45 protein-coding genes (2 of these 45 cut by a window edge) are annotated in these 57,671 nt (G+C 40.7%); 24 read left to right on the plus strand and 21 right to left on the minus strand.

Going from position 1 to position 57,671, the window contains the following annotated elements; genetic code table 11:
• Positions 1-301, plus strand: the 3' portion of a protein-coding gene (locus FUT79_RS00275; RefSeq protein ID WP_148889183.1) for a DNA adenine methylase. The gene continues 518 nt to the left of window position 1, outside the view; the window shows 301 of its 819 coding nt (coding positions 519-819); its start codon lies off the left edge, out of view; the stop codon is at positions 299-301.
• A 77-nt stretch (positions 302-378) separates the two neighbouring features.
• On the opposite strand, the gene FUT79_RS14940 is transcribed toward FUT79_RS00275, so the two are convergent.
• From FUT79_RS14940 to FUT79_RS00295, 4 genes are all read right to left on the minus strand, one after another.
• Positions 379-1,110, minus strand: a complete 732-nt coding sequence (locus FUT79_RS14940; protein WP_174896895.1) for a gluzincin family metallopeptidase — start codon at positions 1,108-1,110, stop codon at positions 379-381.
• Positions 1,111-1,411: 301 nt separating this feature from the next.
• The gene (locus FUT79_RS00285; RefSeq protein ID WP_425304515.1) at positions 1,412-2,995 is read right to left on the minus strand and encodes a UDP-N-acetylmuramoyl-L-alanyl-D-glutamate--2,6-diaminopimelate ligase; all 1,584 of its coding nucleotides are present in this window, start codon (positions 2,993-2,995) and stop codon (positions 1,412-1,414) included.
• A gap of 255 nt (positions 2,996-3,250) precedes the next feature.
• Positions 3,251-3,997, minus strand: coding sequence for an RluA family pseudouridine synthase (locus tag FUT79_RS00290; protein WP_044634660.1), 747 nt, complete (start codon positions 3,995-3,997; stop codon positions 3,251-3,253).
• A 122-nt stretch (positions 3,998-4,119) separates the two neighbouring features.
• Complete coding sequence (locus tag FUT79_RS00295; protein WP_148889185.1) at positions 4,120-5,559, minus strand: aminoacyl-histidine dipeptidase; 1,440 nt, start codon at positions 5,557-5,559, stop codon at positions 4,120-4,122.
• 211 nt (positions 5,560-5,770) lie between these two features.
• On the opposite strand from FUT79_RS00295, the gene FUT79_RS00300 reads away from it, so the two are divergent.
• Genes FUT79_RS00300 through FUT79_RS00315 form a run of 4 tightly spaced genes read left to right on the plus strand, consistent with a single transcriptional unit; the run spans position 5,771 to position 9,700 of the window.
• Positions 5,771-6,568, plus strand: coding sequence for an ABC transporter ATP-binding protein (locus tag FUT79_RS00300; protein WP_002696142.1), 798 nt, complete (start codon positions 5,771-5,773; stop codon positions 6,566-6,568).
• Entirely contained in the window at positions 6,568-7,293 is a 726-nt protein-coding gene (locus tag FUT79_RS00305; protein ID WP_002696140.1) for an ABC transporter permease, read from the plus strand. Before FUT79_RS00300 ends, FUT79_RS00305 begins: the two co-directional genes overlap by 1 nt.
• Positions 7,290-8,780 (plus strand): Gldg family protein, encoded by a 1,491-nt coding sequence (locus FUT79_RS00310; RefSeq protein WP_148878515.1) that lies wholly within the window; start codon positions 7,290-7,292, stop codon positions 8,778-8,780. Before FUT79_RS00305 ends, FUT79_RS00310 begins: the two co-directional genes overlap by 4 nt.
• Entirely contained in the window at positions 8,777-9,700 is a 924-nt protein-coding gene (locus FUT79_RS00315; protein ID WP_024752823.1) for a DUF4340 domain-containing protein, read from the plus strand. The genes FUT79_RS00310 and FUT79_RS00315 overlap by 4 nt, the downstream gene beginning before the upstream one ends.
• Positions 9,701-9,884: 184 nt before the next feature.
• On the opposite strand, the gene FUT79_RS00320 is transcribed toward FUT79_RS00315, so the two are convergent.
• The 8 genes from FUT79_RS00320 to FUT79_RS00360 form a co-directional block, all read right to left on the minus strand.
• A complete protein-coding gene (locus FUT79_RS00320; RefSeq protein WP_044634664.1) occupies positions 9,885-12,464 on the minus strand; it encodes a cytidylyltransferase domain-containing protein in 2,580 nt (859 codons plus the stop codon).
• Complete coding sequence (locus FUT79_RS00325; protein WP_244951110.1) at positions 12,461-13,417, minus strand: hypothetical protein; 957 nt, start codon at positions 13,415-13,417, stop codon at positions 12,461-12,463. Before FUT79_RS00325 ends, FUT79_RS00320 begins: the two co-directional genes overlap by 4 nt.
• Positions 13,389-14,942, minus strand: a complete 1,554-nt coding sequence (locus FUT79_RS00330) for a spiro-SPASM protein (protein ID WP_148889187.1) — start codon at positions 14,940-14,942, stop codon at positions 13,389-13,391. Before FUT79_RS00330 ends, FUT79_RS00325 begins: the two co-directional genes overlap by 29 nt.
• Positions 14,943-15,017: 75 nt before the next feature.
• Positions 15,018-16,043 (minus strand): CDP-alcohol phosphatidyltransferase family protein, encoded by a 1,026-nt coding sequence (locus FUT79_RS00335; protein ID WP_024752827.1) that lies wholly within the window; start codon positions 16,041-16,043, stop codon positions 15,018-15,020.
• Between the two features lie 8 nt (positions 16,044-16,051).
• Positions 16,052-17,404, minus strand: coding sequence for a glycine--tRNA ligase (locus tag FUT79_RS00340; RefSeq protein WP_024752828.1), 1,353 nt, complete (start codon positions 17,402-17,404; stop codon positions 16,052-16,054).
• Between the two features lie 12 nt (positions 17,405-17,416).
• The gene (gene gltX / locus FUT79_RS00345; protein ID WP_002696120.1) at positions 17,417-18,937 is read right to left on the minus strand and encodes a glutamate--tRNA ligase; all 1,521 of its coding nucleotides are present in this window, start codon (positions 18,935-18,937) and stop codon (positions 17,417-17,419) included.
• A 474-nt stretch (positions 18,938-19,411) separates the two neighbouring features.
• Positions 19,412-20,467 carry an aldose epimerase family protein gene (locus FUT79_RS00350; protein WP_002696116.1) on the minus strand — a complete coding sequence of 352 codons (1,056 nt, stop codon included), beginning with the start codon at positions 20,465-20,467 and terminating at the stop codon, positions 19,412-19,414.
• Between the two features lie 411 nt (positions 20,468-20,878).
• Positions 20,879-21,730 carry an SAM hydrolase/SAM-dependent halogenase family protein gene (locus FUT79_RS00360; RefSeq protein ID WP_231577592.1) on the minus strand — a complete coding sequence of 284 codons (852 nt, stop codon included), beginning with the start codon at positions 21,728-21,730 and terminating at the stop codon, positions 20,879-20,881.
• Between the two features lie 445 nt (positions 21,731-22,175).
• Here FUT79_RS00360 and FUT79_RS00365 point away from each other — a divergent pair, with 445 nt between their 5' ends.
• The 13 genes from FUT79_RS00365 to FUT79_RS00430 all read left to right on the plus strand — a co-directional run bounded on the left by FUT79_RS00365 (position 22,176) and on the right by FUT79_RS00430 (position 38,383).
• Entirely contained in the window at positions 22,176-22,700 is a 525-nt protein-coding gene (locus FUT79_RS00365) for a GNAT family N-acetyltransferase (RefSeq protein WP_024752829.1), read from the plus strand.
• Positions 22,701-23,233: 533 nt separating this feature from the next.
• Positions 23,234-24,001, plus strand: a complete 768-nt coding sequence (locus FUT79_RS00375; protein ID WP_024752830.1) for a DeoR/GlpR family DNA-binding transcription regulator — start codon at positions 23,234-23,236, stop codon at positions 23,999-24,001.
• A gap of 349 nt (positions 24,002-24,350) precedes the next feature.
• Positions 24,351-25,223 carry an HAD family hydrolase gene (locus FUT79_RS00380; RefSeq protein WP_024752831.1) on the plus strand — a complete coding sequence of 291 codons (873 nt, stop codon included), beginning with the start codon at positions 24,351-24,353 and terminating at the stop codon, positions 25,221-25,223.
• 30 nt (positions 25,224-25,253) lie between these two features.
• On the plus strand, positions 25,254-26,984 hold the full coding sequence (locus FUT79_RS00385) for a glycoside hydrolase family 3 protein (protein ID WP_024752832.1): 1,731 nt from the start codon (positions 25,254-25,256) through the stop codon (positions 26,982-26,984).
• 25 nt (positions 26,985-27,009) lie between these two features.
• Positions 27,010-28,482, plus strand: coding sequence for an MFS transporter (locus FUT79_RS00390; RefSeq protein WP_148878519.1), 1,473 nt, complete (start codon positions 27,010-27,012; stop codon positions 28,480-28,482).
• Between the two features lies 1 nt (position 28,483).
• A complete protein-coding gene (gene uidA / locus FUT79_RS00395; RefSeq protein ID WP_024752834.1) occupies positions 28,484-30,325 on the plus strand; it encodes a beta-glucuronidase in 1,842 nt (613 codons plus the stop codon).
• Positions 30,326-30,364: 39 nt separating this feature from the next.
• Positions 30,365-31,765 (plus strand): glucuronate isomerase, encoded by a 1,401-nt coding sequence (gene uxaC / locus FUT79_RS00400; RefSeq protein WP_024752835.1) that lies wholly within the window; start codon positions 30,365-30,367, stop codon positions 31,763-31,765.
• 22 nt (positions 31,766-31,787) lie between these two features.
• A complete protein-coding gene (locus tag FUT79_RS00405; RefSeq protein ID WP_002696097.1) occupies positions 31,788-32,804 on the plus strand; it encodes a TRAP transporter substrate-binding protein in 1,017 nt (338 codons plus the stop codon).
• A 1-nt stretch (position 32,805) separates the two neighbouring features.
• The gene (locus FUT79_RS00410) at positions 32,806-33,294 is read left to right on the plus strand and encodes a TRAP transporter small permease (RefSeq protein WP_002696095.1); all 489 of its coding nucleotides are present in this window, start codon (positions 32,806-32,808) and stop codon (positions 33,292-33,294) included.
• The gene (locus tag FUT79_RS00415) at positions 33,294-34,598 is read left to right on the plus strand and encodes a TRAP transporter large permease (RefSeq protein WP_024752837.1); all 1,305 of its coding nucleotides are present in this window, start codon (positions 33,294-33,296) and stop codon (positions 34,596-34,598) included. Before FUT79_RS00410 ends, FUT79_RS00415 begins: the two co-directional genes overlap by 1 nt.
• 21 nt (positions 34,599-34,619) lie before the next feature.
• On the plus strand, positions 34,620-36,206 hold the full coding sequence (locus tag FUT79_RS00420) for a mannitol dehydrogenase family protein (RefSeq protein ID WP_044635087.1): 1,587 nt from the start codon (positions 34,620-34,622) through the stop codon (positions 36,204-36,206).
• A gap of 4 nt (positions 36,207-36,210) precedes the next feature.
• The gene (gene uxuA, locus FUT79_RS00425) at positions 36,211-37,278 is read left to right on the plus strand and encodes a mannonate dehydratase (protein WP_024752838.1); all 1,068 of its coding nucleotides are present in this window, start codon (positions 36,211-36,213) and stop codon (positions 37,276-37,278) included.
• Between the two features lie 319 nt (positions 37,279-37,597).
• On the plus strand, positions 37,598-38,383 hold the full coding sequence (locus tag FUT79_RS00430) for a hypothetical protein (protein ID WP_148878520.1): 786 nt from the start codon (positions 37,598-37,600) through the stop codon (positions 38,381-38,383).
• Positions 38,384-38,413: 30 nt separating this feature from the next.
• Here the strand turns inward: FUT79_RS00430 and proC are convergent, their stop codons facing one another.
• The 3 genes from proC to FUT79_RS00445 all read right to left on the minus strand — a co-directional run bounded on the left by proC (position 38,414) and on the right by FUT79_RS00445 (position 42,040).
• The gene (proC, locus tag FUT79_RS00435; protein ID WP_039943658.1) at positions 38,414-39,199 is read right to left on the minus strand and encodes a pyrroline-5-carboxylate reductase; all 786 of its coding nucleotides are present in this window, start codon (positions 39,197-39,199) and stop codon (positions 38,414-38,416) included.
• Between the two features lie 16 nt (positions 39,200-39,215).
• Positions 39,216-40,313, minus strand: coding sequence for an AI-2E family transporter (locus FUT79_RS00440; protein WP_002696081.1), 1,098 nt, complete (start codon positions 40,311-40,313; stop codon positions 39,216-39,218).
• A gap of 314 nt (positions 40,314-40,627) precedes the next feature.
• Positions 40,628-42,040: a tetratricopeptide repeat protein gene (locus FUT79_RS00445; RefSeq protein ID WP_024752840.1), complete on the minus strand. Its 1,413-nt coding sequence runs from the start codon at positions 42,038-42,040 to the stop codon at positions 40,628-40,630.
• Between the two features lie 56 nt (positions 42,041-42,096).
• Here FUT79_RS00445 and FUT79_RS00450 point away from each other — a divergent pair, with 56 nt between their 5' ends.
• Positions 42,097-43,926, plus strand: coding sequence for a hypothetical protein (locus tag FUT79_RS00450; RefSeq protein ID WP_002696073.1), 1,830 nt, complete (start codon positions 42,097-42,099; stop codon positions 43,924-43,926).
• A 385-nt stretch (positions 43,927-44,311) separates the two neighbouring features.
• Here FUT79_RS00450 and FUT79_RS00455 read toward each other — a convergent pair whose 3' ends face one another.
• Positions 44,312-44,905, minus strand: a complete 594-nt coding sequence (locus FUT79_RS00455) for an SAM-dependent methyltransferase (RefSeq protein WP_024752841.1) — start codon at positions 44,903-44,905, stop codon at positions 44,312-44,314.
• A 287-nt stretch (positions 44,906-45,192) separates the two neighbouring features.
• Between FUT79_RS00455 and FUT79_RS00460 the strand changes: the two genes are divergently transcribed.
• The gene (locus FUT79_RS00460) at positions 45,193-46,017 is read left to right on the plus strand and encodes a hypothetical protein (protein WP_148878521.1); all 825 of its coding nucleotides are present in this window, start codon (positions 45,193-45,195) and stop codon (positions 46,015-46,017) included.
• 474 nt (positions 46,018-46,491) lie between these two features.
• Here the strand turns inward: FUT79_RS00460 and FUT79_RS00465 are convergent, their stop codons facing one another.
• The 4 genes from FUT79_RS00465 to FUT79_RS00480 all read right to left on the minus strand — a co-directional run bounded on the left by FUT79_RS00465 (position 46,492) and on the right by FUT79_RS00480 (position 50,815).
• Positions 46,492-47,508 carry a DUF7954 domain-containing protein gene (locus FUT79_RS00465; RefSeq protein ID WP_148889189.1) on the minus strand — a complete coding sequence of 339 codons (1,017 nt, stop codon included), beginning with the start codon at positions 47,506-47,508 and terminating at the stop codon, positions 46,492-46,494.
• A gap of 13 nt (positions 47,509-47,521) precedes the next feature.
• On the minus strand, positions 47,522-49,252 hold the full coding sequence (locus tag FUT79_RS00470) for a proline--tRNA ligase (RefSeq protein ID WP_148889191.1): 1,731 nt from the start codon (positions 49,250-49,252) through the stop codon (positions 47,522-47,524).
• Between the two features lie 227 nt (positions 49,253-49,479).
• A complete protein-coding gene (locus tag FUT79_RS00475) occupies positions 49,480-50,481 on the minus strand; it encodes an SAM-dependent methyltransferase (protein ID WP_024752845.1) in 1,002 nt (333 codons plus the stop codon).
• A complete protein-coding gene (locus FUT79_RS00480; protein WP_002696060.1) occupies positions 50,474-50,815 on the minus strand; it encodes a hypothetical protein in 342 nt (113 codons plus the stop codon). Before FUT79_RS00480 ends, FUT79_RS00475 begins: the two co-directional genes overlap by 8 nt.
• A 569-nt stretch (positions 50,816-51,384) precedes the next feature.
• Between FUT79_RS00480 and adhE the strand changes: the two genes are divergently transcribed.
• Positions 51,385-54,039 (plus strand): bifunctional acetaldehyde-CoA/alcohol dehydrogenase, encoded by a 2,655-nt coding sequence (gene adhE, locus FUT79_RS00485; RefSeq protein ID WP_024752846.1) that lies wholly within the window; start codon positions 51,385-51,387, stop codon positions 54,037-54,039.
• A gap of 414 nt (positions 54,040-54,453) precedes the next feature.
• Here adhE and FUT79_RS00490 read toward each other — a convergent pair whose 3' ends face one another.
• Positions 54,454-55,635, minus strand: coding sequence for an IS630 family transposase (locus FUT79_RS00490; protein ID WP_024751818.1), 1,182 nt, complete (start codon positions 55,633-55,635; stop codon positions 54,454-54,456).
• Positions 55,636-56,021: 386 nt separating this feature from the next.
• On the opposite strand from FUT79_RS00490, the gene FUT79_RS00495 reads away from it, so the two are divergent.
• The 3 genes in view from FUT79_RS00495 to mtaB are tightly spaced (at most 11 nt apart) and all read left to right on the plus strand, a layout consistent with a single transcriptional unit that may run on beyond the window.
• Positions 56,022-56,384 (plus strand): bactofilin family protein, encoded by a 363-nt coding sequence (locus FUT79_RS00495; RefSeq protein WP_002701287.1) that lies wholly within the window; start codon positions 56,022-56,024, stop codon positions 56,382-56,384.
• An 11-nt stretch (positions 56,385-56,395) separates the two neighbouring features.
• On the plus strand, positions 56,396-57,007 hold the full coding sequence (locus FUT79_RS00500) for a tetratricopeptide repeat protein (RefSeq protein WP_231577612.1): 612 nt from the start codon (positions 56,396-56,398) through the stop codon (positions 57,005-57,007).
• A gap of 4 nt (positions 57,008-57,011) precedes the next feature.
• Positions 57,012-57,671, plus strand: partial view of a tRNA (N(6)-L-threonylcarbamoyladenosine(37)-C(2))-methylthiotransferase MtaB gene (gene mtaB, locus FUT79_RS00505; RefSeq protein ID WP_002701291.1) — the beginning only. The gene runs 705 nt beyond the window's last position; 660 of the gene's 1,365 nt are visible here — the first part of the coding sequence; it begins with the start codon at positions 57,012-57,014; the stop codon falls past the right edge of the window.

The raw sequence follows: 57,671 nt of genomic DNA on the forward strand, positions 1-57,671 counted from the left end.
ATTCCACTATATTGACCCGCCCTATGTAGGTACACATCAAGGACATTATGACGGTTATACTCAACAAGATTTTGATAACCTTTTAGGAATGCTGCAAAATATACAGGGGAAATTCTTGCTTAGTTCTTATCGAAACAAAGCCCTTATGGAGTTTACCAAAAAAAATAATTGGTACTGCATTGAATTAAAAATGGCCTCTTCTTTAAGCGCAAAGGGGAAAGCTAAAAGAATGACAAAAATAGAAGTCCTAACCGCAAACTATCCAATCGGAATTGTTGACGGAGAAGTAAAAAAACTTTAAAATATTTCTTGTAAAAAGGGTGTTTTACAGTGTTAAAAAGGCTAGTAAAATGTTAAAAAAAATGGTTTAAAAAATGATTAAAAACCATCAAAATTTGTCATAAAAAACACGAAAAAACAGCCTAAAACACGCAAAAACACACGTTTTTTGCCAAACCTCGTAATAAATTTTGCCAAACCGCGCGTAAAGTTACAGTCCAGCTCCGCCTCATTCTTGGCAAAAAAACCGTAATAGGCTTCGCTTGCGGATTTTCTTACCGCCCTGTCCTTATCCTGCATAAAGGGGCCAAGCTGAGAAAGGGTTCGCTTTTTGCCCATAAATTCAATTTGCGCGGAAGCAAGGAGTTTTGCATATTTACTGGTGAGTTTGTTTTCGGCTGCAAGGTCGTCCATAATTGCCGGCGAAAATACTTTGAGCTGTACTTCGATTAAATTAAAAATATGCGTACCGAATTCTTTTTCAAGCTCGGTTCTGAATTGAGATGCAATAAACTTTTTTTGGAATTCATTTTCAATGCGGGAAAATTCGGGGGAGCATTCATCAAAAAAATCATTTTCCGCATCATAAAAAGAATCTTCGGTATTGATGGTATGCCGAACTTCCGCAAGCGTTTGCATAGTCATATAATGTGCCGAAAGTTGTTGTACACGGTCAATTATCTCAATTTGCTTTTCCGCCGAGCCGGCGCTCTCAAACGCCTTCCCCGCTTCGGCAAAATCCTGCGCAAGTTTTTTCATATCCGGCCTGGTATACGGCATATCGCCGAATTTTTTCATCGGCTTTGCGGTCATAAAACCTTTATCATTCATATAAGTCTCCAAAATAATCTATGGCTGTAAGTATATACCTTTTTAAAAGCTTGTACCAGTTGGAAGTTTTGTGTATCAAGGCTTACGCATGAACAAGTAGCTGCCGTCCCTTGCCCCCGAATTGCAGTTGCTATCATCGAATTAATGTAAATTTTAATACTCCGCAGACAGGTTTTTTCAATTCTTTTTAAAAAGATTCCGACACGGCGCAACGGCGAGTAAACTTACCATAGGGCGAAGCGTTAATAATTTACTCTCCGCTTCGCCGACGATGTTTTAAAACCACAACCGTTCTACTCGGTCAATTATCTTTTTCCTCGAGATTTTGTCGCAACAAGGTGCGCGCTATTTCTTCTTCGCTATAGGGAATAGCGCCGTTTTTGTAAATGATGGTGTTTTCATGCCCTTTGCCAAGCAACAGTACTGCATCGTGCGGGTTTGCAAGCGAGAAAGCTTTTCGGATTGCAGCTTTTCTGTCCGGTATAATGAAAAGTTGGGAATCCCGTTTTTTATGCGGAGCGCCGGCGGCAATCATTTCCAAAAGTGCAACGGGGTCTTCGCCGCGCGGGTCTTCATCGGCAAGAATAATCACATCGCAGTAGGCGGCGGCAATCCGCCCCTGCTCGGGTCGCTTTTTTGTGTCGCGCTCTCCGCCCGAACCGAATACAACGATGAGTTTACCGCCTTGCTTTGCGATACGATCTTTAATCGGCGGCATCAGCATTTGAAAGGAGGATGGCGTATGCGCATAATCAATTAGCACTTCAAAGGGCTGCCCTTCTTGTATTTTGCACATTCGCCCCGTTATCGGCTCAAGCTTTTGCAAAAGAGGGATTAATTCTGCAAGCGGTTTTTGCAATATGCTGCTTACCGTTAGCAAGCTTGCGCAAAGGTTTTGCACATTAAATAAACCGGCAAGCGGTGCCCGCGCATGAATAGACTCACTTTTTCCCGACTCAAAAATATCAAATTGAATTCCGTTTGAATCTTCTTTTATATTGACAGCAATAACACCTTGTAGTTCATTTTTTAAAAAAGCCGTTTTTTTTGCAGTGTTTACCGAAAAACTATAGCAGGGCTGCTTGGTTGCCGCATAAAAATACTCCGCCGACGGGTCATCCGCATTCACAACTCCGAACGAGGGAACACTGCGCCCAGCTTTTATATGCGCATGCTCATCAAGCTTTCGAAAAAGGTTTGCTTTGTCAAAGCGATACTGCTCAAAGGTGCCGTGAAATTCCAAATGCTCTTGCGTAACATTCATAAAAATACCGGCATCAAAACAGACATCATTTAAGCGTGCCGTAAGCGGGCTCAATCCATGCGAAGAAGATTCAACAACGGCAAATTCACAGCCGTTATCCCGCATGGCGGCAAGCCGCTGCTGTACCGTAACCGACTCGGGCGTGGTTTGATGCTCGGGGTTTGGAATAACCTCATCGCCAAGCGAATACGACACAGTAGAAAAAAATCCTGCTCGCTTATGTGCAAGCCGCAGCAGCTGCGCAATAAAACTTACCGTACTGCTTTTTCCTTCGGTACCGGTAACGCCGATTACAACTAAATCTTTTGAGGGAAAGTCATAAAAATATGCCGCGAAGGCGGACATAACCGCTCGAACCTCCCGCACTCGAACATAACATACACCCGCCGCATATGAGGGGAGTTCATTTTGATGGACAATCGCTATCGCTCCGGTATGAATTGCATCGGCAATATACTGTTCACCGTCGGTATGAAGCCCCGGGAAGGCAAAAAATACTGCGCCGGCTTGAACTTTGCGCGAATCATATTCTATAGAAGAAACTTCCGTATCGGTACCCCGAACGTCAATAACCATTGCATGCGGAATCCCGTGGAGTAAATGTTTTTTATATGTTTTCATGGGCGAAGTGTAGCATAGTTTTTGCAAAAATAAAAGCAGAGTGTAACGTTTTGTAATTGAGTTACTGTTAGTAATCGGAGCATTGGCAAAAATAACTTGTAGATTCAACATTACTATGGTAAATTGCTCACCGTTGCGCCGTGTCAGACTCTTTTTTTATAAAACTTTTTATGATTGCAGTACGCCGACCCGAAGAGAGGCGTCGGTAAAAATTCAAAACGCCGATCGGAGGGGCACGCCCTGAACATTGTAAGTTTAAGCAAAAATTTTTCCCAGCTGATTGAGGGCAGTTTTAAAATCTCTTGCATACTCGGCAGTGAAGGAAAGAAGGGTGCCCGTACGCGGGTGCTCAAATTCGAGTTTGTACGCATGGAGGGCAAGGCGCGAAATAAGCGGCTGTTCCTGCGCTTTCTCGCCCCGCCAGTTTTTTTTCAATTCCGAAAGAAAAAGAGGTTTTGCATTGCCGTAAAGGGAATCGCAGAGAATGGGCAGCCCTGCAGCAGCCAGATGGGCGCGGATTTGGTGCGTTCTGCCGGAAACGGGTTTTGCTTCCAGCAGGGTAAATCTGCCAAGCGGCTTCAGTACTTCAAAGTGCGTAAGGGCTTCTTTGCCGTTTTTTTTATCGATGATGGTGCGGTGTTTTTCGTCGCCGTCAGATTTCAGTTTAAGGTCAACGGAAAAGAAGTTTTCATACGGAATACCGGCAATCAAACAATGATAGGTTTTTTGCACATTTCGCCGCATAAAAGATTCGTTCAGTTTTTTATGGCTTTCTTCATTAAGCGCATACAGGATGAGACCGGAAGTGTCTTTGTCAATTCGGTGAACAGTAAAAAGTTTTTTATCTTTTAGCGCGGGGCTTTGTTGTAAAAGAATATCGAGCCGCTGTTCATCGGGGTTCCAGCGGTCTGCGGTAACCGAAATTCCGGCGCTCTTATTTACCGCAATAATATCTTCATCTTGATACACAAGTGTAAACGGGTGTTTTTCAGGCTTTTTCATAGTTTAAGAACAGCGGGCTTGATTGCTGCCGCTCAAATTTTGTTTTGCTCGCGCCGGTTTTGCGGCGGGCTTGTTTTGAGCGGCGGCAGTCAGATTGCACATCCGACGTTTTTAGCGGAATCCTATTTCAGATTTTCAAGCAGCTTGACCAGAAAATCCCATGTCCGCTTTACGGAAGAAATACTCAAATGCTCATCAGGGGTGTGAACGTCATAGAGGTTCGGCCCTATGCTGAGAGCGTCCAAACCGGGAATTGCTTTTTTGATAATTCCGCATTCAAGTCCCGCATGTATTGCTTCTATTAACGGCTCCTTTCCGGTAACTTCTTTGTAGGTTTTTACTGCTGTATCGCGTAATACGGATTTCGGTTCATACTCCCACGGCGGATAGATCGAGTTTATCGAAAAATTTCCTTTGCAGCGTTTTGTACACGCTTCTATTACCGAAAGGATTTCTTCGGAAGAACTTTCCGCAGAACTTCGCACGGAAAGCGTAAATTGCAGCTGTCCGTCTTTTTGCTCAAGCACTCCATTGTTTAAGCTGGTTTTCACCATCCCCGGAATTTCAAGGTTCATATATTGTACGCCATCGGGCACCATCATCATAAAGTCAATAAGATTTTCAGATAATTCATTCGTGTACATCTTGGACAGAGCCGGTGTTTCGCTGATTTTTACGGAAAGGTCTTTATCCGATGCGCGGTATTCTTTTTGCAATTCTTCCGTAAAAGATTTCACGATGGAAATAACCGATTCAGGGTTTTCCGCCGCAATAACCGCTTCGGCATACTTTGCAATAGCATTGTGTTTTGATCCGCCGGTAATTGCGGCAAGCGTAATTTTTTCGGTTTGAGCAATTTTATACAATACCCGCCCCAAAATCTTTATTGCATTTGCGCGCTGTTTGATAATTTCTATTCCCGAATGCCCGCCCAATAAACCTTCAATATTTAGTTTCAGAAACTTCCCTTTGGCTTGCTGCTCTTGTATATCAAAAGTACAAAGTGTATTTGCGCCGCCTGCGCAGCTTACTAAGAAAATACCTTCTTCTTCTGAATCAATATTCAAAAGCTGTTTCCCTTGCAATAACGATGCATCAAAATTCATTATACCGGTCATACCTTCTTCTTCATCGGTGGTAATGAAAACCTCTATCGGAGGATGCGCAAGCGTATCGGAATCTAAAATTGCGAGTCCGTATGCAACAGCAACGCCGTCATCGCCGCCGAGGGTTGTATTGTCTGCGTACATAAAATCGCTTTTGATGACGGGCTTTATCGGGTCGGTGCAAAAATTATGCGGAGAATCCGGTGTTTTTTCGCACACCATATCCATGTGCCCCTGAATAATCAATACGGGAGATTTTTCGTACCCGGCAGTTCCCGGCTTTTTTATAATAACGTTTAATGCCTCATCCTGATATGCTTCAAGTTTTCGTTCTTTTGCAAATTGCATAAGAAAATCGCTTATCTGCTTTTCATTACCCGAACAGCGCGGAATTTTCATAATCTCCGCAAACCAATAAAAAAACGCCTTAGGCTCAAGATCATAAATAGTACTCATATAAAATTCTTTTGCTCCCTTCTAATTGTATTTATCACTTTTTTAGACAGTAAGATTACAGTAACAAAAAAAAGGTAAAAACTCAAGGGCAGGGGTTAGTTTTTAATAAAACAAAAAAGATGGCGCTTGGGCGAGGTTTTGGCGTTTTCGTTTTTGCTCCGTCGTTTGCGGTGCTTTTATATTTTTCCTTACTATTGTATACTCCCTTTTTATGGAAATATTACGGGCGGAAAATGTTACAAGGTTTTACGGAACAAAGAAGCGGGCGATTGTCGGGTGCAAAGATATTTCGTTCAGCGTGCAGCGGGGGACGGTCTGCGGTTTGCTCGGGTTGAACGGGGCGGGAAAGAGTACGTTGTTAAATATTTTGAGCGGGTATCTGCTGCCTTCATCGGGCGATGCGTTTATTAATGGGTTTTCCGTCAGCGATGAGCCGCTTCAGGCAAAAAAACACTTGGGCGTTTTGCACGAGCAAATTCCGCTGTATGCCGATATGACGGTTCAACAATTTCTTTTGTTTACCGCAAGTATTTTTTCTGATGATGCCGAAGCAATTCAAGAATCTGTTGAGCGGGTTATACAGTACTGCGCCCTCGATGAGGTGCAGGACAGACGCATCAAAGGTTTGTCGCGAGGGTATAAGCAGCGCACCGGTCTTGCGCAAGCGCTTGTGCATGAGCCTTCGCTTCTAATTTTGGACGAGCCCACTTCGGGGCTTGATGCAATGCAAGTAAAGGATTTTCATAAAAAGATACGTGCTCTTCCGAAAGAAACTTCGGTTATTATTTCCATGCATAATTTACAAGAGGCTGAGCGGCTTTGCACGTATTTTGTTTTGCTGCACGAGGGTTCTGTTTTGGTGCAGGGAAGCCTTGACAAAATAGCGGAGCGGCTTACACAGGATTTTCCTCATTTGCAAAAGGATATTGCGGATGCTTCCGCAAACGGCACGCTTACCGCCTTTGCTTTTGAGCAGTATGTCCAAGTATCGCCTAAGGAATTTGAATAATGAGTAATGCAGTTTTTGCTTTATACAAAAAAGAGTTGTATCATCTTGCGATTTCGCCGGTGCCGTTTGCTGCTCTTTTGATTATGCAGCTCGGACTTGCCTTTCCGTTTATCGGGATGAGTTATTGGTTTCTTTCAGGAGTTTCCGAACTGCAAAGCTTTTTTTTAAATGCACCGTTTCTTTTTTGTTTTGTTATTCCGCTTTTAACCATGAATATCTGGAGTGATGAGCGCAAAGCGTTTACCGACAAGCTGTTGTTTTCGTATCCCGTATCGGAGCAGACAATCGCCGGCGCAAAATATCTTGCGTTGGTAACCGTGTACGCCTGCATACTTATAATCAGTTCCGCAATTCCCATGTCTGTTTTTCAGTTGGGAGATTTTTCGTTTTCCGTTTTTTTGCTTTCGTATGCGGCATTGTTTTTATTCGGTTTGGGGCTGCTTGCTATCTCGCTTGGGATTGCAGTTTTTTCGTCATATACTGCGGTGAACTTTTTACTCAGCTTTATTGTTATTCTGTTTTTTTCGCTGATACAGGCGCCGCTTAAGGTTTATACTGCAAACACGCTGCTTGCAAAAATACTGTTGTGGTTTGCGTTCCCTGTGCATTTTGAATCGGCGGCGCGCGGCATTTTTGATTTACGGGATTTTGCATTTTATGCGATTCTTATTTTTTTCGGAATCCAATTAACAACGTATGTATTGCAAAGGAAACACAGAATATGAAAAAGAAAAAATTAAAACACGAATACCGTTTGCAATTTGTACTGAGTATTTTGATTTGTATTTTTGCCGCAATTTTTGTATCCCGTGTGTATGTGCGGGTTGATTTAACAAAGCAAAAAACATATACGCTTTCGCCGATCAGTTTGAATATCTTGGAAAATCTTGAAGGAGTTGCGGAGATTACTTGGTTTAAATCAAGCGGCGTTGAAGTGCATATTCCTTCATTGCAGTATGTAAAAGATTTTTTAACCGAGTATGCGGCGAAGGGGAATTGTATTTTTACGGTAAAAGATACGGGCAGCGTAAGTCAAACAGCATTGGAAAAACTCGGATTGGCACCGCAGCAAATTGAGCGCACGGATAAAAACTCGGTTATGCTTGAAAATCTGTATTCAGGACTTATGCTTGAATACCTTGGCGAAACAAGGCTTATTCCCTTTCTTGCCGATACCACCCGATTGGAAGCGCGGCTTGCCCGTTTTTTTACCGAGATAAAACAGGATGTGAGCGGAGGTAAAAATAACAGAACTGTTTTTCTGCTTGCGCCGCCTGATAGTTTAAACGGGCACTATCGGTATATTATTCCGTGGCTGCAATACGAGGGGTTTATTCCGCAAGTGCTTTCGCTTCCTTTACCGAACTTGGATCCGCAAGTGCCGCTTTTGGTTTTGGGCTCGGGTTGTTTGCACGAAGATGACAGCATGCAGCTTGAACTCTTTTTAGAAAAAAAAGGCAATGCGGTGTTTTTTGTTTCGGGCAATACGGTTGCGGCAATGGACGACTGGAGTGCGCAAGCAAAAAAACAAGACCCGCTTATTGAGCTTTTAGTGCGGCACGGAATAAGTATCAATGCCTCGCTTATCATTGATATTCTAAACTTTAGAATGACGCTTCCGTCCGCAAACGGTATGCAGTATGAAAAGATTAACTATCCTTTTTGGCCGACTGTTTTTTTAAGCGCGGAAAACAGCAGTCTCATTTTTGCGGGGCTGCCGCAGCTTCAGCTTTTTTGGCCGTCGTCTGTCGATGTGCAAAACTCCGATGATACATTGCAAGTGCTTGCGCATACAAGCAAAAACTCAATTACGCTTGCCGAACCTTACGACACTAATCCCTTTGGTAAACAGCTCAGTCTGATTGCCAATGCCGACAACAAGCGGCAAGTACCCTTTGCCACCGCAAGCACGAAAAAGGGAAGACTGATTGTTGTTGCGGACGAAAACATGGTAAGCACCGCAATCGAGTATACCAACTCGGATTATAATCTTGATTTTATGATTAACTGTTTGGACTGGATATGCGGGAAAGAACAAATCTTGCAACTAAAAAATAAGCAGGCAATTATTCCGCCTTTTAAAAATTTTGAAACAGCAGATAAGGCGGCAGGTATTTTCTCGCAGGCGCGGGTGATCAATTTTCTTATTATTCCGCTCTGTATACTTTTAGCCGCCATCAGTGTTCAAATTGTATACCGGAGAAAGCAATGAAGCGAAGCGATTTTTTGCAAATAAAAAATAGGTTCGGTATAGAAACCAAAACGCTTGTGCTTTTTGGAATTCTTATTGTACTGCTCCTTGCCGTTGCGGGAAGTTTTATTTTTTCCCGCACAAAAAAAGAACAAAGTTTTGAAAGTGTTTTGGTTCTTGAAAAAGATATTCCCGCTATTCAAAAAATAATTATTTCCATTCCGGCAAAAAACAATCAGCCGGGCGTTGAATACGGTTTTGAAAAAAAAGATGGGCGTTGGTTTTTATCTGTCGGCAATCAAATGTTTCAGGCAAAAGAGCTTATGCTCAATCGTTTGTTGGAAACGCTTTCCGCAAAACGATATTTTACGCCGATTACAAAAAATGCCGCGCATTATGCAAATTACGGACTTGAGGATTCTCATGCAGCCGGAATTCGGTTAATAAAAGACGGCGATGCAATTCTTGCCGATATTTATTTTGGAAATATCAATACGCTTGGAACAGACCGTTATGTGCGTACCGGAAAAACTACCGATGTTCTTTTAACCGCTGACAGCTTTCATTCGTTTTTGCAAACTTATACAGACCTTTGGCTGAACCTGCAAATCTACCAAGACCTTTTTACAACACAGCGCATACAATCTTTGCAGTTCGGGCACAGCAGCGGCAATCGAAATCGGAATGAGGAGGCGTTTAAAGCCTTGGAAAAGTTTTTGCAAAGTTTTTCCTGCTTGGACATTTATACCGAAACGATCCCCTCCCAAGAAAAAACGGAAACGATTCTTTTGCATTTTGAGCAATCCGAACCGCTTGCTATTTCTGTAACACCGCTTCCAAACGGCGACCGCGTTTTAACGGACTCGATAAGCGGGCATACATATCTTATCAGCGATTACACCGCAAAACGATTGACAGCCCTTGTTCAAAAATGTTTGTAAGCGGTAAGCATTTGGTAAAGTTCCCCCGACGGCAAAATCAGAACTGCCGCGGACGTTAAAACCGGATTTAAACATCACTATGGTAAGTTTACTCACCGTTGCGCCGTGTCGGAATCTTTTTTATAAAATGTATTAAAAGAGCGTTGCAATAATGATGGCTTAAAAATTACTGTATCGAGGTGCTTTACACTATGTCCTTTAGCTCTCCGCGCTTCATCGCATAAACTTCCATGCTGTCGCCAAGTTTGAACAGTTTGCTTATGAGTAAAAGTAATTTCCAAATAAAACCGTTTTTTTTGATATTATATTGGGGGAAAAATCTTTCAGGGTGATGTCCAATGGAAATAATTTTTTTTACTTGAAAGCCATAGCGTTCAAGTTGTTTTTTGACTGTTCTTGAATCAAAAAGGCTGAAATGGTCTGTCGGACTTTCTGAAAAGAATTTTAGAGGGAATCTCCGTCCGGTAACACCGGCAAAGTTCGGTGTTGAAAATGCAAATATTCCGCCGGGAAGCAATAAGTCGGAAACTTTATGGAGAACAGTATCGAGATCCTGAAAATGCTCAATTACAAACCACATGGTAATTGCATGAAAACTTCGTTCATGAATTTGTATAGTCACTTTTTTTGCTTGGTTGGTGGTAAAGCTTCCCTGCATAATAAAATCAAAACTTTGGGGCAATATAGGAAAGGTTGCAGAAAAAGCGGGAATGTTTAGTGTTTCGGTAACATAGTGCACTGCATCTTCGGATACATCGGTACCGATCACATGCCAATGTGCTTCTTGTGCAGCGGATAAAAACGGTCCGTATGCACAACCGATATCTAAAATCTTTTTTTCCGTTTCAAAGAGATTAGCCTTTTGATTTTTAAAAATTGCTTCACGTAAAAGATCGATTTCTTTTATGCGTCGCCCGCCCTGTTTTTTGATTGCTTCAAAATCTTCAAGATATGTTTTTCCATATTGTGCTTTATATTCATCAAAAAAATATTTTTCAGAATATTCTTTTTTTTCCGCAGTGCAAAAGTATAAAAAAAGCATATCACATTGATCACACTGTGCAATAGTTTTATTGTCTGCACGTCCTACTATTTTTGATTCCGTATTTTCTCCACAGATAGGACATGGATATCTTGTACCGTTTGCAATAATTTGTATTTTATCTGAAAGACTTTTTTCTTCCGTATTTTTTGTTATGGAATCAGGAAATTGAATTCCTCGTTTCATCTTTTCGGAAAACTCTTTTGTTGAGGGACAAGGAGAGTTAATAACAGAAAAGCCTGTTTGTTCCGCTAGTAAAAAATGATATTCGGTTGGAGAAACAAGTAAAACAGCACAACCTGCAGCAAGCGACTCGAAAGCGGTAAAACCGAAATGAGTGATAACTAAATCCCAACCGAACAATTGCTCTCGCAAATTTGTTACAGGCGGAAGAATATGTATATTCTCGTTTTGATTTTCGTTTTGAGTATCAGATAAAATAACCGAAACCTCAAATCCGATCGCAGCTAAATTTTTTGCAACAGGTTCCGCGTGATGTTTTATATCTTCTCCGCCAAAGGCTACAAGCAACTTAGTTTTATCCGGTACAGGATAAAATCTTTTTGATTTTTTGGGAAGCGGAAGAATTCGTCTGTGTTTTGGCAGAGGAATAAAACTTGTATCTGTTTTGTTAGCAAGTTTTGCAAAGTTTATTTCTTCACTTGTTTGCAGTCGCGGAAGAATATCTAAAACATAATCCGCCATTTCACGTCCATCGCCACCTTCGTCAAGAGCAAGCACCGGAGCAAATGTTTTTAAAGAATCCATTTCTTCCGCTGATGTTCTAAAATTATCCAGTATAATTAAACGTGTTTTTTCCGGCAGTTCGGTTATTATACTCTCTTCGGGAAGAGATTTAATAATTTGTGAAATCTGCGGTGATTGTTTTTCCTGATTAAGATATATAAGGCATCGATATTTTTTTTGCAATTCAAAAAATAAATTAAACACTCTGCGTAAATGTCCCGATCCTTGTCCGTATTTTATTGATGGATAAAACACAATTATTCTTTCAGCATAATAAAATGCGGCAATAATATCACTTGCTTTTGCCGGCTCTTGCGTATGAGTATTTTGCAAGTATGTTTTCATGAGGAGGGCACGCTCATAATCATCTTTTGTGTCTATAGTTGTTCGCAACTCAGGATAGTACCATTGAGCGGGTGCAGCTTCACGAATACAAATAAAGATATCCGTATGGCGGTATAATGCAGGGCCGACATGTTCACGCTCGTATTTGTCTTTACTAAGAATTTCCGCCGACAATAAACTTTCAGCCTTTAAAACTTCTATACCGCTTCCGTGCGGAAGCCCTGTGAACGTAAAATAGTCCGGCTCTTTTAATGCAATAAATTTTTTGAGAGAAGCTTCCGCTGCTTCATAAAATAAAAAAGGATTGTCCGCTGTTGCTCTGATAATTGTTTTAATAGGATTTACCGTATTTTGAAACATTTTGATTGCTTTACAAAATCGTGAAAGCACATCTTCTTCAGAACCGCCAATACAAATATAGCCGTATTCTTTTGCTATCGATTCAAAAGCAGATACCGAATCTTCGCTGCATGCAAGAATATAACGCTCTGCGGGAACGCGCCGCATTGCCGCTAATGTATATGCGAGCAATGGTTTTCCGTAGATATCTAAGAGCGCTTTTTCGGGGAGCCTTGTTGAATGCAAGCGTGCTTGTACAATTACCGCGACACCGGTAGATAAATTTTTCATAGAACCGGCTCCCAGTCTTTAATAAGTTCTATCGCATCTTTTTTGTATCGATATTTATTAACTTCAACCCATTTTTTAGCTTCCCGAAAAAAAGAAAGAGCTTCCATAAAATGCAATCCCGAGTTTTTTAAAAACGGAAAAAATGTTCTGTTTTTTATGTAGGCCGATTCTTTGTTTTTTATCGGAGCAATATTTTTTAAATAAAATGTTCTATACGAAATATCCGCAGAGATATTTTCCGGTGGCGGTGATGCTTCATATTTCAATTTAAATCTTGTATTAATTCTTATTTGTTCACCCCAAAGATACGATCTAAATCCAAAGTCAAGGTTTTGCCAATAAGGATTTAAAATAGTATAATCAAAGCCTCCCAGCTGTATTGTTTTTTTTCTGTTGTATATTCCCGCAAAATCATAGGCATACATGGTCGGCGTATTATCCTTTACACAAGGCATCGGTTCTGTAGAAAATTTTGTTTTATAAAGGCTTGGAACAATTTGGTTAAGTATCGGAGTTCCAGCTTCCGATAACAGCATGGGTGTAGTACAAATAATATCATTTTGAATTACCGATTCAATAAGCGCAGCGTCCTGTCCCGATCCGAATAAATTCATATCATTCCACAGTACAAACGCAAAATCGCTATTGCTTTCGGCAATTCCGATATTTATCATTTCTCCGATGGAAACTTTTTCTAAAGGTATAATAAATTTTACATAAGGGAACCGATCATAAAAGTTTGCATGTTCAGATTGAGAAGGCGATTCTTCTATAGAAATAATAGAAGAAAAGTTTAGATTAGCCAAACGGTCAAAAAGAATTCCCCGATTTAATTTCGGACCGCGATTTAATACAACTGCAGAAAGCGGTTGCCCTCTGTTAACTTCTTCTCCTCCGATAATTGTGCGGGAAACGTTTCTTTCATTAAAAGTTATAGGTATAGTATTCGTCACAATATTTGCATATTCCTTTATAATCTGCATGTAAGTGTTCTTTATAAATGGGCTCCGCTCTTTTCCATATTTCCGCAAGCTCTTCGGAAAAAGCATTTCCAAGAATAAGAGACGTGTCAATATCTTCTCTGCATAATGGAACAGTGCCGTCGGTTAAAACAGTCATGTCGCGTTTTAGATGCCAGCACGGATGCCGATCAAGCGGAGATAAGTCGGCAACGCGGCGATCGGGCAGTTTATTGCACAGCGGATTATATTTTTGAATAATAACCTGCCCGATTTGCTCTTTCCAAAATCTAAAAAAGGGTTCAAGTTCTTCTTCATTTTCATTCATGCGGAATGTTTGCGCCCAGACACATTGAGGAAAGAGTTTATGTATTTCGTCAGTGAAGGTTGCCGCAATCTTCAGTTTTTCGTTTGTTTCCTGAATTGGCAGGCGATGTATTTTTGCATACATTGCCGAGCTTATCGCATCAAGAAAAACTATCCACGCTATGTTAAACGGTTTTCTGCCGGCTGCCGCATTCGCAACACGGGCAATATCCTGTATTGTTTCATGCTTCCAGCCAAACCCCGAAGTTTCAATCAAAACGGAAAGCTGTGGATACGAAAGAATTTCCTGAATAATCTCAACAATATCCGGATGCAATGAAGGCTCTCCAAACACCGAAAGAGAAATAACCGCCTTTTCTGAAAATGCCGCAATTTTTTTTACCAGCGCAAACAGCGGCTCTTTTTTCATCAGACAGTTTGAATCAAGGTTTTGCGGAAAAATGTTGGGACGATATAGTGAGCGAAGCGGGTGGAAATTCACCAACTCAATACTATAATACGCGGGGATAAGCCGCAAGCATTCTCCCCTTTCAGAAATAAGAGCGGCATAGTTCTCGCCGTTAATATCCGTAAACGACTTGCAAAGCAAAAAACCTTCTTTTGAATTCGCATAAAAATCCAAGCGGAGGTGCCGCAGGTCATCGGGTGCAATCAAGGTTTCTAAATCAAAAGAGTTAATATCTTTTTTAATGCTTTCAAAAATAAAATTACCGGAAAGCGGAATATCCGCATCCTTTACCAATTCCGCCAAAATCGGGAATAATCCCGGTGCAAGAATTTGCGGAACAAGCCCTTCGGGATAACCGTCCGCAAAACTGTATTCGGCAATGTAATCAAAGTGCTGCCGATATAATTTTGCAGCCGTTTGCAGATCTAAAAACGGAGCGTCCGCCCGCGCAACAAAGACCGCATCGCAGGTGCCGCAAATACGTGAAATTTGCAAAAAAAATTCCGAAGGTGTGGTTTCCGTCACTACTTGTATATGTAACGGTTTTGTATACTCGTTTTGCTCAACTGCCGTTTTTATCAGAGGTTCGCTTTCCTTATCGGTAAAAATAAAAACCGCGTCGCAGTCGGGAAGCTGGGCGCCTCGTTTGCAGGCAAGTGAAAAAGCGGACTCCCCTTCGGCATCAAGAGACTCGAAAGCAAAGGGGGAAATTTCAACCGCAGTTAAAACAAGTATCGACTTCATAGCTATTGTATCGGAAAATAAATAAAAAAGTGAAGAAAATCTCCTTTAGGTTTCAGATAAAAAAATTCTATAGTCTTATTTTGAAGCAACAGGAATACTTCCTTCCTTCGGTTTTGGCGGATTTATCCAATACCAATATTGTTTATACGCATGAAAAAAAACTCCCGAGCGTAGGGCTATTCGTACCGCAAGATATACACACTGTGCATACTGCAACATGCGTGTCTGTTCGGGAAATACAAAAAAAAGTACAAAAGAAAGCGGAATAAGAATTTCCGGCAAGGCTTCTTTTGCCTGGTTTGCGGTTGCCGCAAGCAGTGAAGCAATAAACAGAACATTGTATAAGGTTATCACCCACGTAAGATATAAAATATCTTTCGGAAAAGATACGGACACAAAAACGGTTACAAAAAAAGAAAGCACTATATGCCCGATAAGTCTAAAAGAAACAATTTTTACCCTGATTAGGGTTAGTATGGCGGTAAGTAATGGCGTAAGAAGCAGAAAAAAAATGCCAACTTCAACAACTTTCAAATTAAAAAACGCAGGAACAAAGGTGAGTTTTCGCAAGTGTTCAAAAGAAGTTATCCAAGAAAAAAAAGCTATCGTTACTATGCCTTCGCTTGCGCCGAATTTCGAAAAGTGCATTTTTTTCCTTGTAAGCCGCTCCCAAAAAGCTGTCACTTGCCCAAAATAGAGAGAGAAAAAACCAACCGTTAAAATGAAAGGATGTGAAACCTGAAAAGATATCATCACAACTCCCATCAACAAACCGGTCACAAAACTGTCCAAAAAATGATCAAAATATTCTCCGAGTGGAGAACTTGTATGCGTTTTTCTTGCCTGCTCTCCATCAGAATAATCCCCAATCAAGTATAAGAGGCAGAATATCGGAATAAGCCACCAAAACTCATAGGATTTATTTAGATGTCCGCGATAAGCAATAAGAAAGGCAAGCAAAATAAAAGAATTTGAAATAAACGTAATAAAATTCGCAGGAAGCCAATAAGGGAGTACCTTAACTAAGGGATCAACAAAAAATTTATGGAGCGGAGGCGTTAAAAGCGAAACATCTTCCGCCGAGTATGAATATTTAGTCATCAGTTGTATTATTTCCTTTTATAATTTTTTATGGCTTGGCGAATGGTGTTTACAATCTCCGAGCGCGGAATGCGAATTTGTTCCATGCTATCTCTAAAGCGCAGAGTAACGGTTCCGTCCTTCTTGGAATCATAATCAACAGTAATGCAGAACGGCGTTCCCGCTTCGTCTTGGCGGCGATAGCGTTTACCGATTGCGCCGGACAAATCAAAGTCCGTTTTAAATTCGCTGCGCAGCTCATTTCGGATTTCTTCGGCAAGTTCCGCAAGTCCGTCTTTTTTCATCAACGGCAGCACCGCAACAGTGATCGGCGCAATAAGCGGATGAAAGCGCAGCACTGTTCGCCAATCGTCGGCATTGCCCTTGTCGGCAACTTTCTCTTCTTCATAAGCATCGCAGATAAACATTAAAAGATTACGCGTAAGTCCCGCCGATGTTTCGATAATATAGGGAATGTAGCGTTCGTTATTATTATCCTGATCAATATACTGTAAGTCTTTGCCGGAGTATTGCGTATGCCGCGTCAGGTCAAAATCGGTTCTATTATGTACACCCTCAAGCTCTTTAAAGCCCATCGGAAATTCATACTCAATATCAAAAGCGTCTTTTGCATAGTGAGCAAGCTCATCCGTGCCGTGTTGGTGCCAGCGCAGCTTGTGCATACGCACGCCGTGCTTTTCGTAAAATGCCCAGCGCTGTTTTTTCCAGTATTCAAACCATTCGTCATCGGTTCCCGGTTTTACAAAAAACTGCATTTCCATTTGCTCAAACTCACAGGTTCTGAAAATAAAGTTTTTTGTAACAATTTCATTTCTGAACGCTTTGCCGATTTGCGCAATGCCGAAAGGAATTTTTAACCGATTGGATTGAGCCACATTCTTATAGTTTACATAAATACCTTGCGCGGTTTCAGGGCGCAGATAAATTAAACTTGAGTTATCATCGGTAGCACCGATATGCGTTTTAAACATGAGATTAAATTTACGGGTATCGGTGAGTTCTCCGCCGCATTCGGGACAGATTTTTTTTGCAAGCTTTTCCTGATCCATTTGATCCGCTCTAAATCGAGCCTTACATTTTTTACAGTCAACCAAGGGATCGGTAAAGTTTTCCACATGCCCCGACGCTTCCCAAACCCGCGGGTGCATCAAAATTGCCGCATCAAGCCCGGCGATATTATCGTGGAGCTGCGTCATTTCCTTCCACCATGCGCGCGAGATGTTGTTTTTTAATTCAATACCGAGCGGGCCATAATCCCAAGCACCGTTTTGCCCACCGTAAATTTCCGAAGACTGAAAAACAAAGCCGCGCCGTTTGCAGAGGCTTACAATTTTTTCCATTGTAATTTCATGTGTATCCATTATCATTCTCCCTTAAAAACATTCGGTTATTACTTTTTGAATGCGAGTTATCGCATGATCAATGCCCAAAATCTGAATTGAGCCGATAAGCGGCGGACTGATTCTGCTTCCGGTAACCGCCATTCTGATAGGCATCATAAAATCCCCAAGCTTAACGCCGAGCGCTTCTGCCTCAGGTTTAAAAATTTCAAGCGCATCATGCTCTTCAAGTCCTGCAATCTTCGGCAAAAGAGCTGCTGCTCTGGTTAAAATCTCTTTTGTTTTTTCCGCATCCAAACGCTTCGGAATAATTTCTTCCACAGGAAGCAAGCCCGGCTCTTGGAACAAAAAGCGCACCATTTCGGGAGCATCGGTTAAAAAATGCAGCCGCTCTTTTATTAACGGCATAACCCGCATCAATACTGCCCGTTGCTCATCGGTCGGTTTTTGCAATGTTTCATCCGCAAATCGAAGTCCCGCTTTTTTGCGTTCCTCTTCATCATCCTTTGCAAAAAGTCCCGAATTCGCAATAAAGGGCCACGTAAGCTCAAAAAGTTCCTCATCCGTTTTAAGGCGCATATATTGCCCGTTAAACCATTCCAGTTTTTTATAATCAAATACCGCCGGAGCCTTATTGATATGTTCCATTTTAAAAAGCTTACCGAGCTCTTCCAAGGTAAAAAGATCCCTGCCTTCCTCGTACGAACAGCCGAGCATCGAAACATAATTGATAATAGCTTCTTTTAAATAACCGTTATTGCGGAATTCATTACAACTGGTTGCCCCGTGCCGCTTGGAAAGTTTTTGCCCGTCATTGCCCATAACCATCGGCAAATGACAAAACTGCGGCGGCTGCCAACCGAATGCCGCGTATAAAATAATATGCATCGGCGTAGAAGGAATCCATTCCTGTGCACGCATCACATGCGTAATCTTCATAAAATGATCATCGATAATATTTGCAAGATGATAGGTGGGGAACCCATCGCTTTTCAGCAACACCGGGTCGGGATTGATATCCTCATTTTTCCATTCAATATCGCCTAAAAGCACATCGTGAAAACGGGTCGAGCCTTCAAGCGGCACCTTCAAGCGGATAACATAGGGCTTTTTCGCCGCAAGATTTTCCTTAATTTCCTCATCGGTCAGCGAACGGCAGCAGCGGTCATACCCCGGAGGCATTTTGTTCATAGTTTGGATTTTTCTAATCCGCTCAAGCCGCTCGGAATCGCAAAAACAATAATACGCCTTACCGTTTTTAACCAACTCTTCCGCATATTTTTTATAATTTTCAAAACAATGAGACTGAATATACGGCCCGTACGGCCCGCCTTTCGGCCCGCCTTCATCCCAGTCAATGCCGAGCCAAGCAAGCGTGTCATAAAGATTTTCCTCATATTCTGCGGAATAACGCGTTCTATCGGTATCTTCTATACGCAAAATAAATTTACCGCCGGTTGAGCGGGCAAAAAGATAATTAAAAAGGGCGGTTCTTACGCCGCCAATATGTTGAAACCCGGTCGGAGACGGGGCATAACGAACTCTAGTCTCCACGATATACCTCTACAAATCTAAAGATTTTGCAAGTATACATTATTGTATTGATTTCTGCAAGGAGCAAATTTTATATGGAAAACGTTAATACACTGAGGAAGAGGTTTGTGCTTGTATAACGTTCTATGAATTAACTTGCTGTTATGCTAAAGAAGGCATCAACAATAATAGACTGCAGTTTCAGCATTTTCTATGGTAAATTGCCCACCGTTGCGCCGTATCGAGCTCTTTTTTATAAAACTTTTTACGTTTTGGTAAGATGTATTAAAAAAATATAATGGACTTATTAAAAAACGCTGTAATAGTGATGCTTAAATCCGCACGGCTCCTATTGATGTTCCGATAAGTATAACAACAACTTAGTTATAAAACCTTACAATAATTTTAAGTTTTACTTATGTCTTTGCTATGTCATTTTGAATACACAAGCGTAGAGTAAAAAATTCAAACTCTTATAAGAGTTCTCTTAAAAAATTAAAACTTAAAAAGCCAAGAAGTTTCGTGTCGATACGGTATATCCGGTGTTACAATTGCCGGCGGAAAATTCGCTTGGTTAGGAGAGTCCGGTAAATGCTGACTTTCCAAACAAACTGCTGATTGAGGATTATACGCATCTCCGTTTTTTCCTATTTCGCCTTTTAAAAAATTAGCAGTATACATGGTTAATCCCGGCTGCGTAGAAAATACGGAAATCTCTCTTTTACTCATTGGTTCGCGTATAATTGCCGCAAGCATTTTTTGATCTTTTTTCGGCGGTCCGATAAACCACGTACCGTCATATCCGCCGTTAGTGCGTTCAATATCGGTACGTAGTAATTTCGGATTTCTGAAATCGTAGGGAGTTCCCTCCACCGAAACAAAATTACCGGTCGGTAATAATTCTTTATCGGTTTCGACATAGAGATCGGAAAAAATTTGTAATTCGTGATTTAAGGCAAGCACATATCTCCCATCTGCTCGCATTCCCGGCGGATTTAAATTAAAATAGGTATGATTGGTTAAGTTTATCGGAGAAGTCCGAGTAGAAAATGCTTCATAGCGAATAATAATTTCATTGTCGCAGGTTAAAGTATATGTAACGGTAAGAGTAAGTTTTCCCGGGAAACCTTGTTCCCCGTCGGGACTTATTCGATCAAAACAAACACCTGCTTCATGCGAATGGCAAAAATATTTGCTATTCCATATTTCTTTATCATACGAAGGATACCCTCCATGTAAACAATGCTTGCCTTCCGCATTCGGTGTTAAAAGATATTTTCTTGCACCGAGAGCAAATTCGGCATTTTTTATCCTCCCTGCGTATCGCCCGATAAGCGAACCGAAATGGGGAGTATTGTGGATATATCCGTCTAAGGTTGAATAGCCTAAAGTTACATCATCAAAACCGCCCGATTTAGAAGGTAGTAAAATACTCGTAATACAACAACCGTAGTCAATTGCTGAAAACGACATTTCATCATTTGAAATCGTATATATGGAAACCTTTTGTCCCGAAGCCAGTACACCGAATGTTCTTTTTTTTACTTTCATAAAATATCCTCATACTTTAAAAGCATGCCTCACTATAGCAATAAAAAACTCTGTCGGCAATACCTCATAGTTACAAGACAGGACTTGCGCATGAACAAGGGGTGTGCTGACCCTTAAACCCCGAGTTGCAGTTGCTGCTGCGCAGGGCGGTTTTGGCTTATGCCTCGCCGCGATTCTGCCCCCTACACTCCGCCGCTAAGAGAGAGGTAAATTTCAGAACCGCCACGGACGGCGGTGGTTCCACGCAGCATCCACGCAGCAGCGACGTTTTAAAGCAAAGTATTTTGCAAAGCTTTAAAACTCGCAGGTTTGGTTTTGACAAGGACGTCAAAAACCAAACCGTTAGACTCTTTTTTATAAAATTTTTTAAAGGTTATATAAAATATAGCAAAAAATGCTGTACTACTTGTGCTACAGGGTTTGAATTTTTGCAAGCTCAAGTTTCCATGATTGACCGCAGCCAATATTGTAGGCTTGGGCAAAGGATCCTTGGTTGATTGCAATTGCAACATTCAAAAGCGAATTAATGTATACGAGAGGCTCTCCCATTGATACATCTGCAAAGGAGCGGGCATATACCATCGTGTTTGCATAAACCTGTCGGCGGTCGTTGCGGATAGAGACCGCAAGTTTTTTTCCGTAGTCAATATTCAGGTTTTTAAATAATGTATACGGAATATTTGACCATAAACTTCCGAAACGAACATCAAGGACATCAATAGTGCCGTGTATGTTTTTATTTTCGTCTTCATACGCGGGAATAAGGTCAAGCGAAACAAGTTGTTTGGAATTAATTTCCGGACCGATTTCAGAAAAGTTTACCTTGTGAGCGGCAAGGCGTGCCCCCGTATACGCATAAACGTCTCTTCCATGGAAGGTGTAGGACAATTCAGATCCGCTTAATCTATTTTCCGATTCGTTAAGGACTCGCGCTTCTTCAACACCGTAAAGCAGATTTACATGAGTGAGCGTGCCATTGTCGGGTGTAACAATGATATGACCTTGTTTTGTTTTTACTGCAACGCTTAATCTGTTTGTGCCTACACCGGGATCAACAACCGAGACAAAAACAGTTCCTGCCGGCCAATACTGCACTGTTTGTACCAGACGATACGATGCTTCCCAAATATTATAGCGGGGAATATCATGCGTAAGGTCAAAAATTCTTAATGTCGGTTCAACCTGCAAGGCAACTCCGTACATCGCTGAAACCGCTCCGTCGGCGGTTCCAAAATCAGTTTGATATACAAGAAAATTATTCATATTTTTTTCCATGTTTTATGTAGAGTTTAGAGACCTATTGTAGCACGCGGCGAAATAAAAAGTAAGAGGGTGCAAGTTTTATACAAGACATATGTACCTTCCCCAAAAAGTTTGACACGAGCAGTAGGAGAAAAAACATACGTTTTTGATTTTAAATTCGTTGGTTTAAGGTTTGTCCATGTTTCATTCTTTGGTATGCGATCTCGTTAGTTTTCCATAATGCGATTGAATGTGGAAATCAGCAGCTGTCTCTGTTACTCCTCTTTATATTGGCATTTGAATGAGTATTTGCAATCCTTTCAAATTTCGTGTAATATAATTTTCGGGTTGAAGTTTATCTATTAAAAATTTATTCGCGTGTTAAAATTAGGATGTTATACATAACTGAAATAAAATTCCTAAAAGCTTTATTATCAAAAATCGATAATTTCATGGGAGGGATGAAATGATTAGAAAGGCAACCGATAAAGATATTAAAAGAGTTGTGGAGATTTACGAAAAGGTTATCAAAAACGACATGGACGGTGCACGAGTTGTAGGTTGGACACTGGGCATATACCCGACTGAAGAAACAGCGGCGGAAGCCTTAAAAGAGGGAACTTTATTTGTCATGGAAAAAGATGGCACAGTCGTAGCCTCTGCAAGAATTGATAAAAACCAACCCGCTGCCTATGCCGATGTAAATTGGCAAGATAAAAATGCCCATAGCAGAAATGTTATGGTAATTCACACACTCTCTGTAGATCCTGATTATAGCGGTAAAGGCTACGGTAAAGAATTTATACAGTTTTATGAAGACTATGCGCTAAAAAACGGTTGCCCCTATCTACGAATAGATACCTTCGACACCAACAAAGTTTCTCGCGGACTTTATAAAAGTTTGGGCTATCATGAAGCCGGCATTATAAGCTGTAATTTTAATAACATCCCTGACGGAAAATTAGTCTGCCTGGAAAAGCGTTTAAAATAAAATCACTGCCACATCCCTTACAATTAAACCCGCTCTGAGCAACAGCACGGACGAAGTTTTGACATTCCGGTTTTTACTTTGCCTACGCGTTTTGCCTTTTTACAATAAAGTACAGGCAAAACATCGTTTGACTTTATGCTGAGTTTGATATCTCAATTATTTCTTTACTTCATCTAATCATGAATCATAAAAAAGAGCCCGACACGGCGCAACGGTGAGTAAACTTACCACAGGGCGAACCTTTGGAATTTCTACCTTTGGCTCGCCAACGAGTTTTAAAGCTTCAATTTTACAGTTTTGTGTTGATACTTTAAAACATCGTTTGAATTTGTTCTGATTTTGACGTCCGGGCGGTTTACCATAGGAATGCTGAATTTACAACCGGTTTTTCTGCAGTTTTGCTCCCCAATATTCGGAAAACATAAGAAATACCTTCTATGGCTCGAATATTAGACTGTGCACAAAAAAAAATTTCGGTATAATGGTACGAGTAAATAGTTTTGAACGGTAAATACAATTAAAAGAGGCTATGGATGGCATATAATCAGCGGATAGATTCTATTATTTCAATTATTTCACGAAGACGTTCCGTAACGGTTCAAGAATTAAAACAACGATTGGATGTTTCTGAGGTTACGATTAGAAACGACCTCAACATCTTGGAAGCGGAAGGTATTATTTGCAGAACACACGGAGGTGCTATGATGGCTGAAGATAGGCGGCATTTTCGTTCTTATAGTGCCCGTATATCTTCCAATGCGGATAAAAAACGTGCAATTGCCAAAGCTGCATGCAGTCTTATTAAGCCTTACGATGTAATTTATATTGATGCAGGAACAACATGCCGTCTTTTTGCCGCTCAAATGAGCGCGATGGATATAGAAGTGCAGGTGGTAACAAATTCCATTGAGGTTGTAAACGAGCTAATAGATGCGGAGCATATTTCTATTTTTTGTCCGGGTGGCAGTGTACGTAAAGAAGCGCGGGCATTTATCGGCGATACGGCGCTTGAAACCCTTAAGAATATTCATATAAAAGCCTGTTTTATCGGAGCAAGCGGGTTTTCTTCAACCGGTGTTTTTTCTTCTCAGAACATGTCGGAAGCAAATTTAAAAAAACATGTGCTGCAGCAGTCAACATATCGGGTTATACTTGCGGATTCCGGCAAGTACGGCATATACGGGTTTTCTATTTTTGCGAATGCCTCAGATGTCGATCTTTTAGTAACCGATTATGATTTTAACGACGCGCAATTTTGTGCAAATACCGGTATTGAAGTACTCGCCGGTATCAAAGAATAACCGCCGGCGCTCCGCATAAGCTCAGTGCCCATACATAAGCTAAAATACTAAAAAATTTAAAAATAAAGTTTGACAACTCTCTATTCTCATGTTAAGATTTACGTATGGTTACGAAATTAGAAATAAAACGAAGTTTTTTTAATTTTGTACAAGCTTTTTAAAAACTTTATTTAATAATTAATTACTTAAATATAAAAAGCGGGTCAATAAAAAATTCGTACAGTGTCCGCCGATGCAGCCTAGTTTTTGATAATAAGATACCTGATTACGATTTTATGAATCTATTTTGAGAACTGCTGATGCAAATCGCAGTACGACTTTATAGAAACAGAAAGAGTGGGGAATTATTATGAGTAATTCTTTTAAAAAAGAAAAAGAGTATATTCTCTGTGTTGATTCAGATGGGTGTGCAATGGATACCATGAATTATAAGCATATTAAATGTTTTGGGCCATTGGCGGCTGACGTATGGAATATTACTCAACGGGAATCTTTTTTACAAATCTGGAATGAAATCAATCTTTTTTCAAAAACACGCGGAATAAATCGCTTTAAGGCGCTTGTACTGGCGCTGCGTGCAATCCAAAAAAAGGACGCGGACGGCGCTTCTCCTAAAGATATTATTGGTGATTTTTCGTATCTTGCAGAATGGGTGTATTCCGCTCCGGTTTTATCGAATCAGGCCTTGGAACATGCTATTGACGAAAAACGGGACAGTATTTCTGATAGAGAAATGAAACAGCTTGAGCAAGCCCTTACATGGAGTAAGCGCGTAAATGAGCACATACAAGCTTTGCATGATGAAGCCCGCCCTTTTAACGGTGTTTTTGATGCCTTACAAAAGCTTCATGAAAAAGTACATATCGCGGTTGTTTCATCAGCGAATAGCGATGCGATTTATTCCGAATGGGGAAAATTCGATTTACTGCGCTTTACCGACCTCATTTTTGGCCAAGAATCCGGAAGCAAGGCCGCTTGCATAAAAACAATACTGAGCTATGCGTTTGATCCTAAGAAAGTTTTGATGGTAGGAGATTCACCCGGGGATCTTCAAGCCGCTGAAAGCAATAGTGTCTTCTTTTATCCAATTTTATTTGGCAAGGAGCAAGAATCGTGGGATGTGCTGTGCCGGACAGCTGTCCCAAAACTGCTTGAAGGGTGCTACGGCGGCATATATCAGGATGGCTTGAAAAAGCAGTTTACCGAACATCTCGGAATTTGAATGGACTGTAATGGCAAATAGGAGGGTGCAATGTCGTTAGTTGATTTACGTGCTAAGCCGTATTTTTTAACGGAAGAGGATATTCGTTGGGTTGAAACAACTATTCAATCTATGAGTCTTGAGGAAAAAATCGGTCAGCTTTTCTTCCAGCTTTTTCATTCTTTTGAAGAAGCTGAGGTAATTGATTTTATCAACACCTATCACTTGGGCGGGGCGCGCTATAGTGCGGCTTCAAGCGAAAAGGTACAGGGCTTGGTAAAAACCTTGCAATCCAATGCAAAAATTCCTCTCTTTGTTGCATGTAATTGCGACAGCGGCGGAGATGGCGCCTGCACTGACGGTACCTATATCGCCTCCGGTGCTCAGTGTGAAGCAAGCGGAGATCCGCAGGTTGCCTATAATGCCGGCTATGTAAGCGGCGCAGAGGCGGTTGCGCTTGGGTGCAATTGGAACTTTGACCCTTGCGCTGATATTTTAACCAATTGGCGCAACACCATTGTAAACACACGGGCATACGGCACCAATGCAGACACTGTGCTCAGGTATATTTTGCCCTATGTAAAAGGTTTGCGCCAGAGCACTATTATTTCTACCATTAAACACTTCCCGGGTGACGGCACGGAAGAGCGGGATCAGCATCTTGTGCTCGGCGTAAATGAAATGAGTGTGCAGGAATGGGATGCAAGCTTCGGTAAGCTGTACAAGGCCATGATTGATGACGGAATTATGAGCATTATGGCAGGTCATATTGCGCTTCCGCAGTATTCCCGTGCTCTTGTACCGGAAATGACCTATGACGAAATTATGCCCGCAACACTTGCCCCCGAGTTAATTCAAGACTTACTGAAAAAGAAACTGGGCTTTAACGGGCTCGTGATTACCGACGCATCGCATATGCTCGGATTTAGTGCCGCAATGCAGCGTAAAGATGCTGTGCCGCGGGCTATTGCCGCAGGCTGCGATATGTTTCTATTCATGAATGACCCGGCGGAAGATTTTCAGTATATGATGCAAGGCTACAAAAACGGTATTATTACCGAAGAGCGGCTCACCGATGCATTGAGGCGAATTCTTGGCTTAAAGGCTGCAATTAAGCTGCATACTGCAAAAGCTGAAAACCGCTTGCTGCCTTCAGCCGAGTCGCTTTCCGTGATTGGTTGTGCTGCTCATAAAGAAATGGCACGCGAGGCGGCGGATAAGGGAATCACTTTAGTAAAAAACACCTTGGGGCAGCTGCCGCTTTCTCCTTCGGTACATAAAAGAATAAGACTGTATTTTTTGGATAATACCGAAATAGGGGTGTATACGGAGTTTGATGAGAAGGGAAATCCGATAAAAACGGAAAACAAGACGCTTGCTCTGTTTAAGAAAGAGTTAGAAGCGGCAGGTTTTATCGTAGACGTGAATACGCGGGGAGTGCGGGAAAAAGGCAGCGTGGAAACATATAAAGAAACAGTTGATGCCGCTCTTGTGGTGTCTGATATTCGCGGCTACGCAGTTGAAAACAATTACCGCATCCGCTGGTCATGCGCAATGGCGAATGAAATTCCATGGTATGTATGGGAGGTTCCTACGGTATTTGTATCGTTGAATTATACAACGCATTTAACTGATGTACCGATGGTAAAGGCTTACATTAATGCATATGCACGTACTCCTGAAATAATTCATCAGGTAGTGCAGAAAATAATCGGAGCATCTCCGTTTAAAGGCACCTATAATGAAAATGTTTGGTGCAATAAATGGGAAACGCGCCGCTAAACACAATAGCTGAAGGAGAATTTTTATGGCAGAGAATCAACATGGTATATACCACCGATCGCCCCTATGGAGAATAGGCCTTTTTTCGCTGAACAATAGTGCTACCAATATTTTTCATGCTACAACATTTTATGTTTCGTTTTATGCAGTCGGTATTGTAGGACTTGCAACCGTGCTGGTCGGTAATTTATTGATGGCAATGCGCATCTTTGACGGAATAACCGATCCGCTTGTGGGCTACTTAATTGATAAAACGGACAGCAAATTCGGAAAGTTCCGCCCCTTCTTGGTAATCGGTTTTACCATTATGACGATAGCAAATCTGGTAATGTATACCGTTACGCATACTTTGCCTGAAGGGGCACGCTTGCCGTTTTTTGTTTTTATTTACGCTCTGTACATTCTCGGTTATACTTGCTCTACCGCGGTTACCAAAGCAGCACAAAATGTTATGACCAATGATCCAAGTCAGCGGCCGCTTTTCGGAGCCTTTGACGGAACATACACACTCATTTTATTTAATGTTGTGCCGGTTTACGTGAGCATGTATTTACTGCCGAAGAATGCGAATAAATTTACGATAGCGCTTTTTAGAGAATTTATTATTTCTGCAATTATTATAAGCGGCATTTTGACTGTGCTGGTTATCATTGCACTGTGGGAAAAAGACCGTTCGGAATTTTTTGGACTTGGCAGCGGCAATAATAAACCGCTTAAATTCAAAGATTATTGGGATGTTTTAAAAAACAACCGCGGAATTCAAATGCTCATTGTGGCGGCTTCCTCTGATAAACTGGCGCTTACGGTTGCAGGAAACTCTATTGTAACTGTTATGCTGTACGGTATCATCATGGGCGATAATACGTTGCATGGTAAGCTCGGCCTTATTACCCTTGTTCCTTCATTTATTCTGATTCAAGTCTTTGCACAATACGCCCGCAAGCTTGGAATTAAACGAGGAATTTGGATTACCACCACGCTTTGCATTATTATGTACGCATGTTTGTATTTATTGCTCAAATTAGGGGATCCTACACAAATCCGTGCAAGCAATATGTTCGGTTTTATGACATTGGGCTTTATTATTTTATGGTCGCTTTCGAATGGTATAAAAAACGCCTGCGGTGCGCTTACGATTAATGCTATTTCCGATGTGGCGGATTATGAAACATACCGTACCGGCCGCTATGTTCCCGGTATGATGGGAACCTTATTCAGCTTTGTAGATAAGCTCATCTCTTCACTGGGAGCTGTTGTTGTTTCTCTTTCGGTTGCGGCAATCGGCTATACGAACACACTCCCACAGATTGGAGAAGCGGTTACGCCCGCGATTTTTATGGTTACCATGTTTTTATTTATCGGAATCCCGATACTGGGTTGGATTGCTTCGCTCATTGCCCTGCTTTTTTATCCGCTCAGCTCAGAAAAAATGCAGGAAATTCAGGAGCATATTGCTGCAATTAAAAATAATCAGAAGAAATCATTCGAAGGAGTTTAGCATGTTATACCCGATCACTACACAAACACGGGCGGTTATTGACTTAGGCGGAATATGGCGTTTTAAGGTTGACTATGACGAGTGCGGACTTAATGAGAAATGGTTCATGGGCATGCTTGACACAGAATCTGTGATGTGTGTGCCCGCTTCGTATAATGATATTGCGGCAATGAGCGATATCCGGAATCATGTCGGCAGCGTTTGGTATCAGCGCGATGTTGTTGTGCCGCAGCTGCTTACCGGACAGCGCTTGGTTCTTCGCTTCGGTTCCGTTACGCACAAGGCTCATGTATACTGGAACGGCGCGCTTATTGCGGAACATTCAGGCGGTTTTACTCCCTTTGAGGTTGTGTTAAAGCCTTCCGATATTGCCGAAACAAATCAGCTTACAGTACGGGTGAATAATATACTTGATATTTCGACTCTGCCGGTAGGATTGTATAGCGAATCAAAAGATGAGAATGGAAAGATTATCCGCAAAAACATGCCTAACTTTGATTTTTTCAATTATGCGGGAATTCATCGTCCGGTAACATTGGTCAGCACGCCTGAATATTTTATCGATGATATTATACTGACAAACGAATGCTCGGGAACATCGGCAAAGGTGCATTACGCGGTAACAATAAGCGGCAAAGACGGAGCAGTTGATGCAGATTCAGGCTTTAGTGTTGCGGTAGACTGTATCGCGGAAGATGGAAGCCTTGTTACATCCGCAAACGGATTTACAGGAGAACTGCACATTGAAAACGTGAAGCGCTGGAATCCGCTTAAGCCGTATTTATATACAATAAGAGTAAAGCTGCTTAAAGACGGTACGCTGATTGACCTGTATGATGAGCCCTACGGCATACGCACGGTTGCGGTAAAAAATGGACAATTCCTTATCAACGAAAAACCCTTTTATTTTAAAGGCTTCGGCAAACACGAGGATGCCTTTTATACCGGACGGGGATTCAATGCAGCGCAAACCCTACTTGATTTTAATTTAATGAAATGGATGGGCGCAAATTCATTTAGAACATCTCATTATCCGTATGCAGAAGAGACAATGCGGCTTTGCGATCGGCTCGGCATTGTGGTGATTGATGAAGTGCCCGCAGTAGGGATTCATTTAAACTTTATGGCATCACTGTTAACGCCGGCAGAAAAGCGCGATACCTTTGCGGAAATTCAAACAAAGGCTGCCCATGAGACCGTTATTCGTGAACTGATTGAGCGCGACAAAAATCATTGCTGCGTTGTAATGTGGTCAATCGCTAATGAGCCTGAAACAAATGACAAGGGCGCCGATGCATATTTTGCACCGCTTATAAAACGTGCGAAAGACTTGGATCCTCAAAAGCGGCCGGTTACCATTGTAACCCTTATGTCCTCACTGCCTGAAACATGCCGCGTTTCGGCAATGATTGATGTCTTATGCTTAAACCGTTATTACGGGTGGTATTTGCAATCGGGTGATGTAAAAGAAGGCGGAAAAGCGGCGTACACGGAGCTTCAGAAATGGCAGGAAAAATTTCCCGACAAACCGATTATGTACACTGAATTCGGCGCTGACACGGTTGCTGGTTTCCATAGCCTTGATCCCGTTATGTTTACCGAAGAATATCAGGTGGCCTATCTAAAAGCGAATACAGAACAGTTCGCAGCAATCAAAAACTTTGTCGGCGAACATGTGTGGAACTTTGCCGATTTTGAAACATCACAAAATATCATCAGGGTGCAGGGCAACAAGAAAGGCGTTTTTACGCGGGATCGAAAACCGAAGATGGCTGCATACTTCTTAAAAGAGCGGTGGACAGCCATCCCTGATTTAAAAGAAGAGGAAAGCTCTCAAAACTAACCGAGTTTTTCAAATGCCCTATAGTTCAAGGAGGTGAACATGGCTCTTATAGCTGACGATTTTATGTTGCAAAATGAGTATGCGAAACTATTGTATGCAAAGTATGCAAAAGATGAACCGATTTTTGATTTTCATTGTCATTTAGAGGCAGAGGAAATTTACAAAAATCAAAGTTTTAAAAACATTACGCAGGTTTGGCTCGGCGGCGACCATTATAAATGGCGGGCTATGCGCGCCATGGGATTTGACGAAAAATACATAACCGGAAATGCTTCGGATTATGAAAAATTTACCGCTTGGGCTAAAACCGTGCCTAACTTAATCGGCAATCCCTTGTACCATTGGACTCATTTAGAATTAAAACGCTATTTTGACATTGACGAGGTGCTCAATGAAAAAACCGCAGACTCAATCTGGAATACTTGTAATGAGCTCTTACAAACGGATGCGTTTAAGCCGCGCTCATTGATTGAGCGGTCAAATGTCTGGGCGGTTTGTACGACAAATGATCCTATTGATGATTTACAGTACCATAAGCTGCTTGAAGAAGATACGTCTTTTAAAACAATTGTGAAGCCCGCTTTTAGACCTGACAAGGTTCTCAGCATTGAAAAAGATAGTTTTAAGGATTACCTTGCAGACCTTTCTAAAGCAAGCGGCATACGCATCGCAAGTTTTTCCGATTTAAAAAATGCCTTAGTTCAGCGAATACGGTATTTTGATGAAAACGGGTGCAAGGCAAGCGATCACGGAATGGATTATCTTCCCTATAAGAAAGCTTCCGAAAACGAAATCGAAACTGTTTTTACAAAAGTGCTTGCTTCAGAGCCTTTGACCAAAGAAGAACAAGACTCATATAAAACCGCGCTCCTCATATTTTTAGCAAACGAGTATGAAAAAAGAGATTGGGTGATGGAGCTCCATATCCAAACGCTGAGAAATAACAGCAAAAAGCTGTTTCGTGCAATCGGCCCCGATGTCGGAAATGACGGAATAAATGATCACAGCTATGCAGAAAACTTAGCAAACATTTTATCCTGCATGGAAGAAAAAGGACTTCCGCGGACAATACTATTTTCGCTTAATCCAAAAGATTATTATGTATTGTCAACAGTCGGCGGCAGTTTCCAGGGCGGAGAAGAAGGCATTGCAAAGATGCAGCTGGGAACAAGCTGGTGGTTTTTGGATCATAAAGACGGAATGATTGAACAAATGAAGCGTTTTGCACAAACCTCGGTGTTTTCAAAATTCATCGGAATGCTTACCGACTCGCGCTCCTTTTTATCGTATCCGCGCCATGAGTATTTTAGACGGATACTTTGCAACCTGATAGGAGAGTATGTAGAACTGGGCGAATATCCTTGGGACGAAGCGTTTTTGGGGCAGATGGTAAAGAATATCAGTTTTACGAATGCAAAAAACTATATAAAAATATCTTAGGAAATGATAAGGAGCAAATCGTATGAAAGTTAAAAGCTTATGTAAATTTTTATTGCTAATAACCGTCCTATTATTCACAATGGGGTGTTCCGGCAATACCATTGGAAAAAAACTTATTCGGGTTTCAAACGGGCAGCCGGCCTCTCATCCTGATAATATTGCTATGGAGGCATTCAAGAAGTATATCGAGGATAAGCTGGGGGATAAATATGAGGTGAAGATTTATCCGAACGGACTTTTGGGCGCTTCTAAAAACGCCTTGGAGCTTTGCCAAACGGGAGCGCTCGAGTTTGTTATTGCAAGCGCCTCAAACATGGAAACATTCGATGATATTTATTCCATATTTTCGATTCCGTATATTTTTGATAACGTAACAGCATATTATGAAGTTATGAATAATGAAACAAGGATGTCAGAAATTTATAATACAACAATTGATCAAGGCGTTCTTACGGTCGGCTGGTTTGATGCAGGAACAAGAAACTTTTATACCAATAAACCGATTAGAACGGTTGAAGATGTTAAAGGAATGAAAATCAGAGTACAGCCGTCGCCGACTAATATTGCAATGATGGATGCCTTCGGTGCAGGCGCTGTGCCGATGCCCTTTAGTGAGGTGTATACTGCCATTCAAAACAATACCGTTGATGGTGCCGAAAATAATGAAATGGCGCTCACTTCCGTAAAGCATGGTGAAGTAGTAAAGTATTACAACTATAACATGCATCAAATGGTTCCGGACTTTCTTGTTGCAAATTATCTTTTTATCAACGGACTTGATGATTCAGAAAAAGCGATTTTTAGGGAAGCAATAAAAATTGCTGAAAAGGTAGAACAAGAGGAATGGAAAAAGCAAACACAAGAAGCAATAGAAGTGTCTCAATCAAAAATGGGCGTTGAATTTATCGAATCGGATGTGCAAAGTTTTAAGGAAAGAGTTATCCCGCTTCATCAACAAATTCTTAAAAACAACTCAAAAATAAAAGCTCTCTATGATTACATAGATGAAATGAATAAAAAATATAAAGACGAGGTATAAAATGGTAAAAAAAGCTATTATCAAAATATTGGAAACAACCTGCGTGGTTATATTTATCGGGATAACCCTTGCGGGATTATATCAAGTATTTACCCGGTATTTTCTAACCAAGCCGAAATCATGGTCAGAGGAAGTGTTGTCTTTCGGCTTTACGTGGATGGCAATACTTGGAGCTGCCCTCATTTTTGCAAAAAGAGATCACATGCGGCTCACCTTCATCATAGACAAATTCGGAAAGCGGAATAGAAAAATTGTTGAATTGGCGGTTGAGCTCTTTAATATTTTGTTTGCAGGACTTGTAATGGTCTATGGCGGAATACGAATTTGTACCTTGACTATAAAACAAACCACTCCGGCCTTGCAAGTTTCAACAGGGTTTATCTATTCGGTAATTCCTATAGCGGGAATTCTTATAATTATAGTTTCACTAATCAATATGAAAGAGATTTTAGATGGACAGCATCTTGAATCGGCAGAGGAAGTAATGTAATGAATATAATGGTTTTATCAGGAATTTTAATGATTGTTGTTCTTGCTATACTGTTAATAAACGGTGTCCCGATAGGGGTAACAATCGGTATAGCGTCAATAGCAGGTATATTGCCTACCTTAAATTTTGAGGCGGCAGTGGTAACATCGGCACAAAGAATATTTTCAGGAATAAGCGTTTTTACCTTGCTTGCAATTCCTTTCTTTATTCTTGCAGGAAATTTGATGAACAAAGGCGGCATCGCTTTGAGGCTTATCAATCTTGCAAAACTTCTTTTTGGTAAACTTCCGGGAGGACTTGCCTTATCCAATATTTTTGCAAATATGCTCTTCGGTTCAATATCGGGTTCGGGTATTGCGGCAGCTTCCGCAATGGGCTCAATCATCGGCCCCATTGAAAAAGAAGACGGCTATGACATCAATTTTTCGGCAGCAACAAATATTGTATCCGCACCAACAGGGTTGTTGATACCGCCGAGTAATGTGCTTATTACATATTCGCTCATATCGGGAGGAACATCTGTAGGCGCACTTTTTCTTGCAGGATATATTCCCGGAATCTTATGGGGAATAGGCTGTATATTTTTAGGAATGTATATTGCAAAAAAAGAAAAATACGTCGGAACGGATAGACCGGGTTTAAAAGAAAGCTTAAAAATAATCTGGGAATCAATTCCTTCTCTTTTACTTATTGTGATTGTAATCGGCGGTATTATAAAAGGGGTATTTACTGCAACCGAAGCATCATGTGTTGCGGTTTTATATTCGCTTCTTCTTGCAATACTGTACAGAAGCATCACCGTGAAAGAATTAATGCAAATAATTCGTACCTCTGCGGAAATGACCGGAATTATTATGCTTATAATCGGCACCTCAAACATTATGGGCTGGGTTATGAGTTTTACCGGAATCCCCGAAATGGTATCAAATCAAATTTTAGGCATTACGGGAAACAAATACATCATCTTACTTTTGATGAATGTCATCTTGTTGCTCGTAGGAACATTCATGGACATAACGCCGGCAGTATTAATTTTCACGCCGATATTTTTACCGATTTGTGAATCCTTCGGCATGGATCCGATACACTTCGGTATTATGATTACTTTTAATCTTTGTATAGGAGGGATTACGCCGCCGGTTGGAAATATCCTCTACATAGGAACAAAGGTTGGAAAAACAAGAGTTGAAGATGTTATACCTTGGGTGGTAAAGTATTATGGGGTGATTTTATTTGTATTATTACTTGTTACCTTTATTCCGTCTTTATCCTTATTTTTACCGAATGCACTGGGATTAAATTAATTTTTATACAAGAGGTGTAACATGAAATTAAAACTGAAAAACATTGAAGAGCTGAAAAAACTCTGCGATGCCTATCCTGAGTACGATGTGCAAAAGCTGCGGGAAGATTCTATTCGCGATCCTCATTGGCTTGCCTTTGGTGCGGGAAATATCTTTAGAGGATACATTGCGCGATTAAATCAGGATTTGCTCAACAAAAAAATTGCAACACGGGGCATATCTGTTGTAGAAAGTTTTGACGAAGAGATTATCGATAAGGTCTATACAGAATATGATAATCTAGCGCTTTCGGTAACTCTTAATAAAGATGGCGATTTTCACACAAACCTTTTAGCAAATCTTGCGGAAGGTTTAAAACTCTCGCAAGATATCGATAGAGTACAGCAGATTGTGAAAAACAAAAACTTACAGATTATGTCATTCACCATCACCGAAAAAGGATACAACATTTATGCACCCAACGGCGAAGTTTTAGACATCATAAAAGAAGATATAAACGGAAAGCCGGAAAATGCAAAACACCTTATGAGCATTGTTACCTATCTGCTTTATTTACGCTTTAAAGAAAACAAATGTCCGATTACGCTTTTAAGTTTAGACAATTGTTCTCATAACGGAGATAAGCTAAAAACTCCGATACTCTCTATTGTGAAAGCATGGTGCAAAAATAATAAGGTTGAAGAAGCCTTTGTAAGATATTTGGAAGACGACACGTGTGTTAGTTTTCCATGGTCAATGATCGATAAAATAACACCGCGTCCATCGGAAGAAATTAAAAACTATTTGGAGCAAAAGAATTTTGAAGCGATGGATATTGTGGTAACCGGAAAACACACCTATATTGCCCCCTTTGTTAATTCGGAAGAAGCGGAATACTTAGTCATAGAAGACAGCTTCGCGGGCGGCAGGGATGCATTGGAAGAAGCGGGTGTTTATTTAACCGATCGGAATACCGTGAACAAGGTTGAAACCATGAAGGTAACAACCTGTTTAAATCCGCTGCATACAACACTTGCGGTATACGGATGCCTACTCGGTTACACCTCAATAGCCGATGAAATGAAAGACGCGCAATTAGTAAAACTCATAGAAAAAATCGGATATGAAGAATCGCTGCCGGTGGTGGTCGATCCTAAAATACTCAATCCGAAAGCATTCATCGATGAGGTAATACGGGTGCGGCTTCCCAATCCCTATATCCCCGACACGCCGCAAAGAATAGCAACCGATACTTCTCAAAAAGTTGCAATCCGATTCGGCGAAACAATAAAAGCCTATGCTAAATCGGAAAGCAAAAAACCAATGGACTTACAATTCATTCCGCTTGCTATTGCAGGCTGGCTGCGCTATCTAATGGGAATAGACGATGCCGGTAAAAAATTTGAATTAAGCCCCGATCCGCTTCTGAAAGATTTGGAACTATATTTTAAAGATTTAAAATTAGGAAATGTTTCAAACAACAAACTTGACGAGCTCCTTTCCAATGAAAGAATTTTTGGTATTAATCTCAACAAAATAGGATTATCCGAAAAAATACTTGGTTATTTTGAAGAGCTTGCTGCAGATTATGGTGCAGTAAGAAAAACGCTTGAAAAATATGTGAGGTAATTATATGAAAATGACATTTAGATGGTACGGCGATTCCGATCCGATTAGTTTACAGTACATCAAACAAATCCCGGGCTGTACGGGAATAATGGCTATGATGGATAACTTTGCAGCGGGAGAAGTTTGGGGCAAAAATATTTTTTCCGCATTTGTAAAAAAAGTAAACGATGCAGGCCTTGAAGCGGAAGTAATCGAAAGTATTAACGTTCATGAAGATATAAAAATGGGACTTGATACACGCGACAAGTATATTGAAAATTATAATGAGTCTATTAAAAATGTTGCCGAATGCGGCGTAAAAGTAATTGTTTATAATTTTATGCCGGTGTTTGATTGGTTAAAAACTGACCTCGGAAAAGTTTTGCACGACGGATCAAATACGCTCTATTATAATGAAGAAGATTTAAAAGGCCTTACGCCGCAGCAATTGGTAGAAAATACAATAAAAAATGCAAAAGGTTTTTCCCTTCCCGGCTGGGAACCCGAGCGATTGGCGGAACTTGAAAGAGTGCTGGAAATTTACAAGGACATCAATGAAGAAAAACTTTTAGCAAATTACAAATATTTTCTTGAAGGAATAATCCCTACCTGTGAAAAATACGGGGTAAGAATGGCAGTACATCCGGACGATCCCGCATGGCCCGTATTCGATATACCGCGGATAAGCCATACCAAAGAGCAGCTGGAGGCAATAATACGCCTAGTAGATTCTCCGGCAAATAGTTTATGCCTGTGTACGGGCAGTTTAGGCTCTGAGCCTAAAAACGATTTGCCGAGCATTATCAGACATTTCGGAAAAATGAATAGAATTGCCTGCGCCCATGTGCGAAACATAAAGTTTTTAGGCGAGCGTGAATTTTTTGAATCGGCACACCTAAGCTCTGAAGGCAGCTTGGACATGTTTGCAATAATGAAAGCCTTTCACGACACCGGTTTTGACGGCTACATTCGTCCTGACCACGGCAGAATGATTTGGGGAGAAACAGGCAGAGCGGGATACGGTTTATATGACCGGGCATTAGGCTTAACCTACCTGAACGGAATGTGGGAAGCCTTGGAAAAAATGAAATAAAATTTTTACAAAACATTGCACAAAAAAAAGCATTCTTATGATGGATAATCGTAAGAATGCTTTTTTTGAAAACAAACCTCCGCTTGCCGGTCATTATCGGACAAAATAAGCGGCAGCTTTTATCCCCTGTTTCACCGGCATAACGTTTTTCCGATAACTCTATCCGGCTTCAATACATCTCATACAAAGCAAGACAATTTTATAAAAAAGAGCCCCACAGATTGCTGGCAGCAGCACTCCGAGTCGCTTAAAAGTGAAGCTTCAACGTCAAAAAAAATCCTCTTTAAAAAAAAATAGTTTTGTGATATGCTCAGAAAGTATGATCGGCTTTTTTCTTAAAAAAAATTTTCTTGACGGGTGGGATAACTTTTTATCAATTATTATACTTAATCTCATTTTTATTTTTCTTTGTTTTGGAGGATTTTTTTTAGCACATCTGACTCTTTTTAATACGTATCTTTCAATTGCAGTTCTTTTTCTAATGATAGTTTGTATAAGTGTTTTTTCGCTTGCCGTTTCTATGATGCAGGCAAAGGTTGCGAACTATAAGAGTTTTTCAAGCAGTGATTTTTTTTCTGCAATAAAAGAAACGTGGATGCATGGGGTCCTTTTCGCTTTAGTGCAGTTGCTGATATTTTTTCTTTTATTGACCGCTTTACCTTACTATTTTTCCTTGCAAAATTTTTTAGGTACTGTGTTCGGAATTACCGTTCTTTGGATTTTTATTATTGTAGAACTTTCACTGCTTTGGTTTTTACCGCTTCGAGCTCAACTCGAAAAAAATTTTATAAAATGCATTAAAAAATGTTTCATTATTTTTTTTGATAACAGCGGTTTTACTTTGTTCATGTTTGCATATACAATTTTTTTGATTGCGCTGACTCCTGTTTTTGCTTTTCTTGCGCCTAATCTTAGCGGAATAATTCTTGCGTGGAATAATGCATTCAAATTGCGTTTGTATAAATATGATTGGATTGAAGCGAATCCCGATATTCCAATCCAAAAAGCACGCAAGCAAATTCCTTGGGATGAGCTTTTAGAAGATGATATTGAAACTGTCGGCAACCGCAGTTTTAAAAACTTGATTTTCCCGTGGAAAGATTAAAAATACAGAAAATTCACGACAGCTTTAAATTTATCCGTTTTTCCCCATAGCGGCATCAATTGCTTGTATCACCGCAGAGCGAAACCCATTTGCCTCAAGAGCGGCAAGTCCCTTGATTGTTGTCCCTCCGGGAGAACACACGGCATCTTTCATATGCGCAGGATGATCGTCTGTTTTTAGTTTGAGCATGCCTGTGCCTGCAAGCATTTTTGCCGCAAGTCGATAGGCTGTTTCCCTGTCCAACCCGTTCTTAACTGCCGCATCACCTAAGGCTTCCATAAACATTGCCGCATATGCGGGTCCGCAGCCTGAAATAGTCCCCGCTATAGGGAACTGCTCCGCCGAAGCAAATTCTAAAAGCCCTAAAGAGCCGAAAATATTTTTTACTTCTGTTATATGCTCTTCTGTAAGACTGTGCCGATTTTCAACAATGATAATGCCTTCTTCAATTGCGCAGGCGGTATTAGGCAAAAATGAAATATGCTCGGTTCCTTTTTGCAGTATTTTTTCATAATCTTCAAAAAGCATTCCCGCTGCGATCGAAATAACTACCTTCTTTTTAAGCTTTGCCTTTATCGGTTTAATAATATCTTCTATCTGATGAGGTTTTACCGCAAGCACGATCAGATCGCTTTCTTTTATAAGAGGCTCCATCGATTCGCTTGCCGTAATTTTTAATATATTGCAGCGCGCCTGAAGTTTTTCTCTATTTCTGGCAAGCGCATAGATATCATTCGGATCAACAGCCTTTGCATGCACTAAGCCTTGAGCTAAAGCAAACCCCATATTTCCAAAACCTAAAAATCCGATTTTCATATACCCTCTCTCTATTTTATTCATTAAACACCGAAGCATATTCTTTTTCCGAATCATGCGCAATATCAATAATCGTAAAAAACAAAATTACAATCATGGGACCTAAAATAATTCCGTTGAATCCGAGCATTTGCACACCGCCGAGCATGGAGAAAAAGATAAGCAAGGGATGAATTTTTATTCTGTCTTTTAAAAAAAAGGGACGCAAAAAATTATCCATAAAGCTTATGAGCGTTCCGGCAACCAACAAGAAAATAATTCCTTTTAGCCAACCTTCAAGTAGACAAATACCTATCCCGATCGGAAACCAGACAAAAGCACAGCCGACTAAGGGTAAAAAAGAGCTGAAAAAAGTAAGAATTGCTAAAAGAAGAGCTCCTTCTACTTTAAAAATCAGATAAATAATTAAAGAAATAATGCATTGATAAAAAGAGACTAAAAACAAGCCTTTCAAAAGATTGGTCGTAACTTCGTTAAATTTGTTCAAAAGTTTTGTGCTGGCATCGGCTTTTATCGGCATAATCGAAATAAAAAGATTTAAAAGATAATGACCGTCAATATAAAAGAAATAAAGTGTAAAGCAAGTAAATACTAGCGAAACAGCAAAAAGTCCCATGTTTGCAAAAAGAGTTCTAGTATATCCCAAAAGATTTGAAGAATATTGACTGAGAAAATTCATCACTTCTTTTTTTATATCAATTGCCGAAATATCTAGCGTTCCCATCGATAGTTTTATAACCAATTCGTTTAACGCTTCTTTATCAAAATTAAAAAATAACTCATTGTGGTCTATAAGAAATAGAGAAATTCTTTGAAAGAGTGCTTTTCCTTGTCCAACCAATTTGATTACGATAAATAGTAAAACAGCCGCTACAATAACTACTGTTCCGACTGCAAAGGTGCCGGCAAGAAATCGGCGGGTAAGATTAAACCATTTTTTCTCGGGATTCATTTTAGCAATGATTTTATTATAAAGCGGTGAGATTAAAATATATAAAATTGCCGACCAAAATAAAACCGTTGCATAGGGCAAGAACAGTTTACCTACTAAAACAAGCATCAGCCCTAAAAGTATAAAAAATGAAATAGTTTGAAAACCGATATTTTTATTCATAAATTCTTCCTTAAAATGAAATTCCGCGGTTTACACATAAAGAATAAAAACGGTACTTTATTCGGCGCTGCGGTTTAGATTTTCTCTATATTCGGCTTGCTTTTGCGTAGCGGCAGCAAATCAGATTTTACGCTTTTAAAAACGTGCGCACTGCTATATTTTCCAAAATGCAGTAGCGTCCGTTCTTCATTGCTAAGGCAACGCCCTATTGTTCAAACAGTTTTCACTCTTTGTATTTCAGTTTTTATGCGTGAAGACCTGCGGTGTCCCATCTCTTATACTATTTTTATTAAAAATAGTATAACCATTATAGCTTATTTTTTCTTTAAGGCAAGGTTAGCTTCTGCCAACCGGTACTCAAAAAAAGACGGAATTTGCATTGAGTATACTTCAAGATAATATTTTTCTGCGATATTTCTGTTGCCGGTAATTTCATGGAATGCACCAAGATAAAACATCATTCGCTTTCTCTTTTCTATCATTTTTTCTTTCATAATCCTATTGTATACATCCGTTTCTCCAAACATATCAACAAACAATCTGCATAAAAAATATTCAGTTGCATTTTTTGTTCTGTCGATAGTACGAATATATTTTTGCATAAATTCTTTTGCTTTTACGGGATTATTTATTTTATGATAACAAAGACTTATCATTAATGCATAATAACAGTTTTGAGGCGCGTAAGAAAGCGCTTCAATAAAGGCTCTTCCCGCTCCGTTCCAATCTTTTTTTTCAAAAAGCAGAACCCCCAAACTTTCATATGCAAAATAATATTTAGGATAAAGTTCAATAACCTTTTTATAATATTTAATTGCCTCTTCTTTATTTCCAAGACTGTCATTTATACCGGCAAGATAAATATAGGCAAAATACGATTGAGGATCTAAGGCAACCGCCTTTTTGAACGCCTCGTTTGCGCGCTCTTTCCTTCCCGCCTGTGAACAATAAACGCCTAAATCTATCCAATATTCTGCATTTTTTGCGTCAAGGCTGACAACCTTTTCCATATCATTTAAAGCTTCAAGCATTCTGTTTGTCTCTGATTTAATGCGGGCAAGTTCCGCCATCGCCATAACGTTTTGCGGTTCTTTTTCTAAAATCAGTTCGTAATTTTTTTCCGCATTTGCCAGATTGTTTTCTATATAATTAATTTGCCCAAGCCCAAGCAAAGCCCCTGTATGTTTAGGCTCCTCCTGTAAAGCTTTTAAAAAAACTTTTTTTGCTTTTGCGTAATTGCGCATACTGTACAGATCGTATCCTTGCTCGGTAAGCGCAACTATATTTTTAGGGTTTATTTTTAAAATTTTATGTAAGTATTCGCTGCGTTTTTTTGCATTATTGGTTGCCAATGCAAGCGTCGCCTGAGAAAATAAAATATCAATATTTTCAGGATTTTCTTTTTCTAATAAATTTGCAAGCTTTTCAGCATCTTGTATCTTATTTGCTGAAATCAAAACCGAAAGTTTTAAGTTTTGAATTTGTAAATCTTCCTGCTCTTCAGGAGGAAGCTTGTCAAAAAGTTTTAACGCGTCTTCCCATTTTTCCTGCTGCAATAAATTCTTTAATTTATACGCAAATTCAATACGAGGATTATCTGATTCTTTTTTCTCTACATCCTCCGCTACTTCTTTATGCGAAACGGCTTTTTGTGTTTGACAGGCAATAAGCCCACTTAAAACAATTATTACCGCCACAAATCTCAAAAAAAATTGTTTTACTTCCATTCCAACTCCTTGCAAGCATTGCATTTCTTGCTTTCTTTAGCTAAACTGCTATATATATGAAACATATTTCAAGCAGAATTGTTGCATTGACGACATTATATGTATGTATTCTTTTCGGCATTTTCGTCGTCCAGTTTACTAAAGGAAAGACTTTTTCTTCGGTAATCGGTACTATGACCGTATCTGGCAGACATGAAATAATAGACGGGAAGCAACACCCCCTTCTGCCGCTGCATATAGTGGCAAATGGCTTAAATTTTTATCTAAGTGAACAAAACACTGTTTTAGCTGCGAATGAAGATGAAGAGTTAACTTCTTTGGAAGTGCTTTCATATGAAAATATGCAAAACGGATTTGCTGTCCGCTGCAGCGATAGCGTAAGCGTATTATTTACCTCGGAAACACGGGGAGACATTGATTTTATAAGAGTTTCGGCAAATATTCCGCAAACATTTGAATATATTCTAATTCCATGGAAAATAACGCAAAATGCAAGGATAGAACACCAAAACGGAAAACCGTTCGTAAAATATAGAAAAAAAAGATATGAATTTTCAGAAGATTTTTATATTGACGGCAATATCAGCGAAAATACCGATAACCAAATTCCTTATGTAAAACTTTCAAGGGCAGAACCTATTGCAATCTATAAAACGTATATATCATCTAAAGGCTTAACTCTTGAAAACCTTGTACTAAACCCTGCAGGCTCTTTGGAAACATACACCAAAACTTTGGAAGATTTTACATCGGCCGCTCTCAGTTCATTTAAAACCGCGACTGCCGCTAAAAAATATACGGAAAAACTTCTTACCGCATATATTGCCGAAATGGGAAACAAAGGAATGTATCGCGCCGCTATGGAAACCGTTCCGGCGCAAACAATTTCTAAAGAATTAAAAACATATATAAGCAGCCCTTTTTATAATAATCTGATTGAAAGCTATGCATCATTAGCAAAAGAAGAAAAAGAAGAAAGGATTTTTTTGAACAGGGTAATTGCTGAGCAAAAAAAAGAAATATTTGAATTCCCAAACCTTATCCCTTTTTTACTTTATAGAGAGAGCAGTATTATTATCGGCGATTTAGAAAAAATAATGGAAAAAATGGATACTGCAAGCTTTACCCCTTTGCAAGCAGCCGGATTGCTTGAGATTTCTTTAGACTTTGCAAAATATTATCCTGAAAAAGAAAATATTTTTGAAAAAAATTCGGAAACATGCGAAAGAAAAATAAAAGAAGCCTTGTTGCTGATTGATGAACAACTGTATCTTAGCGCTGATAATGAAACAATAAATAGTGAAGACACTTTGCGTATTGCGAAAATACTTATGCGTTATGGCACCACAGAGAATAACATCTGGGAGCATATCGGAAGAATGCTTATCACCTCTTTAATGAGATTTTCCGGAGAAGCGGCGAGCCTCCCCGCACGATTTACCCTTACCGGAGAAGCAACTACCGGACTCGGGTTAATGGTAGATGATTCAAAGATTTTAACCGCCGCAGATTTATATCCCCTTTTGATAACCGACAACACTTGGTATCCGCATATTGAGCCGCTTACAATTCAGTCTGAAAAGGGAATTTGGGCGTGGACCTGTGCTCAAAGTATTCAGATAACGGAAAACACCCGTCAAAAACTGACGATAAAAGTACAATTCCCCATGGGAGAAACGCATTATGCAATAATATGCGGAATACAGCCATTTCAGCAAATTCAAATTTACGGAAGAGATTTTAGAAGCGATCCGCGTTTTGAAATGTATAACTCATCGGGCTATGTATATAATGCCGCAGCAAAAACTCTTTTCCTTAAACTAAAGCATAAAACAGAGTACGAAGACATTGTTTTATTTTTCGGAGGAAAACCTACCGCAAAATAACTAAAACAACCTGCTTTTTTGCACCTGTTTCAAAGCATAGTACCCGAACACAGCGTATATTGCTCATAAAAATTTTATAAAAAAGAGTTCGACACGGCGCAAGGGCGAACCCTTAGAATTTCTACTTTTGGTTCGCCTACGAGTTTTGTCTGCTTACGCTGGAGTATCAGGCAAAACATCGTTTGGAATTTAGCAACGGTGGGCAATTTACCATAGGGCGAAGTTTTGAAAATTTACTGTAACTTCGCCAACGAGTTTTAAAGCTTCAATTTTACAGTTTTGTGTTGATGCTTTAAAACATCGTTTGAATTTGTTCTGAGTTTTGATATCCTTGTTAAAATAAACCTATCTGTTTGGAACCACGGGCATCCCGAGCATGCGAGAATTATTTACGATTTAATCCGATGAGGTATGTTTCGAAGCTGCTGCTTCTGCACGCTTGCGGTTTGAATGTTTTTACAGTGTCAAAAATATTGCGCATATCCTTGAGGAGTTGTTGGCGGTCGCCGCCTTGAAAAATTTTAACGGTAAAATTTCCGCTTTTTACGAGCATCTCCTGCGCATAAAATACGGCAAGTTCCACTAAGCCTAACGAACGAGCCGTGTCAACCGTTTTGTTGCCGGTTGTTGCGGGCGCCGCATCACAGATAACCGCGTTGTAGGGGCCGAGCTCTTTCACCGATTGGATAATTTGTTTGCTATACAAATCTCCCTGAAAAAAATGCAGGCGCTCATCGATAATGTTTTCCGCAAGCGGCTTCAAATCCACCGCGCAGATCATAGCGTTTGGAGTCATCCTGCGTAAAACAAAACTTGTCCAGCTTCCCGGCGCGGCGCCGAGATCTAAAATTTTGTCAGAAGGAGAAAAAAGCTTAAATTTTTTGTTAATCTCTTCAAGTTTATATACCGAGCGCGCAGGATACCCTTCAGAAAATGCTTTTTTAGTCCAAAAGTCCGCTTTTGCATATTGATTCATCATATTCCTCGTTTATCGCCGGTATTATAAGCGCATTTACAATAAATTTGAAGAGGAAAAATCCTACACAGAGTTTGCGCCGCGAAAAACAGCTGATACGAAAAGAGTAAAAACTGTCTTTGGTTCGGCAACGAGTTTTAAAGCTTCAATTTTATAGTTTTGTGTTGATGCTTTAAAACATCGTTTGGAATTTCGCAAGGGCGAGCAATTTACCATTCGAATGAAAAATTTTTATAGCGAAAGTTACTTGAGGCTAGGCTGAACAAACACTTGCAGGTATACTCATTGTTATGACAGAAACTCAATGGAATGCTTTTTATACATTTAAAGAAGAATTTAAAGAGCTTTGTATCCGCGGTTTGGAAGATTTCGGGTATCGCTACTCGCCGCCGGAAACAGCTGCTTCGGCAACTTCGTTGCGTAAAAAAAATGCGGCTTTGTTTGATGGAGCGGCTTTGGATATTTTGCAAGAGCAGGCGGCATTAGCAGATAAGGTGCCTCCTTATCCGGTTGAAACGCCGATTGTATATAATCATAATTTAGATTTTGTACAAAAGGATGATTGCATTAAGATTATTTTGGTGGGAGATAATCCCGGAAAAAATGAGCAACGGCATTCTAATCAGCGATATTTGGTTGGACAGGCAGGGAAAGCTGCGGACGGTTTTTTTTCGCGAAACCCCGAGCTTGGAATCGATTTTAGAAAAAATATTATTATTTTAAATAAAACTCCGTTGCATACAGCAAAAACAGCCGAACTGCAAAAGCTTTTAGATTGCGATTCACGTGATAAAAAAATATGGAATTTTCTTGAGAAAACGCAAGTATGGCTTGCGGAACAAGCGGCATTTTTGCAACAAGCCCTCGACTGTCAGTTGTGGCTGGTAGGTTACGGGCAGTTACGAAAAAAAAGCTTGTTTACTGTGTATGCCGAGCGGCTTATTCAAATATATGAAAAACGCCCGAAAAATGAACAAAGGCTTGGGGTGTATCAACATTTTTCAATGAACTGTTTTTTAAATAATCTTAATAAAAATCGCGACTCGTCTTTAAGTCTTGCTGAAAATCTTTATGAGCTTGGATTAAAAAATCGAAAAGAGATTCTGGGCTTCTGACAGGTTTAGTATTTCGGTGAGTTTTGATAATTATCTAAAAGCCGGAAAAATATGGATTTATTGCAAATAACAATGATGCAAAAAACAAAGCGAATGCGGCAAGGCATGCACATAGTTTTCTGTATCATTATGGTATGAAGGCACTCGTATAATCAAAAATAACTGAATTCATTAGTTTTACATACGCGGGCTTTTAGGTAGGGATGACGTTTAACCTGTTTGTATTCATGCATCGGGTGCAGAAAGCGAGAGTGCGGTGTGGGCAGGTTTAAGTGCGGACGCAACGTTTTTGGGGTGGAGTATTTACCCTATGGTAAGTTTACTCACCGTTGCGCCGTGTCGGGCTCATTTTAATGAAAAAAAAGGGAAGAGCCTGCGCAAGAGAAGGGATGTGCTTTTGCTTCAGTTTGTCTTGTTCAGAGCTTCGTTTTTGTAATACAGTCCCTGTCTCTTGCGGTGCTATTTGCGCTGTTGTCAGAGGAGTGTGTCAAAATATTTTTTGTATTTTTGATAAATATTTTGGTTTACGGTTAGGCTTACAATGGTATAGCTTTTGTCAGCGTTTTTGATGCAGGTTTTGATGCTTGTGTTTATTATCTGTGTTTCTGTGTCAAATACCGGAAAGGTTATTACTAAGCGGTTCTGAGAGCCTGTAGCTGTCATCTGAGAAATCAGTACTTTTGCCACATCGCCGGAAAGCGCAAAAAGTTTTATCAAGGAGTCTGCTTCGTTTGCGGATTGAAAAGCAGATTCGTTTATTGTGTTGATTGTTATAAAGGCTGCACTTGATAAAAAAGAATTTTCGGTGAGACGACTCCACTGCGAATCAAGTTGCAGTTTTATAGTATCTACGGTAAATTCCTGTTTTTTTGCTTTTGTATTTATGGTCGGGATGTTCGTTGTGTTTTGCTTTTTAGGTGCAGGTTCAACAAACTCGAAAAAGCTTTTATCGTTTTCCTGTGAAATTTTACCCATTTGTACTAATTCCAAAATCGTTTTTCCTTTTGAGTTTTTTAAGGCTTCAATGTGGAAAAGCGGTACAAAAGTCGCATATTGCAATTCAATATCTCCGCCGAATTGGTGCATAGTATCTTTTTTGGCAGAGCGGGAAACAAGCCGAGCTGAGGGTTGGGGAAGTTTTTTTCTATTATAGAGGCTCGGTAAGAGATCCATTAAATAATTAACCGCTAAGGTATCTGAAGGCGTAATTTTAGAAATAATATTTTGTCCGTTTAATATGAACTTTCCTTTTTTGTCTTGTCCGTTAAATAACATACATACTCTGCTTTCAGTTTTCGGCGTGTAGAGCATGGCTCCGTAGGTGTCATCATCGTAGTATAGAAAGCCAACCCATGTTGGCTCTTTCCATGAATAATCCCGATAGATAACATACTCGCCGGATATGCCCTGTGTGTGCATATTTTCTTTTTCCGCCGCAAAAAGACTGAGTGAAATACAGATCAAGCCAAGTAAAAATACTGTTTTTTTCATAAAGCTCTCCTTTTTATTTTTTTGAAAGCGCCTCTTGTACAAGTTTTTGCACAAATGCGCACACCTCTTTTTGTGCAATAAGTTTTGATTCTTTTTCGGTGCGCAGCTTGCACTCAATTTGCGGTAAGTTCTTTTCTCCGACTACCAAGCGTATGGGAATTCCGATTAAATCCATATCTTTGAATTTTACGCCCGGGCGTTCGTGCCTGTCGTCAAGCAAAACCTCCACACCGGCGGTTTGCAGTTCCGTATACAAAGCATCGGCTGCTTCTTTCATTTTGCCTTCGTATTTAATCGGCACAATAACCGCATGATATGGTGCAACCGTTAAAGGCCAAACAATTCCGTCCTCATCGTAGTGTTCTTCAATTACCGAGGCAAGCGTGCGGTCAATGCCGATTCCGTAACAGCCCATTGTCGGATACTGTTGCTTGCCGTTTTCATCAAGGAAGGTCATGTTCATTGATTTGGTGTACTTAAATCCGAGTTTGAATATATGCCCCAGTTCATTTCCTTTTTTGCTGTAAAAAGGTGCGCCGCAATGCAAACAGCGGTCGCCCGCCTTAACAGTTCGCACATCGCAAACCAAATCGGGAGTAAAATCTCGTTCGGGCTCCACATGGATAAGGTGTACATCTTTTTTCAAGCCGCCGGTAACTGCATCGTGCATAAGCATCACCGATTCATCGGCAAGAATGGGAACGCCTTTCAGTCCGACCGGCCCCGCAAAACCGACAACAGCGCCGGTAATGCGCTCAACATCGGCATCATCGGCAAGAGCAACTTCGCTCGCCTTTAGCTGCGCCGCAAGCTTTGCCTCGTTTACGTCAAGGTCGCCGCGAATACAAACCGCAACAAACCCGCTGCAGGCAAATTCTGAATTTACCGCCCGATAAATAAGCGTTTTAATAAACGAGTCCGGAGAAGTGGAAAGAAAGTCCGTAAGCTCTTCGATTGTTTTTACATTCGGGGTATCAATCGGTTCGGGCTTTTGAGCGGTTTTTTGCACATTGATTTTTGCATCGGGGGCACAGGCCGCTTTTTCAACGTTTGCCGCATAGCCGCATTTCGGGCAAAGAATAAGCGTATCATCGCCCACCTCGGACTCTACCATAAATTCTTCGGAACCGCTTCCGCCCATCGCACCGGAATCTGCCCGTACCGGAATAACTGAAAGTCCGCAGCGCGCAAAGATTTTTCGATATGCCTGACTGAAGTGTTCATACACTTCGTCTAAACTCTCCTGTGTGGTATGAAACGAGTAGGCATCCATCATTGTAAACTCCCGAGCGCGCATCAGCCCGTACCGCGGGCGGATCTCATCCCGATACTTTGTGTTAATTTGATATAAGGTGAGCGGGAATTGCTTGTACGATGAAAGTTCAAAACGCAAAAGTGCTGTAAACGCTTCTTCCGCCGTCGGGCTTACCACCAAATCCTGATTCAGCCGGTTTTTCATTCGCAGCAGCTCATCGCCCATTGCATCCCAGCGTCCCGATTCTTGCCATAACTCTCCCGGAATAACTACGGAAGGTTTGCATTCAAGACAGCCGATCGCATCAAGCTCTTCGCGGATAATGTTTTCTATTTTATGGAAAGAACGCAAGCCAAGCGGTAAATATGCAAATAACCCGTTCCCTATTTTTCGTATCATGCCGGCACGCAATAAAAGCTGATGACTTGCTATCACCGCCTCTGAGGGAACTTCTCTGAGCGTTGGCATAAACATTTGTGACATTTTCATAAAGACCTCATTAAAATCTGTTAATTGTTTTTTTACTATAGCCGTTTTTCAGCGCTTTGAAAAGCTGCAATAATCGGCTATATTCAAGAAAATAAGCACCATTTAAAGTTACAAAGAGATTTGAATAAGAGAGTGCTTTTTTCAAGAATTGGGAACCGTCTTTTATATCAACCTTTGTGTTATTTTACATGAGATTTGGCAAAACTGTTATGCGCAAAATAAGGCGGTTAAAGCCATGGGGCATGCAGCCAGGTAAGCTCGTGCTTGTTTGCCGTAAGATGCACAACTTTTGAATGCGGAATACATGCAAAAGCTCTTGTACTGCGAAAATCCGGCTCACCCTGCATTTTTATCGTACAAATAAAATTTTCGCAAAGTCCGGAAGCAAGCCATGTATGTACCCAATCCAAAAGGCGGGGTGGATAACAAATAACATCACAACATATCCAATCGAATCTGCCAAGCTTTTGCGGCGTAATTGTAAAAGCATCGTGCGGTATAAATTGAACCTTCGGATTTTGCATGAGGGAATCCGCAAGCTCGCTTCGATCAATGGCAACCACCTCGGCTCCCATTTGAGTTAAAACCCAACTCCATCCGCCCGGACATGCCCCTGCATCCAGACAACGGCTTCCGGCACCGGGTAAAGCCCACCCCTCCGCCTCAAAGCCTTTTTCCGCAATTGTTTTTTTTCGATAAAACTCAAGTAGTGTCATCGCCTCCCAAAGCTTAAGATATGCCCGGCTCGGCGGGTTTATCTTATCTTCCTGAAAAAAAATCTGCCCAAGCGGAAAAGGCGACGAGGTAACCGCCGATGCAAGCAATGTTCTTTCATCTAAAAGAGTCCAAACGCCCATCGGTAAATCCGGCACTGCATAAGGAAATCTGCGCGGTTTTCTACTGATAAAAGGCAACCTCTCTTCAATAAGCTTTGCGCGACGGAACAGCGTTGTTGGATATAACGTCCAATTCCGCTGAACGCTACGCAAAACCTCCGCCGCTTCGGAAATACTTTTGAACTGAGCAATAAAGGGCTTTTCAAAACAGCATTGCGACCAAAAAACATTTTGAGGGAAAACTTCTCTATAAGGAATATTTGAAAAAAAGCGAACATCTTCGGGATTACGAGATTGCTCTTCAATTGACACCCCAAGCTCCGCATAAAGATTCGCTTCAAAATACCGAATAGGCAACCATGCCTTTCCTAAAAGTTGCGTAAAATCAGTCATTACTACATAATTCCGCTACTTTTTCTACATATAAATTATACTGCGCAGTTCCTTTTGAGTGTAACACTGAAAACCCGACCTTATAAGAATCAGGCTCTTCATGCTTCCACATAGGCTGCACAAGAATATCAAAGGGATTCATTTCTTTGTCGGGAGAAGGAAAAATCGTCACGGTATACTCATCATTCATATCAAGATCACTTATATGAGAAAAATTTATCATGCAGCCACCTTTATTCACATTGTTCAAAACTCCCGCAAGGGGTGTAATCTCTTTTGCAAAAACGCGGGCAAAATCCTGATATCGCTCCGCTCGTCTTTTCTCTTCACTCATAAGCGATTGAGTGTGCCGTATATTATCGGCTTTGTCAACCGCATAAGAAAACCTTTAGGACTTACGCATGAACAAGGGGAGGCTGCATTTACCGTATTCCGCTTCAAACAACTGCCTTTAAACAAAACTTCCCCCGTACCGCATTTCGAGTTTTAAAGCCAATTTTATAGTTTTGTATTGATGCTTTAAAACATTGTTTGGAATTTGGCAACGGTGGGTAATTTACCATAGGCATAAAGTTTTGTACAAAGAAAACATCTGTTCCTTAAATTCGGTATATTCCAAACGATACCACTGAGCTCTACCGTGTTTTATCTTTCATGTAACAAATTTTAAGATAACCGCATTGATTCCTCTCAAATCCTTTAAGAAAAGTTTTCCAGTGGTTTTCTAAGACAAGCAAATGAAATTGTGCAAACTCCGATAGAAAAATCAAAAACAAAACTCGATAAGCGGTAGAACTCAAATAAATACAATAAAAATTTATTAAAAACTTTTATCAAAATACTTGACAGTTTTTTCTCAATAAATTATAAATATCTATCGATATTTTTTTAAAGGAAGCGCTTATGATTGTAAAAACTACGGAAGATTTGCAAATTTTGATTGAGCGTGTTCAAGCTGCCCAAAGAGAATTTTCTGAATTTTCTCAAGAGCAGGTAGACTTGATTTTTAGACACGCAGCACAGTTGGCAAACGAAAACCGCATTGCCTTGGCAAAACTTGCCGCCGAAGAAAGCGGCATGGGAATTTTTGAAGACAAGGTTATTAAAAACCACTTTGCCGCAGAATATATTTTTAACAAATATATTCACGAACGTACCTGCGGAGTCATCAGCCATGACTCCGCTGCGGGAATTGTAAAAATTGCGGAGCCGTTGGGAGTTATCGCGGGGATTGTTCCGACAACAAATCCTACCTCAACCGCGATTTTTAAAAGCCTTATTGCGCTTAAAACAAGAAATGGAATTGTGTTTTCTCCGCACCCACGGTCAAAAAAATCAACAATTGCGGCGGCAAAAATCATTCTCGATGCGGCTGTTGCAGTAGGCGCACCGAAAGACATTATCGGCTGGATTGACGAACCCTCTGTGGAGCTTTCGGCGGCACTGATGCGCCATCCGAAAATTTCGCTCATTTTGGCAACCGGCGGTCCCGGCATGGTGCACGCCGCCTATTCCTCCGGCACTCCCGCAATCGGTGTCGGCTCGGGAAATACTCCCGCCGTGATCGACGAAACCGCTCATATCAAAATGGCGGTAAGCTCCATCCTTTTAAGTAAAACCTTTGACAACGGAATGATTTGCGCAAGTGAGCAATCCGTTATTGTGGTTGACTCGGTGTATGACGCCGTAAAAAAAGAATTTTTGCAGCGCGGCGCATATTTTTTAAGTCCGGCGGAAAAAGAAAAAGTAGGCAAAACAATTATTATCGACGGAGCTTTAAATTCCGCCATCGTCGGTCAGTCAGCGTATAGGATTGCAGAAATGTCCGGAATAAAAGTTCCGGAAGAAACAAAGGTTTTAATCGGCGAGAGCGACACTTTGGAGCGATCGGAGCCTTTTGCACACGAAAAACTTTCTCCCGTTTTGGGTATGTTCCACGCAAAAAACTTTGAGGATGCGTGCCAAAAAGCTGAAAAACAAATTACGCTGGAAGGTATGGGACACACGGCTGTTTTGTACACCAATCCGCAAAACCATGAACGGATAAATGCTTTCGGCGGTAAAATGCGCACCGGACGAATTCTTGTAAACATGCCCGCCTCGCAAGGCGCCATCGGAGACATTTACAATTTCAGACTTGAGCCTTCTTTAACTCTCGGCTGCGGAAGCTGGGGAGGAAATGCGATTAGTGAAAATGTGGGAGTAAAACATCTTATGAATATAAAAACAGTCGCCGAGCGCAGAGAAAACATGTTATGGTTCCAAGTGCCTCGCAAAATTTACTTTAAACAAAATGCGGTCAGCGAAGGTTTAACCGATTATGCCGACAGAAAACGCGCCTTTATCGTAACAGATAAATACCTGCACGACTGCGGAATGGTTTGGCAACTCACTAAAACCCTCGACACACTCGGAATTGAGCACGAGATTTTCTCCGATGTAAAACCGGATCCCGATTTAAGCACCATTTACAAAGGCGTTGATTTGATGAACTCCTTTAAACCCGATATGGTTATTGCATTCGGCGGCGGAAGTCCGATGGATGCGGCAAAAATAATGCGCATGCTGTACGAACAGCCGATGGTAAAATTCGGTGAACTTGCCTTACGCTTTATGGACATACGAAAACGCGTGTTCAAATTCCCCAAACTCGGCAGCAAAGCGGTACTGGTCGCAATTCCCACCACCAGCGGAACTGGATCGGAAGTTACACCCTTTGCAATTGTTACCGATGACAAAACCGGCGTTAAATACCCGATTGCCGATTACGAACTTACGCCCGACATGGCAATTATCGATCCGGACTTTGTACTCGGCTTGCCGAAGGCTCTCACCGCCTATTCGGGAATTGACGCAATCGTGCATAACATTGAAGCCTTTGTTTCCGTGCTTGCAACGGATTTTACAAACGGGCTTGCGCTTGAATCTTTGCGCCTCATTTTCAAATATCTGCCGGCGGCATATACAGAGGGCGAAAAAAATGTCAAAGCACGGGAAAAAATGCACTATGCGGCAACCTTAGCAGGTATGGCATTTGCAAATGCCTTCCTCGGCGTATGCCACTCAATGGCGCATAAAATCGGTGCGCAGCATCATACGGCACACGGTTTGGCAAATGCCCTGCTTATCAGCGATGTCATCCGATATAACGCAACCGAAGCGCCGCGCAAACAGGCGATTTTCCCGCAATACAAATATCCGGTTGCCCTTGAACGGTATGCAAAAATTGCGGATCACCTTAATCTTGGCGGAAAAACAAACGAAGAAAAAACCGAAAAGCTCATCGAGAAAATCGAAGAGATCAAACGAATCTGTGAAATCCCCGAAGATTTTCGCGCAACAGGAATCCCCGAAAAAGATTTCCTCGAACACCTTGACGATATGTCGGAAAAAGCCTTTGACGACCAATGCACCACGGCAAATCCGCGTTATCCGCTTGTAAGCGAAATTCGGGAATTATACCTGAAATGCTATTACGGCAAAGACTACAAACCCACAAACCCCGACATAGCAAAAGCAATCGGCGCAAAACCGCCCGCAAAACCGGCAAAAAAATAATGTAAACTGCACCTCTCTTCCCCAAGAGAGGTGCGTGCGTTTTTGGTTTGAGGATTCCGCTAAACTTAGAGCTTCCAAATGAACTGGCATATTTGTTCGGAGAATACACGAATAATTATTTGCACGACATGGCTATACCTCAAGATTTTGCTTCCGAGAACAGGAAGACTATGCGAGAAATAATTTTAGAAAAAATGAATTTTACGCTGCAAGATTTTTTGGAGTCAATGCATAAGTATGTTGATATCAAAAATAAAATTTTACGCAAAGGCGTGACGGCTTTTTGATTTGTATCGGTAAAGGAAATGCGGAATGGAATTACTTTGCCCCGCACGGTGCCGGCAGGCGTATGTCGCGCGGAAAGACGATTATAAAACCTGTGCATAATTTTAAAGCACTCTAGTATAACGTTTTCTAATTAAGTTCATATTTGAGAGCGTCGGTTATAACCGCTTCAGAAACATCGAGATCATCAAGATTGTATTTCCAATGGAATACGACTGGCTCTTCATTAATCTCGTCAAAGTATTTATACAGTCGATTAACTAACTCTGTTTTTGATTTTACTCTCATGCCCCGCAACAGTTGTCTTGTTAGTTTGCTGAAAAATCCTTCAATCATATTTAACCACGAACCATGTTTTGGCGTAAACACAAACTCAAATCTTCCCGGTACCGTTGAAAGATATCGAATGGTTTCTTTGGAGGTATGTACTTTTAAGTTATCCAAAATGATTCTAATTTTATCTTCTTGCGGGTATCGTTCATCAAGTATTTTAAGAAATTGCACATAATCTTTACTGGTGTGACTGTCGCTTACAAGAGGAATGGCATCCCCCGTCTGTAAATCAATGCCTGCTAAAAGTGAGAGCGTGCCAAGCCGTTTGTATTCATAATCACGGCGAATGCATTGATGGGTTTCATCAGCAGGTAAATCATCGCTTGTCGTCGCGATAGCTTGTATGCCGGGCTTCTCATCATACGAAACAACATGGATATTCTTCCCTTCTTCTGTCTGTAATGGCTTATTTTCCTCAAAATAAAGTTCAAGTTGCTTATAAACGAGCAAAACATTGTGCATTTTTCTATCAAAGTCAGGGTCTCTGTTTTCACAGTAATATTCTATTTTGTAAGGTTTAATGTCTGCTTCAGTTAGTATTTTAAATACCGTTGTTTTATGGATAGTAGCGAGCCGTAGGTATCCTGCACTTTCAGCGGTGGTGTTAATATGCTTTGTTAACAGTGCGTAAGTCCATGTTTCTGCAGCATACCCAAAAGTAGTCGGTTTTTGACAAGCGAGATTTATAATCCACGATTTCTCTTCATCGGTAATTTCCGGATTGTTTCCGCGTCCGGGTGCATCGGTGAGAGCATGCTCTACGCCGCCCTGCTTATATTTCTTAAGGCAGAGCGCAACGCTTCTATACGTATAGCCTACCTTGTCGGCTGTTTCCTTAATGGACAGCCCCTTGCTTTTAAGCAAAAGTATTCGTGCACGCGTGAGCGTTTGTGCTTGGATTGTTCGTAAACGAACAAGTGATTCAAGGTACGTGAGCTCTTCAGGATTTAGTTCAAGTTTACTCGGCGGTTTTGGCATGCAATACTCCTTAGTGATAAAAAGCTGTTGAGATAGTATCACAAACCAAAGAAAAATACAATATACTTTTCAGAAAAACGTTATACGAGTATAACGTTTTGTAATTAAGTTCCTGTTATAAAAATCGGAGTATCAACAATGAGGGACTGCGGATTTAAGCATTCCTATGGTAAGTTTGCTCACCGTTGCGCCGTGTCGGACTCTTTTTTATAATAGGGAATTTTTAAACTCGAAGGTTTGGTTTTGCCTCGGACGGCAAAATGAAACCGTTGTGTTGGACTCTTCTTGATAAAAAAGAAAAAGACGCGAACTCCGTTTCTGTATAACACGAGCTCTGTTTTATTCCTCTTGACCTCAAATTAAAAGCTTGATATGGTATAAAAATAATGGCAAAAGATAAGATTGATTTAATAGATTTTGATGAAGAAGATTATGATACCGTGTTGGCAACCGACATTCACTTTTCGGGCAGCATTCAGTTCAAGGAACCTTTTATGATTAAGGGGGCTGTTGAGGGGCAAATAGAGTCCGGCAGTGATTTGATGATTGCTGAAGGTGCAAAGGTAAGGGCGAATATTTTAGCGGATCGTGTTGTTATCAAGGGAGAGGTCATCGGAAATATAAAAGCAACTTCTCTTGTCCATGTGTTTTCGTGCGGGCGGCTTACAGGTGATGTAACCGCACCGGAAGTTGTTTTGGATAGCGGATGTTTTTTTTCCGGTGTTTGTTCTATGACAAGTCCCGGGTAATGGTTTCTCAATTGAAAAAAAAATCTGTTTTTTTTATATCTTTTATTTTTTATTTTTTAGCCTTGCTTCAAGCACAGGATGCTCTTTTATTATATCGATCGAGAGAGTACGAGCAGGCAATCGACACGTGTAAAAATGAGATTAAGCGTAATCCTAAAAATCTTGATAGTTATGTTATCCTTTCATGGGCGCTTGTCGGGGCAGGTAAGTATCAGGAAGCTCTTGACTGGTCTCAGAAAGGGAGGCAGCTTTCAATTTATGACCCGCGGTTGATAGAAATACAAGCAGAAGCATTATTCTATCTTGGAAAAAATGAAGAAGCGTTAAAATATTTTCAGAATTATATTTCTTATGCACCGAATGGGGTGCGGCAAGCGGTGGTTTATTATTTTATGGGTGAAATATATTTACGCCTTTCAAAATTCAGGCATGCGGATATGGCTTTTTCCGCTGCGTTACAACTCAATTCTTTGAATAGTGAGTGGTGGGCTCGTCTCGGATATGCTCGCGAGCGCGCAAAGGAAAATCGTTACTCCCTTGAAGCGTATAATCGAGCCTTGGAATTAAATAAAAATCTTATTGATGCGCAAAAAGGAAAAGAGCGCCTTTTAAAAAACTTTTAACTCTATGGAAAAACTTCCTTTTTTTATTTGCCCTGAAACATTGGGATGCAGACTTAATCAAGTTGAATCCGAATCGCTTGCCGTGCTTTTTTCTTTGCAAGGGTTTCAAGTACATGTATCTCCGCAAGAGCCGGATCATACAATTTTATGTATCGTAAATACATGCACGGTTACAAGCAAGGCTGAACAAAAAGCTCGCAGGCTTATAAGACTTCTTTTACAAAAATTTCCTTATGCGGTTATTCTGGTTACCGGTTGTTACGCAGAGCTTGAAGGCAGAACAATAGAAACAATAGATTCAAGAGTTATCAGCTTTCCCGGAAAGAAAAAAGATGCTTTAAAAAAATTACCAAAACTTTTATATCAATTACTTGAAAAAAACAGTATGCGTCTTACAGACTCTTATATTGCTGATGTTTCGGAGATTTTGCAATTTTTACAAAACACGGATTTGGACTCTAAAAAAGATTCTGAAATGTTTGCCTTGAGTACCGCACATTTTTTGTTTCATTCACGGGCAACATTAAAAATACAAGACGGCTGCAACAGCGCCTGCGCATACTGTAGAATTCGATTTGCACGCGGTAAATCAGTCTCCCTGCCCGTTACTGAAGTTATCCGTCGTGCGCAAGCAATCGAAGATGAGGGATTTGCGGAGTTAGTA

This window comes from Treponema phagedenis (assembly GCF_008153345.1).
Classification (GTDB): domain Bacteria; phylum Spirochaetota; class Spirochaetia; order Treponematales; family Treponemataceae; genus Treponema; species Treponema phagedenis.

Bases quoted from the DNA above. Each gene is read 5' to 3' on its own strand.
- FUT79_RS00410 (WP_002696095.1), top strand. From the start codon at position 32,806: ATGGTAAAAAAAGCTATTATCAAAATATTGGAAACAACCTGCGTGGTT.
- adhE (WP_024752846.1), top strand. From the start codon at position 51,385: ATGATTGTAAAAACTACGGAAGATTTGCAAATTTTGATTGAGCGTGTT.
- FUT79_RS00315 (WP_024752823.1), top strand. From the start codon at position 8,777: ATGAAGCGAAGCGATTTTTTGCAAATAAAAAATAGGTTCGGTATAGAA.
- FUT79_RS00295 (WP_148889185.1), bottom strand. From the start codon at position 5,559: ATGAGTACTATTTATGATCTTGAGCCTAAGGCGTTTTTTTATTGGTTT.
- FUT79_RS00430 (WP_148878520.1), top strand. From the start codon at position 37,598: ATGATCGGCTTTTTTCTTAAAAAAAATTTTCTTGACGGGTGGGATAAC.
- FUT79_RS00460 (WP_148878521.1), top strand. From the start codon at position 45,193: ATGACAGAAACTCAATGGAATGCTTTTTATACATTTAAAGAAGAATTT.
- FUT79_RS00350 (WP_002696116.1), bottom strand. From the start codon at position 20,467: ATGAAAGTAAAAAAAAGAACATTCGGTGTACTGGCTTCGGGACAAAAG.
- FUT79_RS00330 (WP_148889187.1), bottom strand. From the start codon at position 14,942: ATGAAGTCGATACTTGTTTTAACTGCGGTTGAAATTTCCCCCTTTGCT.
- uxaC (WP_024752835.1), top strand. From the start codon at position 30,365: ATGGCTCTTATAGCTGACGATTTTATGTTGCAAAATGAGTATGCGAAA.
- FUT79_RS00455 (WP_024752841.1), bottom strand. From the start codon at position 44,905: ATGATGAATCAATATGCAAAAGCGGACTTTTGGACTAAAAAAGCATTT.
- FUT79_RS14940 (WP_174896895.1), bottom strand. From the start codon at position 1,110: ATGAATGATAAAGGTTTTATGACCGCAAAGCCGATGAAAAAATTCGGC.
- FUT79_RS00390 (WP_148878519.1), top strand. From the start codon at position 27,010: ATGGCAGAGAATCAACATGGTATATACCACCGATCGCCCCTATGGAGA.
- FUT79_RS00340 (WP_024752828.1), bottom strand. From the start codon at position 17,404: ATGGATACACATGAAATTACAATGGAAAAAATTGTAAGCCTCTGCAAA.
- FUT79_RS00475 (WP_024752845.1), bottom strand. From the start codon at position 50,481: ATGACTGATTTTACGCAACTTTTAGGAAAGGCATGGTTGCCTATTCGG.
- FUT79_RS00320 (WP_044634664.1), bottom strand. From the start codon at position 12,464: ATGAAAAATTTATCTACCGGTGTCGCGGTAATTGTACAAGCACGCTTG.
- uidA (WP_024752834.1), top strand. From the start codon at position 28,484: ATGTTATACCCGATCACTACACAAACACGGGCGGTTATTGACTTAGGC.
- FUT79_RS00420 (WP_044635087.1), top strand. From the start codon at position 34,620: ATGAAATTAAAACTGAAAAACATTGAAGAGCTGAAAAAACTCTGCGAT.
- FUT79_RS00310 (WP_148878515.1), top strand. From the start codon at position 7,290: ATGAAAAAGAAAAAATTAAAACACGAATACCGTTTGCAATTTGTACTG.
- FUT79_RS00305 (WP_002696140.1), top strand. From the start codon at position 6,568: ATGAGTAATGCAGTTTTTGCTTTATACAAAAAAGAGTTGTATCATCTT.
- FUT79_RS00440 (WP_002696081.1), bottom strand. From the start codon at position 40,313: ATGAATAAAAATATCGGTTTTCAAACTATTTCATTTTTTATACTTTTA.
- FUT79_RS00445 (WP_024752840.1), bottom strand. From the start codon at position 42,040: ATGGAAGTAAAACAATTTTTTTTGAGATTTGTGGCGGTAATAATTGTT.
- FUT79_RS00415 (WP_024752837.1), top strand. From the start codon at position 33,294: ATGAATATAATGGTTTTATCAGGAATTTTAATGATTGTTGTTCTTGCT.
- FUT79_RS00490 (WP_024751818.1), bottom strand. From the start codon at position 55,635: ATGCCAAAACCGCCGAGTAAACTTGAACTAAATCCTGAAGAGCTCACG.
- FUT79_RS00285 (WP_425304515.1), bottom strand. From the start codon at position 2,995: ATGAAAACATATAAAAAACATTTACTCCACGGGATTCCGCATGCAATG.
- FUT79_RS00495 (WP_002701287.1), top strand. From the start codon at position 56,022: ATGGCAAAAGATAAGATTGATTTAATAGATTTTGATGAAGAAGATTAT.
- FUT79_RS00375 (WP_024752830.1), top strand. From the start codon at position 23,234: ATGGCATATAATCAGCGGATAGATTCTATTATTTCAATTATTTCACGA.
- FUT79_RS00405 (WP_002696097.1), top strand. From the start codon at position 31,788: ATGAAAGTTAAAAGCTTATGTAAATTTTTATTGCTAATAACCGTCCTA.
- FUT79_RS00450 (WP_002696073.1), top strand. From the start codon at position 42,097: ATGAAACATATTTCAAGCAGAATTGTTGCATTGACGACATTATATGTA.
- FUT79_RS00290 (WP_044634660.1), bottom strand. From the start codon at position 3,997: ATGAAAAAGCCTGAAAAACACCCGTTTACACTTGTGTATCAAGATGAA.
- FUT79_RS00365 (WP_024752829.1), top strand. From the start codon at position 22,176: ATGATTAGAAAGGCAACCGATAAAGATATTAAAAGAGTTGTGGAGATT.
- FUT79_RS00470 (WP_148889191.1), bottom strand. From the start codon at position 49,252: ATGAAAATGTCACAAATGTTTATGCCAACGCTCAGAGAAGTTCCCTCA.
- FUT79_RS00465 (WP_148889189.1), bottom strand. From the start codon at position 47,508: ATGAAAAAAACAGTATTTTTACTTGGCTTGATCTGTATTTCACTCAGT.
- uxuA (WP_024752838.1), top strand. From the start codon at position 36,211: ATGAAAATGACATTTAGATGGTACGGCGATTCCGATCCGATTAGTTTA.
- proC (WP_039943658.1), bottom strand. From the start codon at position 39,199: ATGAAAATCGGATTTTTAGGTTTTGGAAATATGGGGTTTGCTTTAGCT.
- FUT79_RS00360 (WP_231577592.1), bottom strand. From the start codon at position 21,730: ATGAATAATTTTCTTGTATATCAAACTGATTTTGGAACCGCCGACGGA.
- FUT79_RS00335 (WP_024752827.1), bottom strand. From the start codon at position 16,043: ATGACTAAATATTCATACTCGGCGGAAGATGTTTCGCTTTTAACGCCT.
- FUT79_RS00380 (WP_024752831.1), top strand. From the start codon at position 24,351: ATGAGTAATTCTTTTAAAAAAGAAAAAGAGTATATTCTCTGTGTTGAT.
- FUT79_RS00480 (WP_002696060.1), bottom strand. From the start codon at position 50,815: ATGAGTGAAGAGAAAAGACGAGCGGAGCGATATCAGGATTTTGCCCGC.
- FUT79_RS00385 (WP_024752832.1), top strand. From the start codon at position 25,254: ATGTCGTTAGTTGATTTACGTGCTAAGCCGTATTTTTTAACGGAAGAG.
- FUT79_RS00300 (WP_002696142.1), top strand. From the start codon at position 5,771: ATGGAAATATTACGGGCGGAAAATGTTACAAGGTTTTACGGAACAAAG.